53 protein-coding genes (2 of these 53 running past the window's edge) are annotated in these 57,671 nt (G+C 48.0%); 12 read left to right on the top strand and 41 right to left on the bottom strand.

What is annotated here, in order from left to right; translation table 11 throughout:
- A protein-coding gene (locus tag DW826_RS02105) for a shikimate kinase (protein ID WP_117551874.1) crosses the window boundary here: on the top strand, window positions 1-312 show its 3' portion. The gene continues 192 nt to the left of window position 1, outside the view; only the last 312 of its 504 coding nucleotides appear in the window; its start codon lies off the left edge, out of view; it ends in the stop codon at window positions 310-312.
- A gap of 94 nt (window positions 313-406) precedes the next feature.
- Here the strand turns inward: DW826_RS02105 and DW826_RS02110 are convergent, their stop codons facing one another.
- From DW826_RS02110 to DW826_RS02130, 5 genes are all read right to left on the bottom strand, one after another.
- Window positions 407-604, bottom strand: a complete 198-nt coding sequence (locus DW826_RS02110) for a DUF951 domain-containing protein (RefSeq protein ID WP_015552966.1) — start codon at window positions 602-604, stop codon at window positions 407-409.
- A gap of 109 nt (window positions 605-713) precedes the next feature.
- The gene (locus tag DW826_RS02115) at window positions 714-1,703 is read right to left on the bottom strand and encodes an aldo/keto reductase (RefSeq protein ID WP_117551875.1); all 990 of its coding nucleotides are present in this window, start codon (window positions 1,701-1,703) and stop codon (window positions 714-716) included.
- Between the two features lie 91 nt (window positions 1,704-1,794).
- Window positions 1,795-2,517, bottom strand: a complete 723-nt coding sequence (locus DW826_RS02120) for an NAD-dependent protein deacylase (protein ID WP_117551876.1) — start codon at window positions 2,515-2,517, stop codon at window positions 1,795-1,797.
- A 146-nt stretch (window positions 2,518-2,663) separates the two neighbouring features.
- Window positions 2,664-3,689 (bottom strand): GNAT family N-acetyltransferase, encoded by a 1,026-nt coding sequence (locus tag DW826_RS02125; RefSeq protein WP_117551877.1) that lies wholly within the window; start codon window positions 3,687-3,689, stop codon window positions 2,664-2,666.
- Between the two features lie 3 nt (window positions 3,690-3,692).
- Window positions 3,693-4,622 carry a phosphatidylglycerol lysyltransferase domain-containing protein gene (locus DW826_RS02130; RefSeq protein WP_117551878.1) on the bottom strand — a complete coding sequence of 310 codons (930 nt, stop codon included), beginning with the start codon at window positions 4,620-4,622 and terminating at the stop codon, window positions 3,693-3,695.
- Between the two features lie 355 nt (window positions 4,623-4,977).
- Between DW826_RS02130 and DW826_RS02135 the strand changes: the two genes are divergently transcribed.
- Together DW826_RS02135 and DW826_RS02140 are read left to right on the top strand one after the other, a co-directional pair.
- The gene (locus tag DW826_RS02135; RefSeq protein ID WP_015552961.1) at window positions 4,978-5,937 is read left to right on the top strand and encodes a bifunctional 4-hydroxy-2-oxoglutarate aldolase/2-dehydro-3-deoxy-phosphogluconate aldolase; all 960 of its coding nucleotides are present in this window, start codon (window positions 4,978-4,980) and stop codon (window positions 5,935-5,937) included.
- Window positions 5,938-6,224: 287 nt separating this feature from the next.
- Entirely contained in the window at window positions 6,225-7,250 is a 1,026-nt protein-coding gene (locus DW826_RS02140; RefSeq protein ID WP_021905128.1) for a sugar kinase, read from the top strand.
- Window positions 7,251-7,393: 143 nt separating this feature from the next.
- Here DW826_RS02140 and DW826_RS02145 read toward each other — a convergent pair whose 3' ends face one another.
- The 10 genes from DW826_RS02145 to DW826_RS02190 all read right to left on the bottom strand — a co-directional run bounded on the left by DW826_RS02145 (window position 7,394) and on the right by DW826_RS02190 (window position 17,956).
- A complete protein-coding gene (locus tag DW826_RS02145; protein WP_021905127.1) occupies window positions 7,394-8,026 on the bottom strand; it encodes a GNAT family N-acetyltransferase in 633 nt (210 codons plus the stop codon).
- A gap of 2 nt (window positions 8,027-8,028) precedes the next feature.
- On the bottom strand, window positions 8,029-10,173 hold the full coding sequence (locus tag DW826_RS02150) for a M28 family peptidase (protein ID WP_242994025.1): 2,145 nt from the start codon (window positions 10,171-10,173) through the stop codon (window positions 8,029-8,031).
- Window positions 10,174-10,298: 125 nt separating this feature from the next.
- Window positions 10,299-11,174, bottom strand: coding sequence for an SseB family protein (locus tag DW826_RS02155; protein ID WP_117552001.1), 876 nt, complete (start codon window positions 11,172-11,174; stop codon window positions 10,299-10,301).
- 153 nt (window positions 11,175-11,327) lie between these two features.
- Window positions 11,328-12,707: a L,D-transpeptidase family protein gene (locus DW826_RS02160; RefSeq protein WP_117551879.1), complete on the bottom strand. Its 1,380-nt coding sequence runs from the start codon at window positions 12,705-12,707 to the stop codon at window positions 11,328-11,330.
- A gap of 416 nt (window positions 12,708-13,123) precedes the next feature.
- A complete protein-coding gene (locus DW826_RS02165; RefSeq protein ID WP_117551880.1) occupies window positions 13,124-14,374 on the bottom strand; it encodes a M20/M25/M40 family metallo-hydrolase in 1,251 nt (416 codons plus the stop codon).
- 202 nt (window positions 14,375-14,576) lie between these two features.
- Window positions 14,577-15,089: a nitroreductase family protein gene (locus DW826_RS02170; RefSeq protein ID WP_117551881.1), complete on the bottom strand. Its 513-nt coding sequence runs from the start codon at window positions 15,087-15,089 to the stop codon at window positions 14,577-14,579.
- Window positions 15,049-15,312 carry a cation:proton antiporter gene (locus tag DW826_RS02175; protein WP_347472267.1) on the bottom strand — a complete coding sequence of 88 codons (264 nt, stop codon included), beginning with the start codon at window positions 15,310-15,312 and terminating at the stop codon, window positions 15,049-15,051. Before DW826_RS02175 ends, DW826_RS02170 begins: the two co-directional genes overlap by 41 nt.
- A gap of 2 nt (window positions 15,313-15,314) precedes the next feature.
- The gene (locus DW826_RS02180; protein ID WP_117551882.1) at window positions 15,315-16,079 is read right to left on the bottom strand and encodes an amino acid ABC transporter ATP-binding protein; all 765 of its coding nucleotides are present in this window, start codon (window positions 16,077-16,079) and stop codon (window positions 15,315-15,317) included.
- A 19-nt stretch (window positions 16,080-16,098) separates the two neighbouring features.
- The gene (locus DW826_RS02185; RefSeq protein ID WP_347472269.1) at window positions 16,099-16,749 is read right to left on the bottom strand and encodes an amino acid ABC transporter permease; all 651 of its coding nucleotides are present in this window, start codon (window positions 16,747-16,749) and stop codon (window positions 16,099-16,101) included.
- 346 nt (window positions 16,750-17,095) lie between these two features.
- On the bottom strand, window positions 17,096-17,956 hold the full coding sequence (locus tag DW826_RS02190; protein WP_117551884.1) for an amino acid ABC transporter substrate-binding protein: 861 nt from the start codon (window positions 17,954-17,956) through the stop codon (window positions 17,096-17,098).
- 348 nt (window positions 17,957-18,304) lie between these two features.
- On the opposite strand from DW826_RS02190, the gene bsh reads away from it, so the two are divergent.
- Window positions 18,305-19,279, top strand: a complete 975-nt coding sequence (bsh, locus tag DW826_RS02195; RefSeq protein ID WP_117503550.1) for a choloylglycine hydrolase — start codon at window positions 18,305-18,307, stop codon at window positions 19,277-19,279.
- Between the two features lie 62 nt (window positions 19,280-19,341).
- Window positions 19,342-20,286 carry a membrane dipeptidase gene (locus DW826_RS02200; protein WP_117551885.1) on the top strand — a complete coding sequence of 315 codons (945 nt, stop codon included), beginning with the start codon at window positions 19,342-19,344 and terminating at the stop codon, window positions 20,284-20,286.
- A 300-nt stretch (window positions 20,287-20,586) separates the two neighbouring features.
- On the opposite strand, the gene DW826_RS02205 is transcribed toward DW826_RS02200, so the two are convergent.
- The 3 genes from DW826_RS02205 to DW826_RS02215 form a co-directional block, all read right to left on the bottom strand.
- The gene (locus tag DW826_RS02205; protein WP_117515007.1) at window positions 20,587-21,675 is read right to left on the bottom strand and encodes a mandelate racemase/muconate lactonizing enzyme family protein; all 1,089 of its coding nucleotides are present in this window, start codon (window positions 21,673-21,675) and stop codon (window positions 20,587-20,589) included.
- A gap of 101 nt (window positions 21,676-21,776) precedes the next feature.
- Window positions 21,777-23,459 (bottom strand): M28 family peptidase, encoded by a 1,683-nt coding sequence (locus DW826_RS02210; protein WP_117551886.1) that lies wholly within the window; start codon window positions 23,457-23,459, stop codon window positions 21,777-21,779.
- Between the two features lie 18 nt (window positions 23,460-23,477).
- Window positions 23,478-24,878 carry a Na+/H+ antiporter NhaC family protein gene (locus DW826_RS02215; RefSeq protein ID WP_117515014.1) on the bottom strand — a complete coding sequence of 467 codons (1,401 nt, stop codon included), beginning with the start codon at window positions 24,876-24,878 and terminating at the stop codon, window positions 23,478-23,480.
- Window positions 24,879-25,150: 272 nt separating this feature from the next.
- Between DW826_RS02215 and DW826_RS02220 the strand changes: the two genes are divergently transcribed.
- Window positions 25,151-25,816: a Crp/Fnr family transcriptional regulator gene (locus tag DW826_RS02220; protein ID WP_181967959.1), complete on the top strand. Its 666-nt coding sequence runs from the start codon at window positions 25,151-25,153 to the stop codon at window positions 25,814-25,816.
- A gap of 77 nt (window positions 25,817-25,893) precedes the next feature.
- On the opposite strand, the gene DW826_RS02225 is transcribed toward DW826_RS02220, so the two are convergent.
- The 13 genes from DW826_RS02225 to DW826_RS02285 all read right to left on the bottom strand — a co-directional run bounded on the left by DW826_RS02225 (window position 25,894) and on the right by DW826_RS02285 (window position 39,050).
- Window positions 25,894-27,276: a M20/M25/M40 family metallo-hydrolase gene (locus DW826_RS02225; RefSeq protein ID WP_181967960.1), complete on the bottom strand. Its 1,383-nt coding sequence runs from the start codon at window positions 27,274-27,276 to the stop codon at window positions 25,894-25,896.
- 192 nt (window positions 27,277-27,468) lie between these two features.
- On the bottom strand, window positions 27,469-27,963 hold the full coding sequence (locus DW826_RS02230) for a nitroreductase family protein (protein WP_015552946.1): 495 nt from the start codon (window positions 27,961-27,963) through the stop codon (window positions 27,469-27,471).
- A 124-nt stretch (window positions 27,964-28,087) separates the two neighbouring features.
- Window positions 28,088-28,726, bottom strand: coding sequence for a hypothetical protein (locus DW826_RS02235; RefSeq protein WP_117468973.1), 639 nt, complete (start codon window positions 28,724-28,726; stop codon window positions 28,088-28,090).
- A gap of 223 nt (window positions 28,727-28,949) precedes the next feature.
- Window positions 28,950-29,702, bottom strand: coding sequence for an aldolase/citrate lyase family protein (locus tag DW826_RS02240; protein ID WP_117551887.1), 753 nt, complete (start codon window positions 29,700-29,702; stop codon window positions 28,950-28,952).
- A gap of 12 nt (window positions 29,703-29,714) precedes the next feature.
- The gene (locus DW826_RS02245) at window positions 29,715-30,026 is read right to left on the bottom strand and encodes a carboxymuconolactone decarboxylase family protein (protein WP_117551888.1); all 312 of its coding nucleotides are present in this window, start codon (window positions 30,024-30,026) and stop codon (window positions 29,715-29,717) included.
- A 16-nt stretch (window positions 30,027-30,042) separates the two neighbouring features.
- Window positions 30,043-31,920 (bottom strand): TRAP transporter fused permease subunit, encoded by a 1,878-nt coding sequence (locus DW826_RS02250; protein ID WP_117551889.1) that lies wholly within the window; start codon window positions 31,918-31,920, stop codon window positions 30,043-30,045.
- A gap of 73 nt (window positions 31,921-31,993) precedes the next feature.
- Window positions 31,994-33,019: a TAXI family TRAP transporter solute-binding subunit gene (locus DW826_RS02255; protein WP_181967961.1), complete on the bottom strand. Its 1,026-nt coding sequence runs from the start codon at window positions 33,017-33,019 to the stop codon at window positions 31,994-31,996.
- 250 nt (window positions 33,020-33,269) lie between these two features.
- On the bottom strand, window positions 33,270-33,929 hold the full coding sequence (locus DW826_RS02260) for a hypothetical protein (RefSeq protein ID WP_117551891.1): 660 nt from the start codon (window positions 33,927-33,929) through the stop codon (window positions 33,270-33,272).
- Between the two features lie 31 nt (window positions 33,930-33,960).
- A complete protein-coding gene (locus tag DW826_RS02265) occupies window positions 33,961-35,301 on the bottom strand; it encodes an MmgE/PrpD family protein (RefSeq protein ID WP_117551892.1) in 1,341 nt (446 codons plus the stop codon).
- A gap of 11 nt (window positions 35,302-35,312) precedes the next feature.
- On the bottom strand, window positions 35,313-36,431 hold the full coding sequence (locus tag DW826_RS02270) for a 4-hydroxybutyrate dehydrogenase (RefSeq protein ID WP_117551893.1): 1,119 nt from the start codon (window positions 36,429-36,431) through the stop codon (window positions 35,313-35,315).
- 192 nt (window positions 36,432-36,623) lie between these two features.
- Window positions 36,624-37,511: an SMP-30/gluconolactonase/LRE family protein gene (locus DW826_RS02275; RefSeq protein WP_117551895.1), complete on the bottom strand. Its 888-nt coding sequence runs from the start codon at window positions 37,509-37,511 to the stop codon at window positions 36,624-36,626.
- A 29-nt stretch (window positions 37,512-37,540) separates the two neighbouring features.
- On the bottom strand, window positions 37,541-37,861 hold the full coding sequence (locus DW826_RS02280) for a carboxymuconolactone decarboxylase family protein (RefSeq protein ID WP_117551896.1): 321 nt from the start codon (window positions 37,859-37,861) through the stop codon (window positions 37,541-37,543).
- A gap of 298 nt (window positions 37,862-38,159) precedes the next feature.
- On the bottom strand, window positions 38,160-39,050 hold the full coding sequence (locus DW826_RS02285) for a LysR family transcriptional regulator (protein WP_117551897.1): 891 nt from the start codon (window positions 39,048-39,050) through the stop codon (window positions 38,160-38,162).
- A 361-nt stretch (window positions 39,051-39,411) separates the two neighbouring features.
- Between DW826_RS02285 and DW826_RS02290 the strand changes: the two genes are divergently transcribed.
- Entirely contained in the window at window positions 39,412-40,728 is a 1,317-nt protein-coding gene (locus DW826_RS02290) for a hypothetical protein (RefSeq protein ID WP_117551898.1), read from the top strand.
- A 118-nt stretch (window positions 40,729-40,846) separates the two neighbouring features.
- Here the strand turns inward: DW826_RS02290 and DW826_RS02295 are convergent, their stop codons facing one another.
- The 7 genes from DW826_RS02295 to DW826_RS02325 are packed head-to-tail and all read right to left on the bottom strand — an operon-like array spanning window position 40,847 to window position 47,389.
- Window positions 40,847-41,626, bottom strand: coding sequence for an enoyl-CoA hydratase-related protein (locus DW826_RS02295; protein WP_117468972.1), 780 nt, complete (start codon window positions 41,624-41,626; stop codon window positions 40,847-40,849).
- Window positions 41,614-43,047, bottom strand: coding sequence for an AMP-binding protein (locus DW826_RS02300; RefSeq protein ID WP_117551899.1), 1,434 nt, complete (start codon window positions 43,045-43,047; stop codon window positions 41,614-41,616). The genes DW826_RS02295 and DW826_RS02300 overlap by 13 nt, the downstream gene beginning before the upstream one ends.
- Window positions 43,048-43,065: 18 nt before the next feature.
- A complete protein-coding gene (locus tag DW826_RS02305) occupies window positions 43,066-45,342 on the bottom strand; it encodes an acyl-CoA reductase (RefSeq protein ID WP_117551901.1) in 2,277 nt (758 codons plus the stop codon).
- Complete coding sequence (locus DW826_RS02310) at window positions 45,332-46,003, bottom strand: MBL fold metallo-hydrolase (protein WP_117551902.1); 672 nt, start codon at window positions 46,001-46,003, stop codon at window positions 45,332-45,334. The genes DW826_RS02305 and DW826_RS02310 overlap by 11 nt, the downstream gene beginning before the upstream one ends.
- Window positions 45,996-46,280, bottom strand: coding sequence for an acyl carrier protein (locus DW826_RS02315; protein ID WP_347465563.1), 285 nt, complete (start codon window positions 46,278-46,280; stop codon window positions 45,996-45,998). Before DW826_RS02315 ends, DW826_RS02310 begins: the two co-directional genes overlap by 8 nt.
- A 60-nt stretch (window positions 46,281-46,340) precedes the next feature.
- Window positions 46,341-47,096, bottom strand: a complete 756-nt coding sequence (locus DW826_RS02320; protein ID WP_181967962.1) for a MaoC family dehydratase — start codon at window positions 47,094-47,096, stop codon at window positions 46,341-46,343.
- Window positions 47,093-47,389, bottom strand: coding sequence for a NifU family protein (locus DW826_RS02325; RefSeq protein ID WP_117551905.1), 297 nt, complete (start codon window positions 47,387-47,389; stop codon window positions 47,093-47,095). The genes DW826_RS02320 and DW826_RS02325 overlap by 4 nt, the downstream gene beginning before the upstream one ends.
- A 663-nt stretch (window positions 47,390-48,052) precedes the next feature.
- On the opposite strand from DW826_RS02325, the gene DW826_RS02335 reads away from it, so the two are divergent.
- The 5 genes from DW826_RS02335 to DW826_RS02355 all read left to right on the top strand — a co-directional run bounded on the left by DW826_RS02335 (window position 48,053) and on the right by DW826_RS02355 (window position 54,821).
- A complete protein-coding gene (locus DW826_RS02335; RefSeq protein ID WP_117552002.1) occupies window positions 48,053-49,504 on the top strand; it encodes a 4-hydroxyphenylacetate 3-hydroxylase family protein in 1,452 nt (483 codons plus the stop codon).
- A gap of 18 nt (window positions 49,505-49,522) precedes the next feature.
- Window positions 49,523-50,833 carry an acetyl-CoA hydrolase/transferase C-terminal domain-containing protein gene (locus DW826_RS02340; RefSeq protein ID WP_117551907.1) on the top strand — a complete coding sequence of 437 codons (1,311 nt, stop codon included), beginning with the start codon at window positions 49,523-49,525 and terminating at the stop codon, window positions 50,831-50,833.
- 138 nt (window positions 50,834-50,971) lie between these two features.
- Window positions 50,972-52,342 carry a hypothetical protein gene (locus tag DW826_RS02345; RefSeq protein ID WP_117468965.1) on the top strand — a complete coding sequence of 457 codons (1,371 nt, stop codon included), beginning with the start codon at window positions 50,972-50,974 and terminating at the stop codon, window positions 52,340-52,342.
- A gap of 276 nt (window positions 52,343-52,618) precedes the next feature.
- Window positions 52,619-54,022 carry a sigma 54-interacting transcriptional regulator gene (locus DW826_RS02350; protein ID WP_117551909.1) on the top strand — a complete coding sequence of 468 codons (1,404 nt, stop codon included), beginning with the start codon at window positions 52,619-52,621 and terminating at the stop codon, window positions 54,020-54,022.
- A 136-nt stretch (window positions 54,023-54,158) separates the two neighbouring features.
- A complete protein-coding gene (locus DW826_RS02355) occupies window positions 54,159-54,821 on the top strand; it encodes an AroM family protein (RefSeq protein ID WP_117551911.1) in 663 nt (220 codons plus the stop codon).
- Between the two features lie 312 nt (window positions 54,822-55,133).
- Here DW826_RS02355 and DW826_RS02365 read toward each other — a convergent pair whose 3' ends face one another.
- From DW826_RS02365 to DW826_RS02375, 3 genes are all read right to left on the bottom strand, one after another.
- Window positions 55,134-56,312 carry a ribose-phosphate pyrophosphokinase gene (locus DW826_RS02365; RefSeq protein WP_015552943.1) on the bottom strand — a complete coding sequence of 393 codons (1,179 nt, stop codon included), beginning with the start codon at window positions 56,310-56,312 and terminating at the stop codon, window positions 55,134-55,136.
- Window positions 56,313-56,523: 211 nt separating this feature from the next.
- Window positions 56,524-57,522, bottom strand: coding sequence for an ATP-binding protein (locus tag DW826_RS02370; RefSeq protein ID WP_117551912.1), 999 nt, complete (start codon window positions 57,520-57,522; stop codon window positions 56,524-56,526).
- Window positions 57,523-57,634: 112 nt separating this feature from the next.
- Window positions 57,635-57,671: the final stretch of a DnaD domain protein gene (locus DW826_RS02375; protein WP_117483599.1), read on the bottom strand. It continues 1,091 nt past the right edge of the window; 37 of the gene's 1,128 nt are visible here — the last part of the coding sequence; its start codon lies off the right edge, out of view; it ends in the stop codon at window positions 57,635-57,637.

The following is a 57,671-nucleotide window of genomic DNA, read 5'->3' on the forward strand; positions in this document are numbered from 1 at the left end:
GAGATCGCCCGTCAGGTATGCGGCCTCGGCCCGTCCGTGGTCTCCACCGGAGGCGGAATGCTGACCTTTGACCGGAACGGGGAGATCCTCGAAAAGAGCGGCACGATCTTCTATATCGACCGCCCGTTCGAGGACTGCTACCGGAACCTTGCGTTACACCCGGAACGACCGTTATTTAAGAATCACACAAAAGAGGAAATCGAGAATACCTATCTCATGCGACGCGGGTTATATAAGAAATATGCAAAGTACGATATCCCGAATACTGGGGGGCCGCAGGATGCGGCGGCGAAGATCTGTGCGCTTTTATAGTTGCCTCCGAACTCAAAAACCAGCCACACGTTTTCCATTACGCTTTCCGCTCTAATGGATCCCATGTGACTGGTTTTTGTTTTTCAAGTTTCCTTTATTTTACTTCCGTCCCATCCGGTTTCCTGAGTCCTCTGGTATTCTTCTCCACCAGCCGTCTCGTCACCATGACCATATGGCCGCAGCCCATGCATTTTAAGCGGAAGTCCGCGCCCACGCGCAGGATTTCCCATTCCTGACTGCCGCAGGGATGCGGTTTCTTTAATTTTACGATATCGCCTACTTCATATACCATTCTCTATGTCTCCTGTTGCCTGAAACCTGTCTTCTCAAACGATCTTTTATTTCTTACAAATTTTCACGCTTCATACGTTTTCTGCGTGTTGATCCTGTTCTAAGTTCTTTTATGCCAGAATCTCGTCGATCCTTTTCAGCTCATTCTCCGAAAATCCCGTGCACTCAAGCGCCACAAGACTGTTATCCAGCTGCGAAACCCTGCTGGCGCCCACCAGGACCGTTGTCACCTCCGGGCGGCGTAAGATCCAGGCGATAGCCATCTGCGCCAGCGTCTGTCCACGTTCTTCCGCAAATTGGTTTAATTGTTTGATTTTTTCTAATTGTTCATCAGAAAGATACCGCTGTGCCACCGTCGTTCCCTCACGGGATGCGCGGGAACCTGCCGGAATCCCCTTCAGGTATTTATCTGTCAGTGCGCCCTGAGCGAGCGGGGAAAAGCAGATACAGCCCACTCCGTTTTCATCAAGCGCGGAGAGAAGTCCGTCTTCCACCCAACGCTCCAGCATATTATAGCGCGGCTGGTGGATCAGGCACGGCGTTCCGTTTTCCTTTAGGATCTTTACTGCTTTTCTCGTCTCTTCCTCTTTATAATTGGAAAGTCCGACATAAAGCGCTTTTCCGCTGCGGACGATATCGCTCAGTGCTCCCATCGTCTCCTCGATCGGCGTCTCCGGGTCCGGTCTGTGGTGGTAGAAAATATCCACGTAATCCAGTCCCAAGCGCTTCAAACTCTGGTCGAGGCTCGCCATCAAATACTTTCTGGAACCCCAGTTTCCGTAAGGTCCCGGCCACATATCATATCCGGCTTTTGTGGAGATCACAAGCTCATCCCGGTATGTACCAAGGCAGTCCTTTAATGCCTGTCCGAAATTTTTCTCCGCAAGGCCGTTTGCCGGATGTCCGTAGTTGTTCGCAAGATCAAAGTGTGTGATCCCGTGGTCGAATGCATGGCACAGGATCTCCTCCTGATCTGTAATCGTCTTTTCCAGTCCGAAATTCTGCCATAATCCCAGCGCGACCCGCGGAAGCTTTAAACCGCTTCTTCCACAGCGTTTATACTCCATAGTCTCATAACGATTCTCTGCTGCCTGATACATAGTTTCTGCCTCCCATATTTCCGCCTGTTGCAGTATTCCGCATTTATCCCGGCATAGTCCGCTATTTCCAGCCCTGATATTCTTTCCGGAATCACACTCCGACTGCGTCCCCAAGCACTTCACCGATCGGCCCGCTGATCACGAGATCCGCGCGGTTATCCATCGGTGTCACGGATTTATTGATGAGGACCAACTTATGTCCCCGGTAATAATCGATGAGCCCCGCTGCAGGATATACCGTGAGGGACGTCCCTCCGATGATCAGCACATCCGCATTCGCGATATATTTCACGGATTTTTCGATGGTCTCCTGATCCAGACCTTCCTCATAGAGGACTACATCCGGCTTGATCGTTCCGCCGCAGGTACATTTCGGGACTCCCGTAGAATTTAAGATCGCATCCAGCCCATAGAACTTTCCGCAGCGCGTACAGTAATTCCGAAGGACAGAACCGTGGAGCTCCAAAACCTCCCTGCTGCCCGCTTTCTGATGCAGTCCGTCGATATTCTGTGTTACGACCGCCTTTAATTTTCCCATTTTCTCTAACCTTGCAAGTGCCTTATGAGCTCTGTTCGGCTCCGCATTCGGAAACAGCATCTTGTTCCGGTAGAATCGGTAAAATTCCTCCGGCTTTCTCATATAGAAGGAATGGCTTAAGATCGTCTCCGGCGGATAATCATACTGCTGGTTGTACAGTCCGTCCGTACTCCTGAAATCCGGAATATGGCTCTCCGTGGACACGCCGGCACCGCCGAAAAATACGATATTGCTGCTCTCATCCAGCCACTTTTTTAATGTTTCCCGCTCTGTCATGACAGATCTCTCCTTTCTGTATTCAAGAACGTCTCGGCATTCTTGCTGCTCGCCACCTAAAGAGGTGGGAGTCATCTCATATCTGATATCATGCGCTTTTCTGCTTTGCTGTCAGCGGATCATGCACCGTTTGACCCTGATATCATTTACACAACTTCATCTAAGAACACTCCGCGAAACGGCTCAATATACTCCCCATACGGAATCTTCGCCACCTGCGCCGGTGTCCGGTACCCGAACAGCCACTCGGTAAGCTCCGAGATCGTCAGGACCTCCATTTTCCCCTTTGCGATAAACCGGGATTCCTGGATCATCCTCGAGCCTTCCTTTGTCAGTTGCCACAGCCATGCACCCTGATTCTGCGGTACGAAGAGATCGTTGATCCCGATCTCCACCGTCACTTCATCCTGCGGACAGTTCTCCGCCAGCCGGATCGTCTTTACGAACTCCGGCATGCAGACGATACGCGCCATGATCGCCGGCTTCCGTCCCGCCTCGCTCCGGTAATGTTCTCCGGTGTAGAGATAACGCATCTCCCGTTCCTTTAAGCCCCACTCACTCTGCATTCCGATAAACCAGTCATCGTCATAGAGCAGTGTGCAGGTTCCATTTTCGCTGGCAAGCTCCTTCTCCATCCGCTGTAAATATGCCTCATCACGGATCGCGAAAACCTCATATTGTCTCTTTAACCAGGCAGTCTGCCACTCCGCCAGATCTGCGCCCAGCGTCTTCAGGTTACAGGGCTCTCTGTGGATATGGGGATTATATTTGAGAACCCAGCGCGGCTGATCATAAATATACCGGAAATCGTAGGGACGGTACAGGGACTCCCTTGCGGGCATCAGAAACGTAAACGGCATCTGCTCTTCCTGCATATCCCGCAGCATGGCTAATATGAGACTTCTCATGTATCCCTTGTGGCGCTCGGCAACCAGGGTGGAAACGCCGACGATATAATCGCATACGGCCTCACTTCCCCGCATATAGATCTTATAGGGATTCCGGTGGATCATGGACACGATCTCGCCATTCTCCTCCCGGACAAGTACCTTGTTGTCCTTCATTTTTTCCTTGAAATAATAATCGCAAAATTCCGTGGAATCTTCCGGGAACGCCTCTCTCCAGAGATCCAGGCATCTTCCCTTTTCTTCTGTCTCCAAATACCGTATCATACTTTACTCCGCGCTCTGTGCCTCAAAATCTAACTGTTTAATCCGATACTTTCTTGCGAAATCCATCGGCGCATAGGACATCTTTGCCTGACGAAGTCCCGGGAGTCCCATATCATCCTCACGGTTTACGATCTCCGCCTCCGGGAATTCATGGATCAGGAACTGTTGGTTGATCATCTGGTAAAGGCCTCGCATTTCCGGGTTCGCCTTTTCGATGTGGATGATCGCCATCTTTTCCTTATTATTATAGCTTCCGATGGAGAACGCCTCCAACCGGTCATCCACATAGATCCCTCCCATGCGGACTGACAGCATCGAGCAGTTCCTTAAGATCTCGTGGATTCCTTCCACTTCATAATCCAAGTGTCCCTCGACCTCCTGGCCTTTTCCCTCTCTCCATTGATCCAGAAACTTCCAGATCTCGCAGCCGTCCGAACAGCAGAGCGTCCGGTACTCATATCTTCCATCATATGCTTTCTTAAATGCGTTCAGGTTGTTTTTCTTCTTATGAAGTGCTTTTCCGGACAATGTCTTCAACGCCTCCGCACTGTAAAGGTAGTCCTTTGCATCCGGAAGCTCCGTTACGGAGTAGCGGTCCGCCGGAAGCTTTAAATAATCCACCGCCTCCTGGTCCGCCAGGTAGATCTCAAGCGGCAGATGAAGATTCTCGTTGAAATATTGTTCGATCTCTTTAAAGTAGTGGGGCATATCCTCGATGGCGCACACAGGAAGAGATGCGTACATCTTTCCTAAAATCTTCATAATCCAGAGAACTGCCTTGCCATCTCTCTCGCAGAAGTGGACATGATAATAATCCGCCCAGAGAAAATTGTCAAGCATCACACTGTCACATGTATTGTCGTGGCGTCTTCCATAATACTTACTGAGTTCCGCAAAATTCTCGGCGCCCAGCTTCTGAAACTGTATATCCATATAATTGTTTTTTCCTTTCTAACTGCCGCTCATCTCCGGCAGCCGTTCCCGGTCTTTCACAGGAAATATTTTCTGCTCTTATGGTTCCCTTGTTTTTTACTTTTTATAGTTTACCACACTTCCATAATAAAATGAAGCGATTTGTTTTTCGGCAGTTTTACTCAGAAAATCCAGTAAAATTAGGCTTTTTCGCTATTGACAATTCGAATCTCATGAGTATAATCTAATTTAGATGATACCGCAATGCGAAACTTAGTTCCGCATTATGAAACCAGGTATTAAAACTCAATATGACTTGATTATTGACTAAAACTGAATTTCCTAAATTTATAAAGCAAAAAAGGAGACAGGAATCATGAACGAAGTTTTAGAGAAGATCCAGAAAATTGGTATTGTTCCAGTTGTTGTACTTGACGATGCAAAGGATGCAGCACCGCTTGCAAAGGCACTTTGCGAGGGCGGTCTTCCGTGCGCTGAGGTTACATTCCGTACAGCTGCAGCAGAAGAGTCCATCCGTATTATGGCAAAAGAATTCCCGGAGATGTTAGTTGGCGCAGGTACTGTTCTTACAACTGAGCAGGTTGACCGTGCAGTAAACGCAGGCGCAAAATTCATCGTAAGCCCGGGCTTAAACCCGACCGTTGTTAAATACTGTGTAGATAAGGGAATTCCGGTAACTCCGGGTACTTCCAATCCGAGCGATGTTGAGATGGCGATCTCCCTTGGCCTTGATGTTGTTAAATTCTTCCCGGCTGAGCAGGCTGGCGGAATCAACATGATCAAAGCTATGGCAGCTCCGTACACACAGATGAAGTTCATGCCGACGGGCGGAATCAACGCTAAGAACATCAACTCCTACCTTGCATTTGACAAGATCCTTGCTTGCGGCGGAAGCTGGATGGTTAAGAAAGACCTCGTAGCTGCCGGTGAGTTCGATAAGATCCGCGACCTCACAAAGGAAGCTGTTCAGACAATGCTCGGTTTTGAGCTTGCTCATATCGGAATCAACTGCGACAGCGAGACAGAAGCTGAAAAAACTGCTGACGCATTCGACGGTCTGTTCGGATTCACAAAGAAAGTCGGCAACAGCTCCGTATTCGCAGGAACCGCTGTTGAGGCTATGAAGTCCAAGGGACTTGGCTCCAAGGGTCATATCGCCGTTGCTACAAACTCTGTAGTAAGAGCTAAAAACTACCTTGAGATGATGGGCTACAAGTTCAACGAAGAGTCCGCTAAGTTCAAAGGCGACAAGATGACAGCAATCTATCTCGCAGATGAGATCGGCGGCTTCGCAGTACACCTTGTACAGAAATAAGTAAAAATTTCGGGACCGAAATTTTTACGCTGTGCAAACGAAACGAAGTGGAGTTCGCACTTCCCGTCACGCTACGCAAACGTAGCGCAGCGGAGTTCGCGGTTCCCGTTACGCTGTGCAAACGAAACGAAGTGGAGTTCGCACTTCCCGTTTACGCTACGCAAACGTAGCGCAGCGGAGTTCGCGGTTCCCGTCGCGCTGTGCAAACGAAACAAAGTGAAGTTCGCACTTCCCGTCACGCTACATTATCTGATCATAAATTATATTAAAATTTAAGGAGAATCCTCATGTCCAAGAGAGTTATTACATTTGGTGAAATCATGCTCCGTCTCGCTCCGGAGGGATACTATCGTTTCGTTCAGGCTAACAACTTCGGCGCTACTTACGGCGGCGGCGAGGCTAACGTAGCTGTTTCCCTTGCAAACTACGGTTTTGACGCTGCATTCGTTACAAAGCTTCCGAAGCACGAGATCGGTCAGGCTGCTGTCAACGAGTTAAGAAGATACGGCGTTGATACTTCCACTATCACACGCGGCGGCGACCGTGTAGGTATCTACTTCCTCGAGAAGGGTGCTTCCCAGAGACCGTCCAAGGTTATCTATGACCGTGCACATTCCGCAATCTCCGAGGCTACACCGGAAGATTTCGACTGGGCTAAGATCTTCGAGGGCGCTGACTGGTTCCACTTCACAGGTATCACACCGGCATTAAACGATACTGTTGCTGCTATCTGCCTTGAAGCTTGTAAGAAAGCAAAAGAACTCGGCATCACTGTTTCCTGCGACTTAAACTACAGAAACAAACTCTGGACAAAGGCAAAAGCAGGCGAGGTTATGGGTGAGCTCTGCAAATATGTTGATGTCTGCATCGCAAACGAAGAGGATGCTTCCGATGTATTCGGTATCAAGGCTTCCAACACAGACGTTACAAAGGGTGCTGTAAACCACGAGGGTTACAAGGACGTTGCAAAACAGCTTGCTGACCGTTTCGGTTTCCAGAAGGTTGCTATCACACTTCGTGAGTCCATCTCCGCAAACGATAACAACTGGTCCGCTATGTTATACGATGGCAAGGACTACTACTTCAGCAAGAAGTACGCAATGCACATCGTTGACCGTGTAGGCGGCGGCGACAGCTTCGGCGGCGGACTGATCTACGCTTGCTTAAGCGACATGGATGCTCAGAGCATCATCGAGTTCGCAGTAGCTGCTTCCTGCTTAAAGCACTCCATCGAAGGCGACATGAACATGGTTTCCGTAGACGAAGTTAAGAAATTAGCTGGCGGCGATGGATCCGGACGTGTTCAGAGATAATTGATCTCAATTTATATCGTTGCCCCATTTGCCAATAAGGGCAAATTTATTCCTCAATATATACCATAAAACAAGGACCTCAGCGGCTGCCAATCGCTGAGGTCCTTGTTTTATGTACAAAATGTTGAGTTAAGTCTCTATTGTCAAATTTCTCTTACTAAACAATACTGCTTTAGTCCCATCCCCTTCTCGACAATCCCAAACACCTTAAATCCAAAATGCGCATAAAACGCCACATTCTTCTCATTATGTGTCTCCAGCGAGATCATCATCCGATGTTCCTCTGCATAGCGGATCGCGTCATCCATAAGCTTCTCCGCAACTCCGTGGTGCTGCACATTCGGGCTCACCGCGAGATAGATGATATGTAAACGGTTCTCCTGGTGGAGCTGGGCGGTCCAGTGGGAGTTTAAGTAATCACGTCCCCTGATAAAATTCCACAGCGTCTTTAAGCTCTTATCCTCCTTGATCAGATACTCATCTGTCTTCAAGGATGCCCACGCCTCCGTCAGGTAAAAGCGGACCGGATCATACTCCTCCGCCTCATCGGAGACGACCAACAGTCCGTTTAACTCCGGGCTGTCCGCAAAAATCTCACATGTCTCATAAAATTCATTCAGATCACACTCAAAAAGCTCCGGCATCAGCCGTTTTCTCGTCTCGGCATCCGGGATCAGAGTCTCATAGAGCGGGTCCCTGGCAAAACATTCTACCAGCATCTTCTGGAGCCTGGGCAGATCTTCTCTCTGTACCCGGTACAATATCTGGCTGTCCATAACTAAAAATCCAACACCTCTTTCGCTTTTTTTAACCCCGCCGTCAACGTATCCACGGCCTGGGTCATATATCGTATATCATCGTCAAAGCAGACAAGCTGCTCTTCTTCCATTTTTCTGAGAGCGGCAAGTTCCTCCGACACGTCATTTCTGCCTTCCGCGATCTTCTTTTGGAGGCTCTTGACCTCCTTCGAGAGATCCACATGGTGGACGATCCGTCCGGCACCCCACTGTAATCGGTCACAGTCCTGGTTCAGGACATATTCCGTAAAGTAGTGGTACACTTCATCATCGAACTGGAACGCGTACTGGTTGTTGTCCACCAGGTACAGGGCGTCCAGGGCCCCCTGCACATCCCTGTTCTCCAGGCTTCGGACCGCGTCGCAGATATGGCGCAGATTGCTCTGGGCGGCCTCGTGGGGGAACAGGACCTCATCGTGCCAGTTCAGGCGGACAAAATAGTCCTGGCATTTGCGGAATAAGTAAAGAAGCTGTTTCTGGAGCGCAGCGTTTCTATCATTCGCTTCTGTATCCGCTGCATTTTCGCCACGTTGAACAGTCGCACTTTCCGCTTCATCCGCCCCATCGGCCTCGGATTTTTCTTCTATATGAGATTCTTGACCACCTTTATGTATACAGCATGCAGCATCAGCATTCTTCACATCATTAATTTCTTTTACCTTCCGGTACACCTCATCCGCGATCTTCTTCGCCTCAGCCGTCCGCTCCAGCAGAACCCGGATACTCTTCTCGTCCTCCCGTCCCGTAACCGGTCTGACGCTCTCCTGGAGCGCCTGGAGCGTTCTTCCAACATTCACCGGCGCAACTTTCACCCGGTCGAATGCCATGACAAGAAGTCCATACAGCTCATGGTGGAACCGGAACACATCCGCGTTGTAATACTCGTCGTTGTCAAACTGGGAGTGATAATGGGTCTCCATAAACTCCGCGCTGCTAAATTCATTCACCATGGACGGAATTCCTGAGATCGCAACGGAGAAATCATCTGACCACGTCTCGATCGGGCACTGGACCCCGAGACCTTCCGGGTAGACCTTTCTCGCGTCCACAGGAAACTCTTTCACAAATTCTGTCAGGAAGTCTTCATATTCGTAGGTGGACCGGATCGCGTCCCAGGGATTGTGGGCGTAGGCCGGGAGCTCGAAATTCAGGTCCGCGATGACCTTTCCCTGCCATTCCGGCCGAAGCTTAAATACCTGCTGCCATGCACCGGTAGACCAGTCATACTTGGAGTTCTCGATCCCCCATTCCTCCGCCGCCATACAGCAGAAAACGATGGTCTTCTCAGGTTTATATCCAATCTCTAAAAACGTCCTGGCGATCCCAAACATCAGCGCGATAGCGCAGTTATCATCCTGAAATCCATCAAAATAAGAGTCATAATGGCCGCTGAGCAGGATCATGTCCTCCGACCTTCCGGGAATGGTTCCCCAGACATTATAGGATGGCATATTTTCCTTCACTACGGATTTCGCGTCAAACTGTACCGTGATCCGCGGTGTCTCCTTTAATGCCGCTTTCAGGATCTCCGCATCCTTTCTCGACATGGAAAACGCCGGGGCGTCCTTCGGTCCTGCGATATCCTGGGCATTTAACGCCTCACTGTCGATCTCCCCATAGCCGTTGTCCTGAACCGCGATCACCGCCGCCGCGCCCTTTAAGCGGGCCTGATATACCGGATAGTTGATCCACCACTCATCTCGCTGATTGATATCCACCATCACAAGGCATCCTGTCACATCCACGCCGTCATAGTCCGCTTCCTTTCCGCGTCCGGCGTAGACAAGTGGATACTCTTTCCAGCCATCCGTCACAAACTCTGTCTGGTAAGCGCCGAGCTGGATTTCATGTTTTTCTCCGTCTCGGTCCGTAAACCGCATGACCGCCTTCTCAAACTCCCAGGAATCCAGACAGATCTCATCTTTATGGATATCAGAGAGCCCGATCCGCTCCATCTCCGCCTTCAGGAATTCCCCGGTATCAAATTCCGCCTTCGATCCCGCTGTGCGGTAGCCAAGGACCGGATTGCTCTTAAATTCCTCCATCTTCTTTGCGAGGCGGTAGGAATATCCGATATCCACTGCCTTTAAATATGTTTCTTCGATCTTCCTTCTGTCACTCTCCAAAGCTGTCAACCTCCTTATCCCACGTCTGCAGGCCTGCTCCCTGAGACCGGGAAGTATTACAAACTCCGCCGTATCCTGCTCACTGTTTTCCGTGATGCGGACACGCCGGAGTTTCATGATTTTTTTTAATTCTCGGTCTTATTCTCGGTTTCGTTCTCTCCCTCAGCGCCTGCTCTCTCATGAGTCGCGTTGACCTCGACCTGAGTTGCCTGAACTGCCGCCTGGGCATCCGCATGTGCTGCAGCTTCCGGGTTCGGAACAGTACGCTTTGTGATCGGCATCTGGAGATTAACGCCAAATGGGTTTACAACCACTCCCTTTGCCTCTTTTACGAGGATGCTCGGGATCTTATCTGCGGTTACCGCGATCGCCTTGAACTGGTTCTTCGAGTTAAATTTTCCGAACTCAATGATGTCCGTAAAGATCGGCTGGTACGCATCACCGTTTTTCTGTTTTAATAACGGAACGCCCGCACCTTCCTGAAATGCGGTGATGTATGTTCCGCGGGTAAAGTCTGCAAGGATCTCCTCCTGCATCTCCTTTAACTCATCCGGCATCTTCTCGAATTTCTGTCTGCGGAGCTCCTGCATGAAGTACAGGGCTGTCAGGTGAAGACTCGGGTTCTCGATCCATGTCTTCTTCTCATCTTCCGGCGCGTCCGGCTTATTCTGGCCCGGACGGCTTACAAGCTCCGGAAGCTGGATCCGGCACTCGCTCTCCATATACTGGTCGACCATCAGGCAGTTTACACCCATGGTGTAGAGATTTCCATAGAAGTGAAGCATCTGGTTCGCGTCCACCTTCGCGATCTGTACCGGGATCTTCTCCTCGATAAGGCGCTTACCTTCGCGTCTGATATCTTCCTCGTTAAAGTAGATCATAACCTCGTCATCGAATGTCTCTTTGTCACATACCACATACGGCATTTTTGTGCACAGAGACATGATAACATAGATCTCCTTTGCGTTTCTTAACTGATTTAAAACCTGCTGTTTATCCATTTTTCTTTCCCTTTCGGTATTCATGCTGCGGCTTTTATCACCTTTTCCGGTGCATATGTCCCTCTGATGAATATTCTTTCCATAATTATTTTTCGTAAATGCGCAGCCATACTGAACAGTTACTTTTCATCCTTTTTGAGATCCGTCCCCGCTTTAATTGCAGCAGATGATCGGAATTCCCTTATATGCGTTCTCATACACCTGTGCTGCTACCTTCGGCGGCAGGTTGATGCATCCGTGGGAACCGTTTGTCTGGTAGATCGTTCCGCCGAACTTGCTTCTCCAGTCCGCGTCATGAAGTCCGATCCCACCGTTGAACGGCATCCAGTATTTTACAGGAGTCGCATAATCTTCTCCCTTTAATACACGGTCTTTTTGTTTATAATACAGCTCAAAGAGTCCCGGAGGTGTCGTGTAGTTCTTTGACACGTTTCCGGATACGAACGGGCTGTCGATGATCACTTTTCCATCTTTATAGAAATAGAGATGCTGTGTGGCAAGATCCACCTCGATATAAGTCTGTCCGAAATCATAACCATCGTGGGTCGCGCCGCGGCTCTCGTAGATCGGCTCGCGCTCCGTTGTCTGGCACGCTTTTACTGCCTCCACGAGGGCGTCTGTCTCGGCTGTCTGGTTGATCTTCCAGCCATATTTTCCGTATACAACAACATCCCGGCCGGATGTCGTCTTATACTTATGGTTTCCGTAAGTGTCATACTTATCCGCTAAAGACTTCACATATGCTACTGCCTTGTCACGGTCTACCTGGATCTCGGTGCCGTTCGTCCCGGTCACCCATTTTGCCAGTTCCAGACCATCCAGGGTTTCTCTGCTGGATCCAAACACATATGTAATCTGGATATCCTTGTATGCGTTTAATGTTGTGCAGAGCTGTACCAGGTTCGCGTCATCAGATTTTACGGTGATCTTTTTATAGCAATCCTCGTCTGCAAGCCGGATCTGTTTTTTCTGGCTTAAAAGTGCTGATTTAACGGCAGCCTTCATTTTATCCATATCCAGCTCATTTCCCTGCACCTCCGGGATGATCGTAAAAGGCTTTCCCTCTTCGAAAGCAGAGATACAGGCATCGGAGGTCGGTGTGGCCGCCGTCACACAGTGCAGGTTCGCAAGCGCCGCGGCAAGCTTCTCATCATCGAGCGTTGCCGCCACTGTCACAGTATAGGACTGGTCAGAGCCGGGCCCCGTCTTTCTTCCTGTGTCATTCTGCTCCTTTAAAATATCATCGACACTGCCGGTAACGTTTAAGTGGTAACCGACATCGGTTCCCTTTAAGACTTCCAGGTTGCCGTCCGCGTCCTGTATTTTAATCTCGTAGTGTTCGTTGAAATAACCTTCCAGATATCCTTTCGCCTGCTGTGCCGTCTGCTTGGAGACATCCACCGCATTGATCGTAGTGCCGCGTACAAATTTTGCCGTATCGCTATCTGCCGCTGCCATCGCAGGAAACGCTGTTCCCACCACCAGCATGCCGATCACAGCGCCTGTCGGAAGAAGCATTCTTAATTTTTTCATGATTCCATCCTGCCTTTTTTATTTTCAGTTACCGGATTGCTCTCTTCTTGTTCGCCTCCGGCGCCCAAGAAGCTCCGGGCGTTGCCCTTATACCGCTTTTCATTCAAAAGCGTTTATGCAGGCAAGCTTGCAGCACGCTTTCGACTGCAGATCGGAACAATCCAACTGTCATTCTCTATTTTATCCAACGCACTACATAGTGTCAAGGTGATTATTTCTTGCTTTTTCCTTGATTTTCTGCGGCAAATGTGCGGCTTTTCATAAAAAGTGTCACCATGCAGATCGGTCGATCAAAAACGGCAGAACCTGCCGCCAGCTGCTGCATTCGGACACATGACAAGCAAAAAACGACACACACCCGCCATTTACCTGACAGGCCTGTGCCGTTTTCATGCTAAGCTTTCATTTTTATCCTGCTATTTCTCGATAATGCTCTCTACATCATCCATGCCCGCGCAGAGCAGCGCAAGCAGCAATGTCTGCTGGCAGCCCTTATATGCGCCCTCGACCTTAAACTGCTCGGAAAGCATATGCGCGTGGATATCATAATCCGCGCCCATGCCGAGGCACACTGCCGGGAGTCCTGCTTCGAGAGCACGGTTGCAGTTTGTGGAACCACCATTTCCAAGCTTCGGCTCCTCGCATCCAAGATACTCTGCCGCCGCCATGGCGCCCTCTACGATCGGCGCATGGGCATCCTGATGGCCGGCATTGACATCACAGATATGTTTTACATCGTATGTGATCGTATCCATGCCCCAGCGCTCTGTCTCCTCCCTGCATGCCTCATCGATGGCATCGAAGATCTTCTTACGGAGCTTCTCAAGCTCTTCCTGAGAGTTCGAACGGAAGTTGAAGCGGATCTGTGCCACCGGAACGATCGCATGGACAGCCTCGAAGCTTCCCGCCTGCATGGTGGTCACCGCAAATGTAGTCATCGGCTCCTTCGGAACCTGGATCTCGGAGATCTTCGCGATTGCACGTCCTGCCGCATGGATCGGGTTTGCTACCTTCGCGAAAGCTCCGCAGGCATGTCCGCCGATGCCGTGGAAGTTGATCTCGTATGTCTGGATTCCGGTCGCCTCATAGGTGATCTCCTGAAATCCCGGGCCGTCAACGGAAATGCTGGCATCCAGCTCCGGATGGTGGTTTACATAATACTGCATTCCTTTTAACGCACCGGTTCCTTCCTCCTGAACCGTTCCGACAAACTGAATATCGCCCTTTGTCTCAATTCCTGCCGCATTTAAAGCGCGGATCGTAGACAGGACGGTCGCACATCCTCTCGTATCGTCCACGATTCCCGGGCATTTGATAAAGCCGTCCTCACGGACGATCTCAAGCTTTGTATCAAGCGGAAATACTGTGTCCATATGACCCTCTACAAGAACCGTCTTTCCGCCGCCGGTACCTTTTCGGATGCCGACGCAGTTGCCGTACTCGTCGATATGGCAGTCTGTAAGTCCCTCCTCCTTAAACATCTCAAGAAGTCTCGCTGCTTTTTTCTGCTCATGGTTCGTCGGTGCCGGGATCAGGGTAAGCTCGATCTGTCTGTCGATGATCTCGTTCTGGTCATCTTCCATAAACTGAAGAGCTTTCTGAACCTTTGCATCCTTTGTCAGTGTGTCGAATTTCTTCTGAATCTTCTCGGAAACCTTATATTCCATCTGTCATTCCTCCGTTTTTCAATACTGAGTAACAGAAGCGGTCATCTCAGGCTGCCTCCTGTCCGATATTTTACCACAAAAAAGTTTTTTTGTGTATTTTTTATACGAACAAAAGTTTTTATGTCGCGAACACTCTCAAAAAAGAAGAGACCTGCCCGTGGCTTTCTTCCACTTTGGCAGGTCTGAATCTATGTATATGCTTTTACAGACGGATCACCATCTCATCTAACGGCATTCTGTCGGTGTGAAGTCTTGACGGATGCGCCGTCTCTGCCGGATATCCGAGCGGAAGCATCGCAGTCGCAACAAGTCCCTTCATCTCCGGGAACAGCTCATGAAGCTTCTCCTGGCTGAACATGCCGACATAGCAGGTTCCGAGACCGAGATCTGCCGCCTGAAGCATCATCTGTATCGCCGCGATCGTCGCATCGATCTCCCCGTGGTTCTTCATATCTCCCTCGCGGTTCCAGGCCTTCGCCGGATCATACGCGACAACAAGGATCACCGGTGCATGGAACTTGCATGCGGTGCACTCCTCTGCTTTCTCCAATGCCTCTCTGCTCTGCATCACAAGAATGCGCTGCGGCTGGAGATTGTGAGCCGTCGGTGCATTGTGACCTGCCTCCAGCACCTTTTCCAGCTTTTCTGCCTCCACCGGGCGATCTGCATATTTTCTAAGAGAATATCTTTCTGCGCATAATTTTTCGAAATCCATAATTGCCTCCTGTTTTGCGGTATTTCAATAAAATAATAATAAGAGCCATCTGCCGGAGTTCCGATGAGATCGACAGGATCTTGTCATCCAGAAGACCTAAAACATGCGGTCCCAGAATAATTCCCGTGAACAGCATACCAATAATACGCGGCAGCCGCAGCCTCCCGCAGATTGCTGCGGCGGAAAGTCCCACTAAAAATATTAACCCAAGAGAGGTCAACATAATTACAGGATCTCCCCATATCGTCCCAGAAAGCTCTTCATTCTCTCATTATCGGATGCGAACACCTTCTCCGGCGTTCCCTCCTCGACGATCACGCCGCCCTCCATGAAGATCACGCGGTGGGAAATATCCCTTGCAAACGCCATCTCATGGGTAACGATCACCATGGCGATATTCAGATCTGCCAGAGAACGGATCACCTTTAACACCTCGGCTGTCAGCTCTGGGTCCAGAGCTGATGTGGGTTCATCGAAGAACAGGATCTTCGGGTTCAGCGCCAGAGCTCTCGCGATCGCCACACGCTGGCACTGTCCTCCGGATAACTGGCAGGGATAATAATCTTCCTTGTCCGCCAGTCCCATCTTCTTTAACAGCTCTCTCGCTTCCTGATATACCGTCTCCTTGTCTCGCTTCTGCACATGGATCGGCGCGTCAACGATATTCTTCAGCACAGAATAATGCGGAAAAAGATTGAAATTCTGGAACACGAGGCCGTACTGGCTCTGGATCTCCTTCATGTCCTTCTTATCCGCGTAGGCCACATGTCCGTCCTTGTCCGTCCATGCCGCTTTTTTCCCAAGATATACGATCTCGCCGCCATCCATCTTCTCAAGCATTGTCGCGCACCTGAGCAGCGTTGATTTCCCGGATCCGGACGGTCCGATGATGGATACGATTTCGCCCTCGCCGATGCTGATGGAGATATCCTTCAGCACAGACAGGTTCTCAAATGATTTTTCTACATGATTTAACTCTAACAGATTCATGATCCACAGACCTCCAGTCCTACCGGTAATAATCCAGCTTTTTCTCGATCCACTCCATAACGACAGCCACGATGAGGTTGAACACATAGTAGAAAATTCCGGCTGCGACAAACGGGATCATATTTGTCTGGGATGCTGCCAGGGCTTTCGCGATCGTGAACATCTCAGCGACACTCAGGGTGAACGACAGGGACGTATCCTTTACAAGTGTGATCACCTCGTTTGTGATCGACGGCAAAATTCGCTTGATGACCTGAGGCAGAATGATCTTGAAAAAGGTCTGAGCTTTCGTGTAGCCAAGGATCTGTGCCGCCTCATACTGACCGATCGGCATCGACTGAATGCCGCTGCGGTAGATCTCTGCAAAATATGCCGCGTAGTTGATCACAAAGCCGATAAAGGTCGCTGTCAGGCGGTAACCGCTGCCGACTTTAATATGAAACAAATAGTATGGTCCGAAATAAACGACCATCAGTTGCAGCATTAACGGAGTTCCGCGCATGATAGAGATGTAAAATTTTACGATCATGCTGACCACGCGATTTTTCGATAAGCGTCCGAACGCCACAATAAGTCCAAGTGGAAGAGAAAACAGCAGCGTGATCACGAAGATCTGCGTACTGATCAGCATACCACTGGCGAGCTGTGCGACCATCTGCCCGATTGTCATTTTACCCATACGATCTTTACCTGCTTTCCTTCATATTCAAGTCGAACGTCCGTGAGACTTGGCGCGTGATTCTGGTCAGCAAAGCTGACATATTCCATACAGAATCACTGCGCATCCTCGCGGAGCGTTTATCTCAGTCAGAGACCTGACTCCCACTGAGACAAATTTGCTATTATTCACCATCTAAAGAGGTGGGAGTCTTCTCGACTGAGATAAATAACTCAAATTACGGGAACTGTTTTCCGGTTCCCGTAATCAAAATTCTTTTACTATTTTAGCCGATATGGGAATGTCTGTCAAACAGCATTTCCATATCCCGCAAGATTTCTACAACTCCGACACGCGCTTACTTTCCGATCGTCGTAACGTCCTCGCCGAACCATTCATCAGAGATCTTTGCTAATGTGCCGTCGGCAGCCATCTCCTCTAACGCTCCCTGTACTTTATCTCTTAACTCTGTGTTGCCCTTCTTAAATCCAACGCCATATTCTTCCTCGGAGAGGGAATCGTCAAGGATCTTAAAATCTGCATTTCTCTGCTTGATCTGGTAGCCTGCAACAATAACGTCCATTGCGACTGCGTCAACCGCGCCCTGTTCGAGATCCATGAATGCGGTATTATAATCCGGTGTCGTTAAAAGCTGGCCGAATGTATTTGCGAGATCCTGATTCTCCTTTAACGCAGCCTCCGCGGAGGAATCGGCCTGTACTTCTACGACTTTTCCCGCAAGGTCAGCCTGACTCTTGATATCGGAATCGTTCGCTACAACGAATACCTGCTTGTTTGCCATATACGGTGTAGTCCAGGTATAATCATCCTCGCGGCCTGTGATCGTAAATCCGTTCCAGATACAGTCGATGTTGCCGGATTCAAGCTCCATATCCTTGGAGTCCCAGGCGACCGGCTGTGCCTTGTATTCGAGACCGAGACGGCTTGCGACTTCTTTCGCGAGATCAAGGTCAAAGCCTGTGTATTCGCCGTTGTCGCCAACAAATCCCATTGGCGGGAAATCCTGATCGAAGCCGACGATCAGTGTGCCTCCTGCTGCTTCTGCCGTCTCCGCAGCTGTCGTATCTGCTGTTGTTGTCTCCTCTTTTTTCTCGGCAGTTGTCTCTGCTGCTGTTGTCTCTGTCTTTGCTCCGCCGCATGCTGCGAGGGAAAGTACCATTGCGGATGCCATAACTGCGCTTAATAATCTCTTTTTCATCATTATTTCCTCCTCTTATCTGTCCTTGATCCGGCTGCCCGGACCAGCTTTTTGTCATATCCGAAAACCGGCCGCATTTTTCTGTCCGGTTTCACCCCTCTGTTTTCATCGTGTTATCATGTTACCATACTAAAGTGTTTTTGTAAAGCTCTTTTTTAATGAATTTTTCAAAAAAATGCGGTATAATCTTTTTTATGCAGAAGAAACTATATCCGTATTTATCTCAGGCGAAAAGACTCCCGCCTCTTTCAGGTGGTGAGTAACAGCAAATTTGTCTCCGTGGGAGTCAGGTCTCCGAATGAGATAAACGCGCTGCGAATTTACTATTTTTAAGGAGGTTCCTGTCTTATGTGTACAGCAGCAACTTACAAGACAAAGGGCTTTTATTTTGGAAGGACCTTAGACTACGAATTTTCCTACGGAGAGGAGATCACGATCACTCCCCGCAATTACCCGATCCCGTTCCGCCATATGGGTACGCTTACATCCCACTATGCCATCATCGGCATGGCGCACATTGCAGACAATTATCCTCTGTATTATGATGCCATGAACGAAAAGGGACTCGGCATGGCAGGACTCAACTTTGTCGGAAACGCCGCCTATGCAGAGCCGGTGGATGGAATGCAGAATGTTGCCCAGTTTGAATTTATCCCCTGGATCTTAAGCCGGTGCGCAACCATTCCGGAGGTCCGCGAAGCACTTGCCCGTATGAATCTTGTCGGAACACCTTTTAGTCCGCAGATGCCTGCCGCAAGTCTCCACTGGATCATTGCCGATAAAAACGAGGCGATCGTTGTGGAATCCATGGCCGACGGACTCCATGTCCATGATGATCCTGCCGGTGTTCTCACAAACAATCCGCCCTTCGATCTGCAGATGTTCCATTTAAATAACTATCTCGGGCTTTCCCCGCGCCAGCCGGAAAATCATTTTTCTCCGGAGCTTCCGCTTGCCACCTACAGCCGCGGCATGGGCGCTCTCGGTCTTCCGGGGGATCTCTCTTCCCAGTCCCGCTTTGCCCGCGTGGCATTCACCCGCGCGAACTCGATCTCCGGTGACAGCGAAGAAGAAAGCGTCAGCCAGTTCTTCCATATCTTAGGCTCTGTGGACCAGCAGCGCGGCTGCTGTGAGGTTGCAGAAGGAAAATATGAGATCACGATCTACACCTCCTGCTGCAGTGCCGAGACCGGAACCTACTACTATACGACCTACGAAAACCACCAGATCACCGCGGTGGATATGAAAAAAGAGGCGCTTGATTCCGATTCCCTGATCCGCTACCCGATGATCCTAAAAGGCGAGATCCGGAGACAGAATTGACGGAAACGTCTGAACGGTTCCATTACAATAAATTCAAAATATATTTTCAGGAGGAATTTCCCATGAATCCCTATGCTTTGATCGATCTGCACTGCGACACGCTCACAGACTGTACCCATAAGGGGCTGACCCCGGACACGCTTGATGATCCGGACCGTGTGCTCTCCCTGAACGCGATCCCGTCTGACGTTCACTGGGCACAGTTTTATGCCATCTTCATCCCGGATCAGTACCGCGGGCAGGCTGCCATCGATTACTACGAAACAAACCGTGACAATTTTAACCGCCAGATGGAAAAATTTCATGACCGCATCTCCCCCTGCCGCTCCGCTTCCGATATGCAAGCTGCATGGGATGCAGGAAAGACGGCTGCTTTTCTGACCATCGAGGGCGGAGCCGCTCTCGCCGGTGATATCACCCGCGTAAAAAAGCTGGCAGATGACGGAGTCCGCTGCATGACGCTCACCTGGAACGGTGAAAATGAGCTCGGTTCCGGCCACACCACCACTCACGGAATGACAGACTTCGGACGGCAGGCAGTCCGTGAAATGGAAGACCGCGGGATCCTCGTTGATGTCTCCCATTTAAACGACACCGGCTACGCCGACCTCTTTGAGACCGCCCGCCGCCCGTTCGTTGCGACCCACTCCAACGCACGCTCCATCTGTTCCCACAAGCGGAACCTGACGGATGACATGATCCGCGAGATGGTCCGCCGGAACTGCCTCATTGGCCTCAACTACTGTAAGAGTTTCATTACCGACGGAGGCATCGGCGATTCTCCCGACGACCTCTACCGCCACATCGAGCACTTTTTCAGCCTCGGTGCCTATGAAAACATCGCTCTCGGCTCTGACTTTGACGGTACGACACTTCCTACATACCTGAACACTCCGGCAAAGGCTGCTGATCTCTACGAATATTTCCTGGAAAAGGGAATGTCAAAGGAGCTGGCAAAGGGCATCATGTTCCGGAACGCAGAAGAATTTTTCAGAAAAAATCTGTAATTTGCATCCGTCTGCCCGCAAATGCGCATCATCGGCACGTTAATGCCTTTTGTGTAGCAGGGAATTCCTCGAAACTTTCTGTTACACAAAAAGGGCGTGTGAAAAATGAAGCTTTATTCTTCACACGCCCTTCGCGTCCGATCCGGTTTTGTTTCAGGATCATTTTTTTAATTTTTTCAAGGCTCCCTCAATTCCGCCTTCTACCAGAATGCAGGCATCCGAAAATATCTGCGACGACCGGACAGGACTGTCTTTCTGGCACTCAATTGACAACTTGGGGGATTTGTCAAAAAATCAACCTCAGACGATCTTCATCTCTTTCAGGCTTCGCACCCCGATTCCGGCTTCATCTCCAACCGTCAAATAGCCATCCTTCAGCACATGACATGTATCTGCCATATCCGGCTGGGTCGCATAGCAGGTGATATCATTGGACATCGTAGATACCGGAAGGGACGATGCAAGATGAAGGCAGACAGCTCCATTGATCTGTGTATCGTATGTACTGGTCACTACACAGCGAATTCCTGCGGATGCCGCAATTTCTGAAATCGTAACAGCATTTTGGATTCCTCCGGTTTTGACAAGCTTCAGAACAAACACATCAGCCGCCCGCTCATATGCATACCGGACTGCCTCCTGGACCGTATTGATCGCTTCGTCGACTCCGATCACAACACCGGTATCCCGTTTCAGCTGCTTTATCCCATTAAAATCATGTTTATCAAGCAACTGTTCATACATTTCCAAATCCAGATCACAGGTCTTTCGAATAAACTTATATGCATCCGAATAGCTATATCCCGCATTGGCATCCACGCGAAGTTTCATTTCATATCCAACAGCATCCCTGACTGCGCAGACCCGGCGGATATCTTCTTCAACATCCGTACCAATCTTCATTTTTATGCTATGGTACCCTTGTTCCCGATACTGGACCGCCTTTTCCACCGCCTCATCAATTCCCATGATTCCAAGATGGCGGTTGATCATAACCTTCTCCCGCAGCTTCCCACCGAACATCTGGTAAAGAGGAATCTTCCGCTCTTTCGCTGCAAGATCATAAAAAGCAGCCTCCAACGCCATCTTGGCCGCTGCATGCTCCGGGAGCTTATGATTCCATCGATTTCTGGCTTCCCACAGATCTGCCGCATCTACTCCTATGATTTCCGATATAAGTTCCTTCTCAAGTACATACTGTACAAATTCCGGCGTTTCGCCGGTAAATTTCGGGAGTGGAGTCGCCTCGCCCCAGCCACAGAGCCCATTCTCGTCTGTAAGCTTTACGATCACGTGACCTCTTATCTGTGCCGGACGTCCATAAGCCGTTGCCAATACGATTGTTTTTCTGTGCAGCAAAAACACCTCTGCTGATACAACTTTTCCCATAGGTCAAATCTCCTTCCTCTAATTCTGTCTCCTTATACGGGAAAAAGCAGGTTTCCCTGCTATTTCCGTTGTTATTCCGTGTCTTTTTATCATACCTGCTGTCAGATCCGCTCTGCCTGTTCCTGAATCTCCCTAAGTCCCATGCAAAGCCGGTTCTTCATTCGCAGATACTCGCTTCCCGCCATTACATAAACATCTAACGGCGTATTATCCTTTGTGATTCCCTTGCAGCGTCCAATCGCTCCAAAGATCCCAAATCCATCACCATAATCATGCAGATACGGTGCTTTTCTGCAGTAAACGATATGGAGCAGCTTTCCCACTGTCTCCTTCAGAAAGAGATCACTGTCCTCCATACTTTCCGCGCGCTCGGCCGCCTTTTCCAACGCCTCTTTCGTTCTGTTCCATTCAGCGCAGATCTCCGTCGTGTCAAACTCCGGTGCCAATCCGGACAATGTCTTCTTTAATCTGCCATCCAAATCTTCTAAAAAGACTGGAATATTTACAGGAATCATCTTTGCGCTCTGAATATCATCCAGCATTTCCATGTTGATCTTCGCATCACGCATCATGATCTTCTCGTCGAGTTTATCGATCGTATCTTTCGGGGTATGCCACCATGGTCCGCCGCTTGGGCAGTCTGACAGGCGTTTTTCCGGAAGCGGTTCATATTTTAACATGATCGTGATCGGCACATAGGCCCCCCAGAAAGACTGATCTGCTCCACGGATCATCGGAATATACACATCGGGTCTCTTTCCCGTGTACTTTTCGATTAGGTCTGCTGTATAGGAAATGCCCTCAGAACCTGCTGTCCGTGCTACGATCTGCTCTGAGTTTTTGCACCCGGTCAGATCCAGATTCACATGCGCCACACAGTTCTTTCTGAGATCTGCGTAATGGCTGTCACAATACCATGTGGATCCGGAGAATCTTCCATCTGAATGACCGGACCACCATGCGATCCGTACTCCACGCTTTAATTCCGACCGATGTGCATAAAGCACTCTCGCATACTCTAAAAGGATCGCATCGCTGACCGCGTTATCTGTAATTCCCTCGTACCAGGAGTCGTAGTGACCGGAAACAAGCACAAAACTGTCACTCTTTCCCTTGATATCAACAGCCACCATGGAACTTCTGCGGATCTTTGTCTCCATTTCAATCGTGACTTCAGCATCCATTTCTCCTGCTGCCATCTTTTCGATCAGCGCTTCTCCGTCCGCACGTCTGATTCCCGCTGACGGAAGGAATTTCATATACGCAGCCTCATCAAAATCCGGTGTTCCCCATATCATCCCAATATTGCTGTGATGAATATAGTCACCTTTTGTTGCACAGATATGCAGTACTGCTTTGGCTCCTGCCTCCATTGCCCTTCTCACAAAAACGCCCTTGGATTCCCACGTCAGAACGATTTTGTCGCGAAATGACTCAAAACGATCTTTTTCCTGATTCTTTGTGAGTCCTTTTTCCTCGCTGAGAGAGTCATAATACAACGTTCCCTGAAGGCTGTCTGCTTCTGCACTGTAAACATCTCCGACTAACGGATATTCCACTCCGTCAACTTTCGCGAATGCCCGCACTGGGAGGCTGAAAAAGCCATCATACTCACAATGCTCAAACGGAATTCCATACTCCGAAAGCTTTTCTTCCAGATAAGAAACCGCTGCCTCTCCCTCTGCTGTTCCGCTATAACGGAATAGATGATTGAATGTTCCAATCGTCTCCAGCATATTTTTACTGTTTAATTCTTCAAGAAGACTTTCCCTTAATTGTCTCATCTTAACCTCCGATGCCTATTAGAACGGTCCATAATGGATCATCTGTGCTACGATCATTGCAATGCATGCAAGAACGACCCAGCTTGCAAATACTTTCTTCATGAATTTCATCCATGTGCCATAGGATACACCTGCTGCCATAAGGTTTGCCATCAGCGCTGAGGACATTGGAATGATATAGTTTCCAAGTCCGTCACCAAAGTTGAACGCAAGAACAACGGTCTGTCTTGTCATTCCGATCAGGTCTGCAACCGGAACCATAAGCGGCATAACGGCAGCAGCCTGTCCGGAACCGGACGGAATAAATACGTTGATCAGAACATTCGCGATAAACATCATCGGTCCCTGGATAAATGCCGGGCATGCCATCAGAACATTTGCGATCGCGCGTACAATTGTATCGATGATCTTTCCATCAGAAAGTACTTTGGAAATCGCTGTCGCAATACCAATCATGATGGCTGCTGTCATCATCTTTGCTGCGCCCTTGCTAAAGTGTCTTGCAATCTCACTTGGCATCATACCGCCGACAATTCCACCGGCAACTGCAAGCCATACAAACGCAACTGCTGTCTCCGTATTGCCCCAGCCAAGTTTGATGCCGCCGTAGACCTGAACAAGGACACTTGCAAAAAATACGATCAGTACAAGGATCTGACGTACTGTGATCGTTGCTTTTTTATCTACGCTTGTATCCAGTCCTTGTTTTCTTGCATTTTCTTCTAAGTCATATACAAGACTGTTTTTCGGATCTTTCTTTACCTTCATCGCATACGTAACGATAAAGTATGCATTCAGCGCAAGGAACACTGCGCAGAGCACTAAACGATAGCCGATTCCGGAGAAAATCGGGAGATCTGCGAATCCCTGCGCGATCGCTGTTGTTGCCGGAGCTACCGGTCCAATACTCTGGCTGCCACCTGCCGCAAGAACAACAATAGCCACCGCAACCAGCGCATCATATCCACACATACGACAGAACAGGACAAGTACCGGAATAAATCCAATCATACTGACCGGGTTTTGGCGCATACCGTAAATACCAAATACGATGATTGTTCCGATCAGCAGCAGCTTCTCACTGCTTTTATACTTGTGGATCATAATATTGATTGCTGCGTCGAACGCGCCTGTCGCAAGAATTACTTCGATGGAAGCCGCGCTGAAGATCGTCATCCAGATCAGACTTGAGCCCGCCAATGCTTTCACTATGTAGTTCGGAATTTTAAAGAAACTTACCGGACATTGTTCAACCCATGTGAAAGAGGTCGCGTCAACGATCATTTTTCCTGTTGCCTCATTCTTCACTCTGGCAAATTCTCCTGCCGGGATGATATATGTCATAGCTGTTGCAAAAATGACAATCATTACCAGAATAACAAATACGTGAGGAATTTGAAATTTTTTCTTCTGACTCATACATACAACTCCTTTTCTTCTTGACTTCTCGAGGGGCCTGATCAGGTTTTCTTTTGTGGCTTAACTATAGCAAAATTTCTTACTATTTCGCTATAAACAATGTCACATTGTAATAAATGTTACATTTTTTCTTGTTTTACTCTATAAAGCTATACTTCTTGACAATTTTTAGGCATAATGATAAACTTTTTCATAACTGTATGATGTATTTCACTTTCATATTTTTAAGCTGGAGTCCCGGCATTCCCCGCATTTTAAGGAGGTGTTTGGCTTTGGAACGAGAATACTGCGTAAATTTCGAACCATATATCAACGACGAGCTTTCCGAGCTCGTAAAAACATATGGGTACCGCATTGAGGTGCCTGCTAATACCTACTATATTAAACCCGGTCAAAAGCTTACAGAAATCACTTATATTGCAAGTGGCTCAACCTCCCACTCCATGTTTGGGCTGACCGGGCAGGAAAAGATTTCCTACATTCTCAGTGCCGGATGGTTTCTTACGGAAAGTCTGTTTGCAAATAAAAAAATGTTTTCGATCGCAGAGCGTTATACCTCTGCGCTGACTGATCTTGTTTTATATAAAATTGATGCCAATGCATATGATATTCTGATTGAAAAAAAGGTGTTTCGCGATGCCATCATCCGCAGTCTGAGCAATAAGCGGGCATTCTTACAGCGGGAACTTGAAAGTGTAACTCTCGAATGCGTGAAAGAACGTTTGAAAAATTTCTTTGTTCTCCTGTCCGATCCGGCATCCAGCAAAGACCGCACCTGGTATCCGTTGAGCCATTATTACACACATCAGGAGATTGCCTCTATTATAGGAACAAACCGTGTGACGGTGAGCCGCCTGATCAGTGAACTGGCCCGCGAAGACTTTCTCCGTGTCATTAATAAACGGGTGGAACTCAACAGCATCCATATTACGGATTGATCGTGATCTCACCTTTGATATCTAAAGTAAAACAGATCTGGTATTATGTGTAAATACCAGATCTGTTCTTTTATTTCTTATTCTCTATCTTGTTTCTCCATCTCGTACATCAGCGCGATCATATGTTTTATGGATGCCTTGTAGTCATCCAGCTTCATATTTTCATTCGGTGCATGATGGTTTGCATTTGTATTTCCTGGTCCTACGCCAACGATCGGCATATCCGGCCATGCACGGTGGAAATAGATTGCCGGGCCACTGCCAAGCGCTGTCGGCTCGATCACCATCGGTTTGTCATAAACTTCCGCCGCGGAATGTTCCAGCCATTTCTTTAACGGAATATCCACGCTGGTACGGACCGGAGTATTTCCACCTCTGCGTACGACTTTTACATCTCCAAAACCATGCTTTTTCAGGTGTTCCCTCAGCTGTTCTTCCACCTTATCCGGAGACTGGTTCGCAACCAGATAAAATCCGATCCGCGCGTATGCTTTGTGCGGCACGATTCCTCTGGCTCCATTGTAAAGCTCACCGGCTTCCAGACCGCAGACTGACATGGATGGCTCCATATAGATCTGCTTTTTCAGTTCCAGCCCACTGCTTCCCCGCAGGAATGAGGTCAGTCCCAGTTTTTCCAACTGGATCTTTTCATTATATGGGAATGCATTTAAGATCTCTTCGTCCTTTTTCGTCACCGGAAGGACATCATCATAGAACCCCTCGATCGTGATTCTCTCATCCGCACTTTTCAGACTTGCAAGCGCCCATACAAGCCGCCAGGATGCACTTGGAACATATGTCCCCATTCTGGCATGAACATCTTTTTTCGCAGTTTCTACCGACAGTTCAAAGCTCACACTTCCCCTGACGCCGAATCTCGCCCATGGTCTTCCTTCTTCATCGCGGCGCCCATTTTCCCACAGGCAGACGTCTGCTTTCGATAATTCTTTAAACTTTTCTGATTGTTCTCTGGAAAACTTTGATAAAGACGGGCTGCTCGTCTCCTCATCGCCCTCAAACAGGAATTTTACATTGATCGGCAGCTTACCCTCCACTGCAAGAATCGCTTCCACCGCCTGAATTCTTGAGAGAAGAGGGCCTTTATTATCCGACACACCTCTCCCATAAAGGACACCGTCACGGATCACCGGTCCAAACGGCTCGTTGGACCACAGCTCATGTTTCCCCTCTTCCACGACATCGTAGTGATTATAGAATAACAGAGACGGATGTTTATCTCCATCCTCCCCGGAAACAGAAGCTGAAATTAAGGCATTTCCATTCTCCACTTTCTGAAATTCGTGCGGAATTCCCACTGCACTTAACTTCTTGTCGATCCAGTTTCTTGTCTCTTCCAATCCAGTCTTGTCCCCTGCTACACTGCGGTGGGAACAAAATTCCTTCATTTCCTCCATCATGCGATCAAAATTCTGATCGACATAATCAAAAATTTTCTTCATGATCATTCCTCCCGGTCTCTTTCTTTTCCTTCATGATATCGGAATCCAGTTTAATTTTCTATATGAATTGCTACAGTGTAGCATGGGTTACATTTCCACTTATCATCTGAGCATCTCGCCGGCATTTTCTTTCTGACATGAGCAAAAGAGACAGTACGGATCTCTCCACACTGTCTCTTTCCTTCTTCTATCTTATTTCACATAATGGATCCTGCTCTGATCGAACCGATCCTGCTGGGTCCGCTCCTCATCCGGATAGCCAAGAGCAAAGATGCCGAAGGCACGCTGTCCCGCCGGGATTCCGACGATCTTCTCTACATCCTTCATCCGTTCCTCTCTCGGAGCTACGCCGAGCCATACGCCGCCAAGTCCGATCTCATCCGCTGCAAGCCACAGGTTTTCCATCATGATGCTCATATCGATCTGTGCAAATTCCGGTAGATCGCACTCCTCACGGTATGCGGTCACGATCGCTACCGGTGCTTTTCCTGCCGGCGCGGAGAACGGGCTGGACTCTCCGAGCTGTTTTAAAACTTCACGGTTTTCTACTACATAAAACTCCCACGGCTGCTGATTCTTCGCGGACGGTGCTGCCATCGCTGCCTCCAGAATATAGCCGATATCTTCATTTGATACAGCCTCATCTTTAAATTTACGAATACTTACACGGTGAAATAAATCTGCCATTTTTAAACCCCATTTTCTTTCTTGATATATTATAATTCTCAAAAACTTTGCTATTCCCGGACAGCTAAACTGAAGACCGTTATAGCCAGCTATTTTCCGGGAAAAATTCCCATATTTATATTTTTTACTGCAATTTCTTGATCTCCAGCGGGAAACTTACATCCTCGGAATCCATATATACAACGCCAATCTTCGCTCCGCTGTCTCCGCCCAGAGCATCCTCATCCATCGGACAGCCATCCTTCATGAACCCCATCTCAGTTCCATCTGCTGTCACCATCATAAACGTGCTCATCGCATTGGCCGTCGTCGTTCCCTCTGCGTATGCGATCGTCCAGTCATCATCTCCCGGTGCCGCGATCACCATATTGACTTTCTCCAGATCCATATTGTCATGGATCTCGACACCGATATATCCGATCACAACAAGACTGTCATCCGCGATCTCAGTCTCCACGTCACCGATATTTCCGGTCGTGATCACATATTCTCCACCATCATCTGCTTTGAGCGTAAACGTTCCTTTTTCGTCATTCGTCCCCGTCACGATTCCCTGAAGCAGGTGATAATCCGCAAGCCTCTCATCGTCCTGCGCCGCTGTTCCACTGGTTTCAGAAGACTCACTCTCCGCCATCCCTGTTCCGGTTGACTCAGCCACTGTCTCTGCTGCCGCAGTTGTCTCCGCCGGTTCTGCCTTCTGGCATCCGGCCGCCAAAGCTGCGCTCATTGCTACTGCTGTCATGTACAAATACGTCTTTCTCATAGCTGTCTCCTCTCTGTAAGCCGCATTTCATTATAGCATATTTCTTATATCTTATCAATCAGACTGCTGACACACACATGGACCACGCACATCAGCTTTTCTGTGCCAATATCATACCACATCCGGACAGCGGAAAATCCTAAATTTCTATTAAAAAAATGGCTCTTTCCTCAAAAACACAGCCACATAATTCTTAGATAGAATACTGTGGCTGTGCCGTTTCTTATAAAATATAGATTTTTCTTCGTTCTTTAAATGCATTCATCAATAACGAACAGTCAAAACCGACAATAAAAAGATTTACTCCCATATTATGCAGTTCCTCAATTCGTTCCTTTGATTCTACATATAGTGTTGGAGCTTTTCCATAGCTAATTGCTGTTCGGACAATATATTCCTCCGCTTCTTTTACCCGCGGATTCTTTGTGTCTCCCGGAATTCCCAATGCCTGAGAGAGATCTGCTTTTCCAGAAGAAACCATATCCACTCCAGGAATCTCCAGAATCCTTTCAAGGTTGTCAAGTCCTTGTCGACTCTCGATCTGGACGATCGTATGCATCCAGTTATTAGCGTTTGCAATATAGTTTTCTCTGGAATAACCGTCAAAACGTATTCCATCTGTAAATGCATACATTCCACGGCTTCCCACCGGATAAAACTTTGTCTGCTCTACGATTCTTTCCGCATCACTTTTTGTCTGTACATCTGGAAACATAACTGCCGACGGTTCCAACGCCAGAATCGGATCAATATTTTCTCTCGATCCCACACGGATCTGAAGCGGAAAATCCAGAAGTCTTGCCATACGAAACATTTCCGCCAACGTCTGAGGCGAAAAGTTCACATGCTCCGCGTCAAGTCTGCCAAAGTCATATCCTGCACATTTCGCCATCTCTATGAGCTGTGGGTCCTGCATTGTAATATAAATACCATAACTCGGAATATTTTTTTTACTGAGTTCTAAAAGATTTTTCATAGTCCTTCCTTTTTATAAAGTCTTCAAATATTCTTCCAATGCAATACATGCCTCTCGATATGCTGGAACTCCGCCAAGACTCATTGCCGTTGCAAGTACCATAAATATCTCCTCTTTTGTGGCACCATACTTTTCTACTGCCGTCTGCGCGTGAGTTTTCACTGCCGGTGCCGAGCGGAGTACACATGCCATTCCAAGAACCATTAATTCCCGGTATTTTTTCGGAATGATTTCCCCCTCATTTGCCATAGATGTAAATTTTAAGTATGCACTCCGCATTTCTGGACTCATTTCATCCATTAATTCCCAATGATATGCCAACATATATAATTCCTCCCTGTTAATTTTTCTGCTTTTTAGCAGTCATCCGGCCAATTACCATCACTCCAACCAGACCAGCAATACCGATTACATCTGTAATCGTCTCCGGAATCAACATTGCTACTGCACAAACAATTGCTATAATTCTTACCGGCATTTTTAATGGTGCAAAAATATATCCCTGTGTTCCGATCGCACAAAGGAATGTTCCTAATAATGTCGTTGCGCATACCTGAAGGATCTGTCCCATATTTCCAACCATTAGCAGCGCTGGATTATACACAAATACAAACGGGATAAAGAATACCGGAAGTGCAAGAATACATGATGTAATTCCAACCTTCATTGGGCTGCACTTTGCAATTCCTGCCCCTACGAATGCCGCGATTGCAACCGGCGGCGTAATTGCTGAAATAATACCAAAATAAAATACAAACATATGTGCTGCAATCGGAAGTACTCCGAATTCGATCATCGCCGGTGCAACTAATGCAGCGAGAAGAAGATAACATGCAACCGTCGGCATTCCCATTCCAAGAATCAAGGATGCAACAGCCGCCAGAACACATAGCAGCATCAGACTGTTTCCTGCCATATTCACAATATAAGAAGAAAGAGTAATTCCCAAACCTGTTGCATTGAAAATTCCTACGATCAGTCCCGCAGATGCACATACAACTGAGATCGGAACAATTGCTTTTCCACTGAATACAAGAGCCTCCCACATTTTTTTTGGAGTGATTCTTGTATCCTTGTTCAGCCAGGAAAGAACAATGATCGCAAATGTGCTGACTAAAGCTGACCACTGGGCAGACTTATTGAATACAGCTACTAAAACAAATAAAAGTACGATAGGAAACAGCAGATAGCCACTCTTAAACAGAAGATCCCTTAACGGAGGCAGATTCGGGTCCTTATCTACACCTTTAATTCCTTTTCTCCGGCTATATAAATCTACCGAAATAAATATGGATAGATAAAATACTGCTGCAGGAATGATCGCTGCTTTCATGATCTCTACATACGGCTTGCTCAGCATCTCCGCAATAATAAACGCTGCAGCACCCATGATCGGCGGCATGATCTGTCCCCCTGATGACGCAGTTGCCTCCACTGCCCCAGCGTAATGCGGCTCAAATCCTGTCTTTCTCATCAGTGGGATCGTTATAATTCCCGTTCCTGCCACGTTCGCAGCCGCACTTCCGGAAATCGTACCAAAAAGCGAACTCGAGACTACCGCAATTTTTGCAGCTCCACCAGTAAATCGACCGAATAATAAAATTGTCAGATTCATAAACACTTTTGAAGCACCAGAAATCTCCAAAAAGCCAGCAAACACAAGTACCGCTCCTACCGTCGATACAATTGCTCCAAGCGCAGTTCCCATGATTCCTTCGGTATACAAACTCAACGTACCAATCATTCTCTTATAAGACAATACTGGATGAGAAATTCCCGATGGCAGATATTGCCCCAAAAGCATATAAAGGATAAACACGCCAACAACACATGTAAGTGAAAGTCCATACTCTAACCAGGTTGCCACCAAAGTCGCCACAATCAGGATAAATCCCGCTATGTAATCGGAGGTGATGTACATGCCTAATCGTGTTCTGGATAGCGGCGTAGAGTTCATATCAATATAGATCATTGCATACGCAGTGATCAGGCTTAAAATTACATACAATATTGTTCTAAATTTCTGTCCTTTTTTCTTTTGGACGATTCCTTTCGACAGAAAACACATCGGCAATGCCATTAAAAGATGTCTGCTGCGTCCTGTCAAAAGATCATATCCCATAAATGCATATGATATCGAATATACTGAAAGCAGTGCGGATAGAACATTTATGATGATTTCTGCCGGATTTTTTTCTTTGCTCTGTTTTTCTCCCATTTTCTCCCTCACTTTCTTTCTAAAAGTGCTGTGATCCTTAGGAAAAAGATTACAGCACTTTTAATTTCCATGTTTACTTGATCATATCATGTTCTTTTAACCAACTCTCAGCACCCGTATGGAACGGAAAAACATCATTGTTTTCATATGCTGCATCGTAGTTATCATTATTGTATCCCCAACTATCACCATAAGAATACAAGGTTGTCAGATCCATTCCGAATACAACATCCAGAAATTCTTTTACATCCTCGTCCGGAATATCTTTTCGGCAGATAATACAGCTATAGTTACCAAAAGAAAGAACATCTTCATCCACACCCTCATATGTTCCTGCCGGAATTGTTGCTCTGATCCATTCCGGATGTGCATCAAGGATCGTCTTTAAGGTTTCTTCGGTCTGTCCCAAAATTCGGATTGGTTTTGCGCTGATCATTTCCATAATGTAAGACGATGGATTCGGTCCATGCGCGTTCACAACATCGATCGTTCCGTCTTTGATTGCTTGAGCCATTTCTCCATATCCCATCGTTGCAACATTTTCCGGAATCTCCACACCCCAAGCCCCATAAGCAGCTGAGTCAAGTGCGTGGGCTGAAGTACCGGAAGCCGTTGCAAGACGTGCACCTTTCAGATCTGCAATCGTCTGATATGGGGAATCTGCCCAAACAACAATTGTCTTTACTCCTGTGTGCCCAAGCATCACAACACGAATATTATCGTATTTTGCTCCACCTTCATATTCACGCTGATTGGTTGCCGCCATATAACCAGTATCATATGTAACAAATCCAAAGTCCGCTTCATTCGTCTGTACCATATTAATGACTTCAGATACTCCGTTAGCAGTTAATGCTGTGATATTGATCTTCTCTGATTTATTGTTGATCTCATTAGCCATGGCAGTTCCAAACGTAAAATACTGCGCTCCAGATGACCCTGTTAGTAATGTATAATTATTCTTTTTTCCTGATGTCTGTTCTATTGTCTGTGATTTTTCGACCTGAGTGTCCGTTCCTGAAGCTGTAGATGTGTTTCCTCCGCATGCTGTAAGCATTGTCACAGTTGCAAGTACTATAGATGCTAATCTTTTTTTCATTTTTCCCTCCTGCATTCCATATTGCATTTGAATTATCTCCAAGTTTCCGTATCCATATTTCGTCATGACGTTATGCATAAATTGCGTTCTTTTTTTGTCTATTTTTTATGCACTTTTTATAATTATATTGTACCGATAACCTGTCCCAAAGTAAAATATTGGAAATGCATGTCGACATAGGTGTTGCCTATAAAATGCCTATAAAAAAAGCGGAAGCTCCATATCGAAAGCCACCGCTCTATTTCATATCTTATTTAACTTTCCTCGCATCAACGATCGACATTCCCTGACGGATCAGTTCTTCCATTTTTGCTTCTCTCGCATTGATTCTTTCTGCTTCTTTAAGCACTTCATCAATCCGATCAACAGGAATTGCTACTGCTCCCGTGCGATCCATAAGGATCAGATCTCCCGGAATGATCTGAACTCCTCCGAGCATAACCGGCACATTTACACCAATCGTTTCGATATCACGCGCGCTTTTTACTGGAAATGTTCCCGCACAATACACCGGAAAACCAAGCTCTGCAATTTCATCAGCATCCCGAAGACAGCCATTGGTCAATTCACCGGAAACGCCGCGCAACTTCGCTCGGAGTGCGAGAAGCGCTCCCCCCGTGCAGACATCCTGAATCCCTGCCATATCAATTATAAGCATATCATACGGATTCGTCTCCGTATCAATGATCCCGCCCTGACGTGCCAGATTTTTCCCATCATACGCCGTGCTGCGACGTGCCTGACGGATCGTAAGCGCAAAACCTGCCGCCTTTTTCTGCTTTGGATCAAGCGCATGAACTCCAGCTATTGCTCCTCTCCTGATCCCAAGATTGTCCATTGCATCCGAAATATTTCCGGTCGGATACTGCAAGACTTCCTCTACAATTTTCTTTTTTTCTTCTATTTCCATAATTTTCCTTCTTTCCTCATATCGTCACAAGTTAAAGTCTTGCCGTCATCTTTCTGATATCACAATTTGTATCTAATTCCATCAGGCTTTCATAGATGGCCACAGCATGTTCCCCACCAATTCTTGGGATCATGATCTCATTAAATTTTCCGGTAACATCCTCAAATACCTCATCAAGATCAATCTCATGACCAAGAAGATATGTAGAATTGGAATAATGGGTTCCATCCTTAAAGTAGATGGTTGCCTTTCCGCCCCGGGACGGAGTAAATTCATCATTTGCAACAAGTTCCATACGTTTTAACAGATACTGTACCTGCGGGTTTTTCACATTTTCATCTGTAAATGTTTCAATCGTTACCTGACCAAACACGATCTGAGCTGCTGCGGTAAAAGAAATGCTGAATTTTCCTTCAAGCCCTGTCTGCGGGTCCATATTTCCCACCAGACGTATCGCCCGCGGATACGGCTCAAACACGATCTTTTCGATCTCTTCAATCGCATGCGGATGTTCTGCCAGAATCTTTTTGCAGTTAATGATACCACTGTGAGTCGGTGCGCCGCATGGGTAACGTTTAAAGCGAAGTTCATGGATGCCATAAGGACCATAAAGCCGCTCTAATAACTTTTCTATGTCTGCTTTGCGCGTACAAATATTATCAAGAAAATCTGTATCGAAAATATCAGCCCTGCCTGTAAATCCTCTGCCTGCAAGAATAGCTGCCATAAGTCCATTCTTTGCCGCCATTCCGGCAGCCATCGGTTTTGCCATCGTTCCAAAATTCAGCTGAATACCGCTGCATAAGCCTGCACACACTCCAAAAGCATTGCACATTTCTTCCGGGGTCAGTCCAAGAATCGCACCTGCTGCTGCTGCCGCTCCAAATACACCAATCGTACCGGTCGCATGCCAACGACCCTGATTATAATGTTCCGGCATGATTGCGGCAGAAATTGCGACCATGATCTGCATGCCCACAATTGCCCCATTGATCAGCGCTTTTCCATCCGCATTGTTATACTCCGCCGCCGCCAGCGCAGCCGGAAGAACCGGTGAGCAGAGGTGCAGGGAGAGAAAATCATGGATATCATCAAAATCAATTGCGTGAGATTCTATTCCATTGATCAATGCCGCCTGAACTGCGGAGGTCGTCCGTCCCTGACCAATGATCACGCAATCTCCACTGATGTTTTCCTCTTCAGCCATATTCATAAGCAGCTTTGCGCTTTTTTCTGTCACACCGGTCTGCGCCGCTACAAACCAGTCAATGAACGCGATCTTTGCCATTCGAATATCTTTTTCTGTAAAGCTATCCCAATGATTCTGAACGGAATATTCTGCAATCTGCATGGTAACTGTTTTTTCTGCCATGGTAACCTCCTCTAATACAATTCACGATAAATCTTTAAAACACGTTCTGCATCAAGAAATACGAAATTATTCTTCATAAGCCGCTGCTGTCCAGTGATCACTTCCTCTGTCCAGCATTTCAGCATCTCATCGTCTGCCCCATAGGATTTCAGCGATTTTCTCTCCAGAATCTGATCGAGAAGCTTGAACATTTCTGTAAATGCCTGCTCCTTTCCACAGGAGAAAATATCTGCCAGATAGCCTGCCAGTTCGTCAATCGCGCCGTCTTTTTTGATCTCAAGATAATTATCGATCACTCCTTTAAAGATCGCATAGTTCGCTTCGCCATGCGGAACATGGAAGGTTCCTCCAAGCGGATAACTCATTGCATGAACAGCTGCACATCCTGCTGTTCCAAATGCCAGCCCGGCATAATTCGATGCGATCAGGAAATCACTCAGCAACGGAATTCTTGCTTCTTTTCCCTCTTCGGACATTTTCTGATATCCATTTAAGATCATTTCAATAGCCTTATATCCAAACAATTTCGTATATGGCGTTGCTTTCGGTGAGAGACTGGACTCTACTGCGTGCACCAGAGCGTCGAGAGAACTGGTTGCAAAGACAGGATACGGCAGGTTTTCAAGAAATTCCGGAATCAAAACCGCTTTATCTGCATACATCGCATTATCTGCAAGACCAAATTTTGTATTTCTCTTCAGGAATGCAAGGATTGCAATATTTGTCACCTCAGATCCTGTTCCGCATGTTGTCGGAACAAGGATCAGTTCTCTATTTTTTTCAACCGGAAGTTCCCGGTCATATAATTTCTCGATGGGATGAAGATATTTTAATGCAAAAATTTTTGAGATGTCAAGGACTGTTCCACCTCCAATCCCAATGACTCTTTTATGCTCGCCCATTTTCTGCATATCCGCGATCATTGCTTCCACCATCTCGTCATTAGGCTCGCCCTTTCCATACCTTTCCTGATAAAGCACATCACACTTTAAATTCAACGCGCCAAAATATGGCTGATAAATATACTCGTTTGTGATAACGAGATCTCCCTCTCCGATTGAAAATTCGTTTGCAAACTCTTTCACCTTATCGAAATGATATAATTCCGGTCGTACAACAATCTCCAGCATATTTTCTCCTTTCACGCGCCTTGATGCGAACGCTTTTGAACTCTATGTATAAAACTGGCTGCCGGACAGGAATTCCTGATTCCGCCGGCAGCCTACAACAGACCTTTTGTCTTCTCATTCCGTCTCCGCCTGTTTTTCAGAACGAAGTGCCCTGCGGATCTGAGAATATACAAATGATAGGATCTCTATTTCTTATTTAAAAAACTCTGCCCCCTGCGTCTTGATCTTTAAACGATAGATTGTCTCGCACGCAAAATACAGATAATCTCTGTCCGGACCACCGAAGCAGAAGTTACGACACTGTCCCGGCACATTGATCTCTCCAAGTTTTTTTCCGTTTTTATCGAAAATGTAAACATCTCCTGTCGCTGTTGTAAAGATGTTGCCATCCTTATCGATCTTTGTTCCATCCGGGCGTCCGCCGACCTCGCAAATAACCTCGCCACCGCTCAATGTGCAGTCATCCTCTACTTTAAACCGGCGGATTTCCTGTCTCGGAGTATCGTTCACAAGCATAGTCTTCTCACCGATCTCCATACATAAACCGTTCGGCTGCTCAAAATCTTTTCTCGCAAGTACAAGCGTTCCATCCTCTTTGATGCAATATACACCCTGAAATCCCATTTCTCCGTCACGCTTAATGCCCGCAACCGGACTTGTTCTTCCATACATTGGATCAGTAAACCAGATTCTTCCTTGAGAATCAACGATCACATCGTTTGGACTGTTTAACTGCTTTCCATCATAATGAGATGCCAGTGTCTTCATATAACGGCCATCTGGCTCCATTCTTGTAATAGAGCTTGTTGCATGTTCACATGTAACAACTCTGCCTTCCGTATCGATAAAGTTACCATTGGAAATATTACTCGGGAATTTAATAACTGTCGTCTCGAATGTTTCCGGATCCCATTTAAATACTTTTCCGGCTGCCATATCAGAAAAGATCAAGCAGTTATTCTGCGGCCACCAGATGATTCCCTCGGTTACTCTATGACCGACGGAAACCGGCTCAAGAACGGCTTCTGTATCAATTAATTCATGGAATTTTGGATCTGTTTCAACAAATAATGGTTTCATGCTTTTGTCCTCCTCTGATTTAATATGATTTACTTCTGTTCCTCTTCATGGAAAAATTCATCCAAAGTCAGCATTGCCATACGGAATGATGGGAAACCGCCCATCGTAAGGACCTGTTCTACTGTTCCAAGGATCTCGTCCTTTGTTGCGCCATTCTGATATGCAAGCTTCGCATGTGCAAGGATAACCGGCTCCTGCTTTAAAATACATGCCATTGCGACATTGATCAGCTCACGGTATTTTCTCTCCAGCTTTGTATTGTCATTTACCAGCTGAGTTCTCCATGCAGTAATTTTGTCATTTAATTCCGGGTCAAGTTCCCCAAGAATCGTCCAATGATTTCTTGCCATGATTCATTCTCCTTTTCCGTCATTTTGTATTTTTTCTTCGACTGATTTATGTCTTTTTTGTATCTAATGTCATTCTAATGGATTCTTAGATACTTGTAAAATATGGGATATTAATGAAAGCATAGGCAGCTCCTATATCGCAGATAGAAAGGAATGCGTCTGCCACTTTCAGGCGTCTCGCGTAGTCGCTTGCAACAATCTACATCTTCACGCAAATGCGCATCTTGGGTACGTTAATGTTTTTTTATGCAACAGGGAATTCCCCGGAATTTCCTGTTGCATAAAAAAACAGCAGGGCTCATCTGCTCTGCTGAATTTCTTTAATAAATGCATCCACTGCCACATCCGGTTTTCTTTTTCTGTTTGTCAATAATCCAAAACTGATCTCCTCCGCATCTGTGATCTCTAACGGATAGATCGCACCAGATTTTACATAGATATCGTCTTTTAGGGATATATCCGGCCCAAACCCCACTGCCTCTGTCTGCATAACAAAGCGCTTGATTGACTCCGGATTATAGGTTGTTGACATGACATTGGGCTGTCCATATCTGCTGATCTGTTCCAAACAATATCGATGAAGGGAAAACTCATCTCCAAATAAAAAAAGCTGGAACGGAAGAAGCTCCCGGAACGTGATCTTTTTTCGATTTGCCAACGATGACTGTTTTCCAACATATGCCATTAATCTTCCATCCATCAAATGCTGGTAAGTCAGTTCTTCATCGAATGATCGCTTTCCATGTCTGGATACAAGCCCCAGATTTGCATCGCCCGACAGACAATCTTTAATGATGCGTTCCGTTCCCTCTTCACGGATCCGCAGACTGACATTGGGAAATACATCTCTGAAATGTCGAATCACCTTAGGAAGTATCACTGCGCTGAGAGTTGGGATCGCACCGATCGTCACTCTGGAATTTATCTTCGAATAATCACCGACGGACAATTTCTCGATCTCTCCAACACTTTTTATCACCTCTCTGGCATGTGCAATGACTTTCAATCCTAACGGGGTTGGCACTGCGCCGGTCCGGTATCTTGTAAACAGAGTCATATTTAATTCTTTTTCAAGCGCAGTCACCGCCTGACTGACACTGGGCTGGGCAATAAACAGCCGTTCGCTTGCCATTGTAAAAGATCCTGTATCTGCAATTTCTATAATATAACGAAGCTGTTCAAGACGCATTGCTGCTTCCTCCTATTTTATCCAATGTACAACTATGCCACATATTTATGATCGCGTCCTCATATGAAAGTCATACGCAAATCTTTCATTCTTTCGGCTGGAATCTATGTTTAATATACAAAATTTAACTTAAAAATTCAAGGTCTTTATTTACCATTTATGATAGGCATCGCCTATGCTTGTATTCAAAGAATATATTTTACACAAATATCTTTTTGTTTTATACTGTTTTCAGGTAAATTGATACAGATTTTGAAGATCCGGAGCTTCAGACAATTTGCTATCGTGATTTGCATCTTGTAATTTCACCTAAACAAAAGCAGTATTGACTGCACTAAAAATTTAAAAAGGAGAATGTACTATGCCAGTATTAGTTACTGCACCATCCCTTCTGGCACTCATCCCTATGGTTCTCTTTCTCATCCTTACACTGCGCGGAAAAAATTACACCTTAAGTGTTGGTGTTGCCGCGATCCTTGGATGTATTCTCATGGGACAGGGGCCAAAGGAATTTGCTGGAATTCTGGTTGATAACCTTGGGGGAACGCTTGGCCAGGTAGGATTGATCATCATGTTCGGAAGCGGACTTGGCGTCGTTATGGATGCTGCCGGAATCAATCAGGTCATTGTAAATTTTGTTGTGAAAAAAATCGGTGTCGATAGTGAGAAAAAGGGTATTTTTGCATGTTATCTTGTTTCTCTGATTATGGTATGTCTGATTGGAACCTTAAACGGAGGCAATGCAGTTGTTGCTCCGATCATTCTTCCAATTGTTGCTGCTGCCGGACTCACTCCGACAACTGTTTGTTTCTTAATGTTTAATGCCGGCCTTGTCGGTGTTACGATCGGACCCTTCTGTTCCGCAGTTGCTGCTGCGCTCGGTGTCAGTGGATTAAGCTATCAGGATTACATGCTCTACTCTGCTTTACCGTACTCCATTGCATGGACAATCGTTTGTCTGATCCTCTCCTTCTATATTCAGAAGAAGACAAAAGCTGCCGGGGAAAAATACGATGAGATCGAAATCCCAGCTGAATTTCATGCTACAGCGCGTCAGAAGAATGCCTGCATCGCATTCCTCGTAACCTTCATTGGCTGCCTTATTTTTGGGCTTATGACCGGAAGCAACATGAAATATGTAATGTTTGTTATTTTACTTCTCAGTATCGTTGTTGGTCTGTTCATTGACCAGAAGTTTGAGAAAACCATCAAAATGTTTGGTCAGGGCATGGGCAAAATGGGCGGAATGTTCCTTTCCTTCCTGCTCACTGGTGTCATGATCGATACGATTACTCTTGGCGGCGGCTGGGAAGCTCTGTCAGAGCTGATTCTTCATCTTGTTGGCTCCAATGGAAAATACATGTTAATGGTAATTGCATCCTTCGTTGGCGGATTTGGTGTTGAAGGTGCCGTTGTGACACAGATGCAGATCATTCAGAGTGCCTTCTGGGACATCGCATCTTCCATGGGAATTCCGATGACCGCCTGGTCGATCGTACTGATTGCAGCAGTCCGCATCACATCCATCGTTTATCCGTCCGCAAACTATGCAGCACACCTTGGATTTGCACGCTCCAATAACATGAAGACCCTCTTAATTGCAGGCTGGATCACCTCCGTTATCATGATGATCTTTGTGCCGGTATGGGGCTTCGTTATCATGAATGTTTTTGCTTAAATTTATCTTACCTCCTGACATACGCCACCTGATAAGCGGCAAGTCATAAGAAACCCTCCGGTCACCGCATTTTGCGATTCCCGGAGGGTTCCTCATTCTCAATTTGGCAGGGTTTTCTCTATTTTCTCATAAACTCCCCATGTGCCCTCTTCTCGAGAAACGCCGTCGTCGCTTCCAGATGATCCTGCGTTCCAAAGCAGGAAGCGAAGATATCTGTCTCTGTTCCAAGGCTTTCCTCCAGTCCGGCGCTCATAGCGGTGTTGATGGACTTTTTCATATTTTCCACTGCAAGCGGTGCCATATCCGCGATCGTATCCGCTAATTCAAAGGCTCTCTTTAACAGTTCATCCGGCTCAACGACATCCTCCACAACACCAAGCTTCAGCGCTTCCTCCGCAGAGAGGCTGCGCCCCGTATATAAAAGCTCCTTGGCTCTGGAAGCGCCAACCGTTCTCGGAAGAAGGACTGTACTGCCCCATCCCGGAATCCCACCGAGCTTGATCGTCGGGATTCCGATCTTCGCGTCCGTGGCTGCCACAGTGATATCTGCCGCCAGGATCATCTCCATTCCACCACCGAGAGCATAGCCGCGGACCGCGCAGATCACCGGAACTCTGTGATTTAAAATTGACCGGATCATCTTTTTCCCGCGTCTTGAAAATTCTGCCGCTGTTGTTTCATTCAGCTGAACTTCCTCCTTGATATCTCCACCTGCCGTAAATGCCCGCTCCCCTGCTGCCGTGAGAATCACGCAGCGGACTCCTGTATCCTTCTCCGCCATCTCCAGCGCCTCTGTGAGCTCGTCCAACATCTGGGAATTGAACGCGTTTAACGCCTTCGGACGGTTGATCGTGATCAGTGCTGTTGTGTCTTTTTTCTCGTAAATCATGAATTCCATGGCAATTTCTCCAATTCTTTGTAGATCGTTTTTCCGGACTCATTTTTCGGTACCTTGCCGATGGGAAGAACCCGGACACCTCCCGGGTAAAGTCCTGTTTTCTCTGTCAGGAACTCCGCTGCCTCCTCACAGGATGCCGGATCCATTCCTTCCATATAGATCCGCATCCGGTCATCCTCGCCGGTACAGGCGAGCTCCACGCCCTCATAGCGGCCGCGAAGAAGCTGCTCGATCTCGTCCATATTGACGCGCTTTCCATACATCTTCAAAAACCGTTTTTTCCGTCCGGTGATATAGTAATATCCCTCTGCATCGCGCTTTGCCATGTCTCCGGTAAACAGAATGCCTCCGCGCTCATCTCCCTTTTCAAGATCTGCCGCACATTCCGCATATCCCATCGTGACATTCGGACCGCTATACACAAGCTCCCCCACCGTATCCGGCTCTTTGATCTCTGTCGGGCCATCCTCCATGATCCGGAATTTTCCGCCCGGGATCGCGATTCCCATGCTGCCGCATTTTCTGATGGCATCCTCTGCGGGAAGATAACTCATTCTCGCCGTCGCCTCTGTCTGCCCGTACATGACAATGAATTTTCGTCCTGAGGACATCGCATATTCCGCAAATTCCCGATGCAGGTTCACCGGAAGCTTGCCTCCTGCCTGCGTCATCGTCCGTAAGGACGGCAGCTCCATTTTAAAGAAATCAAGTCGCTTCAGGATCTGATAGGTGTAAGGGACGCCGCCAAAGGAAGTTGCTCCCTGCTCCCGGAAAAAATCCCAGAACTCCCGCTCAAACAGCGTATGCTCTGTCAGCAGCACAGCTGCTCCCACCTGAAAATGGCTGTTCATGATCGAAAGCCCATACGTGTAGTTCATCGGCAGCGTTGTGATCGGACGTTCTGTCGGATCAAGTTCCAGATATTCCGCGATCGACTCCGCATTTGACGTAACATTTTTCCGGCTCTGTCTTACAAGCTTCGGGCTTCCCGTACTGCCGGAGGTCGTAAGGAGAAGCGCAAGCTCCGGATTCAGCCCCGTTTTCCGTTTGGCATCCCGCTTTGCAAGCTGATAACCAAAGCACTCCGAGCCCTCCAGTACCGTTCCATCCGTTCCTGTAAGGTCCTCCGGCATTCCAATCAGATAATCCGGCTCATAGGTCCCGATCAGTGTCCTTAAAAGCTCTCGGTCCATTCGATGCTCTAAAAGCAGAGGAACCACATGATTCCTAAGACAGCTCCTGTAATAAAGAACTGCTCCGACGGTATTCCTGCAATACAGGAACGCAAGCCTTCCCTCCTCCAGAAATTTCGATCGTTCCTCATATATCTTCTCAAATTCTCCGTAGGTGATCCGGTTTCCCTGATCATCCGCAAGCATCAGATTCTCTGAAAATTGATCATTTCTTTCAATAAAATTCATCCGGCCCTCCTTTCTGCCCTACCGGATCGTCCGGGACAGAAGTTGGATCATGTCCTTTCCGTCCCAAACCAGATCCATCCATAGTGTCTGCCCCACAGGGACGATCTGATGGGTACCGCGAAGCCTGTGATGCAGAACACATTCACGGAGTTCCTGCTTCTCCACGCCGAAATACACCAGGGCCTGTGTTTTTTCGGACACGGCAGAGATCCATTCTTCTCCGTTTTTCATATGATATTCCAGAAAGCTTCCAAACCGCATCCTTTGTTCCGAGGCTGTTCCGGGGATATCCTTCATTTCCGTGACATAAAGTCTGTTCTCGAATTTTCTGACCTTCACGATCCGCGCCCCGCCTGCTGCCAGCTCCCACAGATCACCATATTTCACGCTGACCTTGTGCTCTGTGAGCCCATACCGCTTCGCAGTCTGGGCAAGTGCCTGCCAGAATCGCCCGGCCGCCGCTTCTCCCGTTTTTGGACAGCTCTCCCTCCAGAATACTGCCCGAGGACACGCGCAGGCGTTCTGATCCATGCTGAAGGTATCGTTGTAAAAACGCATTGCCGTCTCTGCCAGCCCCTCTTCCGACAGGGCAAGAACAGCATCCGCGTCAAACACAGCTATGGACGCGCGGTCCGGAAAAACGACCTCCGACGCTGACGGGCCGATCGGAATCTTCCGGATCTCTTCCACAGTCATATCACCGCCCCAGATCACCCGGCCGTCACACTCTCTGCTGAATTTCTCCGTTGCCTCCCGGTTTTCCCTCCCGTATGTGACAATGGAGATCCGTCGTTTCAGAACTTGAAATTCCGGCAGTCCCAAAAGCTCATCGATCAGCTCACAGACCTTTTCGCTTTCCGTGTTTCTTCGCGCCGACACCCGCACCCGGCAGGAATTTCCTGCCAGCAATCCGATCGCCATCGTGTATACAAACAGAAGCGGAACATTCGACGGTGCAATATGAAATGTTTGTCCCAGCCCAAGCCGGAAACCACAGTTTTCATACCGTTTTTTATAGCTTTCGAGGTTGGAACGCCTGAGCCAGAATCCGAGAGAACGCATTTCCTCTCCGGACAACATTCTCGGAAGTTCCCGGATCCGCTCTGAGAGTGCCGATAGAAACTCCATGGTGGTCTCCTCAAACGGGATTTCCGGTACCGATGTGATCTCCATCTCACCTGCTAAAAGAGTGACCGCCTCATTCTCCCCACGAAGCTCTTTTCCTGTCTCAAACGTATCGCTGCAGCCCCGGATTTCCGCCTTTGGGATCCTGCCCGTGATCTTAATATATTTTCCTTTTCTTCCGCATGGGCAGTCATCCTCTCCAACGATCATGCCCTTATCTTCCGTCAGCACCGAATGGCCCGGATAGGACCAGGCCATCGGTGTCAGGACCTGGATCACGCCCTCTGTTCCATTTTTGCAACAGGAAAAGTCTTCCATATTTCGGATCAGAACATCCGAATAGCTGCTCACATGCAGATGACCGCACTCACATTCCATGTAGATGCAGCCGGTCTGCTCCGCCATTCCGTAATAATTCCGCACATCGAGAATCCCGCAGACTTCCCGGAGTCCGTCCCGGAATTTCTCTGCGGACACCGCCTCCTTCGTCAGCTTCTTCCAGCCGCCGCCATGGATCAGGAAACCATGTTCCAGATGAAGCCTGTGACCCGATCTTTTCAACGGCTCATAAAAATATTTCCAGACCATATAGGTAAACCCAAACACAAGGACCGGTCCGTCACCGGCCTTCTCAAGAAATGCCTCCACAGTCTCAAGATCCAGAGACATATCTTCCTTCAGCGCGTAACAGCGTTTTGACCCGAAGATCGAAAATCCCAGAATCCCGGCTCCCCTCGCTGAAAACAGCGCCCGGTCCCGCAGGACATTCGGCGCGTCGATGATCAGCATCGGAATCCGCTTTTCCCCGATAAAATCGGCCATGATCCGCTGCAGTGTCTGCTGCTGCCAGGCTGCGGTCCGCTCATCCAGAACGATCTTTGAGGTCTTCTGTCCCGTAGTCCCAGAAGAGGCCACCGTCTTAAACACAGCTCCTGTGGGAACGCTTCGAAGCTCCATCTCCTTAAACATGGATACCGGAACCATGGGAATTTCTTCTTCTCTCCGTTGGCTTCCCGACACATCCCCCAGCGCACTGCAGCACCGGTCATAGATCAGGCACCGGTTTCTGTGGCTGTCTGTCAGCTCACTGAGCATATCCGCGTAGATTTTTTTCTTCTCCTCCGCTCCCAGCTCATAGGGGCCGCGTTTTAAAAGCTCTTCATAATTCATGAAATTCCCTCACCTCCCTGTTCATCCGGAACGGCTCTCCGTGTCCCGGAAAGATCCATGTCCCATCCGGAATCGTTTTCAGCCAGGGTTTCGCGTATTTTTCATATGCATCCCCATCTCCTCCCGGCAGTCTCGTAACGACCCTGTCCCCAGGAAGAAGATAGTCCCCGCAAAAGATACATCCGTCATATCGGATCACCATACTCCCGGGGGTATGCCCCGGAAGCGGGATCAGCTCCAGCTGCCTTGTTGCAAATTTGCAACAGATCCGGTCCGTAAATGTCAGATCCGCCTTCCGGCACTGAAACGGCGGATAATGTACAAGTTTCTTTTCCCCGCTTTTAAAGTACAAAAATGTCTCCATCATGCGGGACATATTTCTCGTCTGGTTCCCGATTCCCGCGCTGCAGGCCTCCGTTGCCGCCACTGTCACCGGATATGTCCTCCGGAGTTCATTTAATCCGCCGATGTGGTCACAATGTTCATGGGTCAGAAGGACCAGCCCCGGCATCAGGCCCCATTTCTGCAGCAGCTCCCGAATCGCTGTAAAATCGTTCGGATCGATGATCATACATTTGTCCTCTTCCCGGATCACATAGCAGTTGCTCTCCGTCACCGGTTCCACGATCCGGAAGATCCGGTCCGGATATGGATTATTCAATCGTTACCCCGTATCGTCCAAGAACTTCTTTTCCCTTTTCATAGGACGTGAAATCCAGAACATCCGGCGTATCCATATGAATATCGAACGCCTCTTCCAGCTCCCCTACAAGATCCATATGTCCGATCGAATCCCAGAGCGGAATTCCGCGGTACTTTAAGCCCGGAAGCTCCTCCTCTGTCTTGTGAAACATTCCGATAAAGATTTTGTTGTATTTTTCAAGATTTGTCATTGTATTTGCCCTCGCTTGATTCTTTATATTTTTGATCTCTGCCATGAAATATCTCTTGTCTCATTGCATCAAAAAGATTGTGCCTTTTGTGTAACAGGGAATTTCCTAATTACATAAAAACAGCTCCTTCGACATGAACTGTCTGCATTCTGCCCATACCACCGTCTCATGATCCTGGTTTTCACACACTCCGGAAAACGTCCCGATGTAACCGTCCTCCCGTTCCTTACAGGCTGTAAATGTCACCTTTGCGGTGATCATATCCCCGTAAAAAACAGGCTTCAAAAACCGCACCTGCTCTTCGATAAAGACAGTCCCCTCACCCGGAAGCTTCGTGCCCATCACCGTTGAGATCAGGCTTGCCGCCAGAACACCGTGAACCACCGGCTTTCCGTAAGGCGTTTTTTTCGCGAATTCCGCATCCGTGTGAAGTCTGCTGTAATCTCCGGTGAGCGCCGCAAACCTGTCCACGTCATCCTTAAAGAACGTCTTTGTAACCTCTGCCGTGTCACCGATGCGAACATGGATTCTACTGTCTGTCATTTCTCCCGGCATCGCGTCTTTTCTGCCGCAAACTTCCACGTTTTTTTTCGCTTCCCTGTCCTGCTCCAGATACGTCTTTACCTCAGAAAAGCTCCGCTCCGTCGGGAGAAGAAACAGCTTTTTCTTTGGTGTAAGCCCATCCACTGACGCACAGGCCCGGACGCAGCCGCAGACAACAAGTCCGATCTCGCATTCTTTCATGTCCCCGGCTGCAAAGTCAAACTCATGTTCCGGATATTGTTCCTGCAGGCGTTTTACCTGCCGTCCCCTGTTGTATACAGGATTGCAGCCGCCACAGTATTTGATGCCGATCCTCATATGCATTCCTGCGCTTCATGGTTATGATTCAGAAGCTTTCTCGCGAAATCCAGAAGCTCCGGACTGATCTCATTGACGAGAACAACCTCCTTCACCTCCGGAATCTCTTTCTGGACCTCTGCCGCAATCAGTTCCTCCGTTGTCAATCTCGCTGACGGACATCCGGAACAGTGTCCGGTCAGGCGGATCTTTAAAACTCCATCCGCGTACTCTACGATCTGTACGTCGCCCTCATGGGATAACAGCGCCGGACGGACCTTCTTTTCCAATACTTCATCGATTCTTTCTATCATTGTGATACCTCCTGATCTGCCCTCGAAAGACCGGGGTCTTTTTCGTTGTTCCGAATCCGGAACACACACAGCGCTCCGAATTCTTTGTCCTTAGTTATGAGCAATTTTTATGCCAATCACCCCGGTTTTCAGGGAACCGGATCGTCCGTCCACGAACTGCCCGGTTTTCAGGCCTTTCATCCGCGTGCCATATTCCATTTTTCTTTATCTCAGTGATTCTCATTCCATATCCCGGTGCCTTTCTGTTGCGTTTTTGCAACAAGCGACAATTTATTTCATTTATGCAACAGATTTTTCCGGAAATCGTGGAGAAAATCCCTGTTCTGGTCCCGGATCTCCGGTTACTTCCGTCAGGATTCTGTTCGATCATATTTCATTTCTTTTTTTATTTTTATTTCCTGTCATTCTTTTCTTCCTTAATATATTCTTTCTGGCCATCTCCCGAAAAAAATAAATTTCCCAAAAATCTCCCTCCCGCTTTTGTAACTTTGGCACATGGATTGCTTTATAGTAGGTCAGTTCCGAAAACGGAACACAAGAGCTTATGAATTCCAAAAAGGACCTGCAAACCAGAAGTCCTTCGGATGTATAGCAGCTACTCACAAAAACTTATCAGGAAAGGATGCAGCCGCAACGAAAATGGCTGCGAAGGGAAGATGTGTTATGGCATTAATGACAGGCGAACAGTATGTAGAGAGCATGAGAAAATTGAATCTTCAGGTTTATATGTTTGGTAAGAAGATCGAAAATCCAGTTGACGATCCGATCCTCCGTCCGTCCTTAAACTCTGTAAAAGCAACCTACGATCTGGCTCAGGATCCGGAGTACGCAGACTTAATGACTGCAAAATCCATTCTTACAGGTGAGACCATCAACCGTTTCACACATATCCATCAGAGCACCGATGACCTGATCAAGAAGGTTAAAATGCAGAGACTCTGTGGACAGAAGACCGCAGCCTGTTTCCAGCGCTGTGTCGGCATGGACGCGTTCAACGCCGTTTACAGCACAACCTATGAGACAGATGAAAAGTACGGAACACATTACCATGAGAACTTCAAGAAATTCCTCCAGTACGTTCAGGAGCATGACTACACCGTTGACGGCGCTATGACAGACCCGAAGGGTGACCGTTCCCTTCCGCCGCACTTACAGGCAGATCCGGATCTTTACTTAAGAGTCGTTGAGAGAAGACCGGACGGAATCGTTGTCCGCGGCGCGAAAGCTCACCAGACAGGTTTCGTAAACTCTCACGAGGTTATCGTAATGCCGACACAGGCGATGGGCGAGGACGACAAGGACTACGCAGTTGCATTCGCAGTTCCGACAGACGCAAAGGGCATCTTCATGATCGTCGGCCGTCAGTCCTGTGATACAAGAAAGCTTGAAGGCAGCGAGATCGATGTAGGAAACTCCCAGTTCGGTGGAACAGAGGCTCTCGTAATCTTTGATGATGTATTCGTACCGAATGACCGTATCTTCTTAAACGGCGAGAACGAGTTCGCAGGTGTTCTGGTTGAGCGTTTCGCAGGTTACCACAGACAGTCCTACGGCGGATGTAAGGTTGGTGTCGGCGATGTCCTGATCGGTGCTGCTGCCGTTGCCGCAGACTTCAACGGTGCTCAGAAGGCATCCCATATCAAGGACAAGCTCATCGAGATGACTCACTTAAATGAGACACTTTACTGCTGTGGTATTGCATGCTCCGCAGAGGGCCGTCCGACAAAATCCGGCAACTACCTGATCGACCTTCTTCTCGCAAACGTCTGCAAACAGAATGTTACAAGATTCCCGTACGAGATCGCTCGTCTTGCAGAGGATATCGCCGGTGGTCTTATGGTTACCGCACCGTCCGAGAAAGACTTAAAGGATCCGTTCCTGGGCAAGTATGTTGACAAATATTTCCGCGGTGTAAACGCTGTTTCCACAGAAAACCGTCTCCGCATCATGAGACTCATCGAGAACCTGACTCTTGGCGCAGCCGCTGTCGGATACCGCACAGAGTCCATGCACGGCGCAGGTTCCCCACAGGCACAGAGAATCATGATCTCCCGTCAGGGCAACCTCGCAATGAAGAAGAAACTTGCGAAAGATATCGCAAAAATCACAGAATAATAACGGGAGGTATCTTCCATGAGTTGGGAAAACGAATATAAATCTAAGCTCACCACTGCCGAAAAGGCAGTGGAGCTTATTAAATCCGGCAACCGCGTTGTGATCGGCCATGCCTGCGCAGAGCCGTCCTATCTGGTAGACGCAATGGTTGCAAATGCGGAAAGCTACCACGATGTAGAGATCGTCCACATGGTCGCTATGGGAAAAGCCGGTTATGCACAGCCGGGAATGGAATCCCATTTCCGCCACAACGCTCTTTTCGTTGGCGGCACTACAAGAAAAGCAGTCGCAGAGGGCCGCGGTGACTATACTCCGTGCTTCTTCTACCGCATTCCATCATTATTTACAAACGGAAGTCTCCCGGTCGATGTAGCGCTCGTTCAGGCTACTCCGCCGGATGAAAATGGAAACATGAGTCTCGGAATTTCCATCGACTACACACTTCCTGCAGCAAGAGCCGCAAAAAGCGTAATCGTTCAGGTAAACCATGAGCTCCCGAGAACCGGCGGTGACAGCTGCATCAATGCATCAGACGCAAATATTGCCGCGATCGTGGAGCATGATGCCCCGATCATTGAACTCGCTCCGCCGAAGATCGGCGATGTGGAGCGCGCCATCGGCGCAAACTGCGCATCCCTGATCCATGACGGTGATACCCTTCAGCTTGGGATCGGCGCAATTCCGGACGCTGTTCTTCTCTTCTTAACAGAAAAGAAAGACCTCGGCATCCACTCTGAGATGTTCTCCGACGGCGTTGTGGAACTGGTTGAAAAAGGTGTTATCACGAACACAAAGAAAAAGACCCATGTCGGCAAGTTTGTCGCAAACTTCTTAATGGGTACAAAGAGACTTTACGATTTCGTCAACAACAATCCGGATGTTGAGATGTATCCGGTTGATTATGTAAACAATCCGGTCGTTGTCATGAAGGAAGACAACATTGTCTCCATCAACTCCTGCGTCCAGATCGACCTGATGGGACAGGCCGCTTCCGAGACTATCGGATATACCCAGATCTCCGGTGTCGGAGGTCAGGTGGATTTCGTCCGCGGTGCTGCCATGGCAAAGAATGGCCGTTCCATTCTCGCCTTCCCGTCCACAGCCGCGAAGGGAACCGTTTCCAAGATTGTTCCGCTGCTTGACGAAGGCGCAGCCGTTACAACCTCCAGAAATGACGTGGATTACGTCATCACGGAATATGGTATAGCAAAATTGTCCGGAAAGACCTTAAAACAGCGTGCGCATGCTCTGATCGAGATCGCCCACCCGAATTTCCGCGACGAATTAAAGAAAGTTTACGAGGAGCGGTTCCACTGTTCCTATGAGTAAACGGCGAACTCCCTGCCGTTAGTCCGGTGCCCTCGGGATACGGCAGGATGAACCATCAGTCCTGTACCGGCCTTTCAGTTTCTGATCGTCTTCCGGTACGGGACTGCACTTCCATAATGTATGATAGGAGTTACACATATGGCCTTACATCGTGAAAATGGCAAAGAACAGCCCTTTATTCCGGCCGGTCCATTTAAGATCCGGATCCCGTTTATCCATTATCGCTGGGAAATTTCCGAATGTCTCCAGGCGATCTTAATGTGTGCGACCTGTCTCGGTGCGATCCCGGTTCTCCAGGAGCTCTTAGGGGTTCCTTACGAAGTCGCATGGAGCATGGTCATCATCAACGGTTTCTTCTACAATCTCCACTCTTTATTAGGAGATCCAGTTGTACCGGGATGGATCACACCGGCAATTCCCCTTGTAACTGCATTTTTAACGCTCACAGAGCAGGGACCTGAGCGTGTACAGACCATGATCGCCTTGCAGCTTGTTGTCGGACTGATCTTTCTCTTTATGGGAATCACAGGTCTTGCAAGTAAGATCATCGGTGCGATCCCGAATGCGATCAAATCCGGAATTCTCCTCGGCGCAGGCTTCTCTGCGATCATGGGTGAATTCAAAGCAGGCGGACGTGCCGGTCTTTATCCGGTAACCGTTCTCGTCGGTTCCATCTTTGCATACTTCCTTCTCTTCTCTCTTTTATTTAAGAAGATGAAGGCAAAAAATAAACTCTGGTACATGGTCGGCAACTTCGGCATGCTGCCGGCGGTCATCGTAGCCGTGATCGTAGGACCTCTATCCGGTGAGCTTCCGGCACCGAATCTGGTTCTTGGTTCAATTATCAAGATTCCGGATTTCGCAATCATCTGGAATACCTTAAGCCCGTTCGCGATCGGTTTCCCGAGCATCGGAAAGATCATTTCCACGATTCCGACAGCCATCGCTGTTTATATCATCGCATTCGGCGATTTCGTTTCCAGTGAGCAGCTGATCCGCAGCGCTGAGGAAGTCCGTACCGATGAGCACATCGACTTCAACGCGAACCGTTCCAACATCATCAGCGCGATCAGAAACATCATTCAGGCGTTTATCTGCCCGTATCCGAGCCTTTGCGGTCCGCTCTGGGCAGCCGTTACAGCCGCAGTTTCCGAGCGATACAAAGACGGCAGAAAAGCAATGGATTCCATTTTCAGCGGAGTCGGTACCTTCCGTTGGTCCACCTTTATCTGTGTTGCCCTTGTTCCGGTTGCATCTTTTGTACAGCCGATCCTTCCTGCAGCTTTGTCTCTGACTCTTATCGTGCAGGGCTTTGTCTGCTGCCAGATCGGACTCAGCATGATCCACACAGATTCCGAGCGCGGACTCGCCGGTGTTATGGCAGCTGTTCTCGCGATCAAAGGCGCAAGCTGGGGACTCGCAGTCGGCGTTATCCTCTACGTTCTGATCTACGGACATTTCAAGAGCGTTGAGGTTCCGGAAAAAGCATTAAACACACAGACAGAATAAAATCTCCTTTTATAGTTGAAATATTGAAATAACCTCCAATACCCCCTTTTCCCCGGCAGACCACCCACAGGTCTGCCGGTTTTGTGTTGTCATACCCTCAAACACGCATCAGTCAACACCTGGTTTTCGGAGTGTAAAGACCATGCTAAGAACATGCTCAGTTACTTTTTTAAGAACTGCCATGAGTTTCTGTATAGATATTTATTTAACAATATGGTACAATGAAGGTTGGAATTTTCCAATCGATACTGATCAAATTAGGTAGGGGAATTACATATGGGATACACAAAAACAAATGAAGCAGTGTTCAGCAATGAATTGCTGGACACGGTAATTGAGCATTCCTTTGACGGGATCTACATCACGGACGGTCAGGCAACTACCCTGAAAGTAAACCGCTCCTATCTTACGATCTCCGGACTGAAGGTGTCCGAGGTATTAGGCGTCAACATGAGGGAGCTTGTAAAAAATGGAACGATCTCCGCTTCCGGAACGCTGATGGCGATGGAGCAGAAGCGGCCGATCACGATCCAGCAGGAATTTAAGACCGGAAAACGGGCGCTTATCACAAGCAGTCCAATCTTTAACAATAAGAATGAGATCGTTCTGGTGATCACGAACGTGCGCGACATCACTGAGCTCTACCACCTGAAGGAAGAGGCCACACATCTGAAAACCGAGGGAAATCTTCTGAGGGAAGAGCTTTTAAGAATCCGAACGAGCCACCGGAATCAATGCAGTATGGTGGTGGAGGACTCCAGAACCGAAAAGGTCCTGTCCATGATCGACCGGGTAGCGCCCCTTGATACAACCGTGATCCTGTTCGGTGAAACCGGAGTCGGAAAAGAAGTCTTTGCGAAATATATTTATCAGCACAGCGCCAGAAAAAATAAACCGTTTATCAAAGTAAACTGTGGCGCGATCCCTGCCAATCTGGTAGAAAGTGAGTTATTTGGATATGAAAAAGGTGCATTCACGGGAGCTGACAAAAATGGAAAAATGGGTCTGTTCGAACTGGCGAACACCGGAACGATTTTCCTCGACGAGGTAGGAGAACTGCCCCTCGATATGCAGGTAAAACTTCTGCGCGTCTTACAGGAGCAGGAATTTGAGCGGATCGGCGGAAGAAAGCCGGTAAAAGTGGATGTCCGGGTCCTTGCCGCTACAAACCGTGATCTCGAGGAGATGGTAAAACAGAAGACGTTCCGCCAGGATCTCTATTACCGTCTGATGATCTTCCCGGTCCATATCCCGCCGCTCAGGGAACGTCCGGATGACATTCTTCCATTGGCGCAGCTCTTTTTACAGACTTTGAACCGAAAATATGATTTTAAAAAATACCTCTCCCCTCTTTCCGCCAAGATGATGCAGGACTACAGCTGGCCCGGAAATATCCGTGAGCTCAGAAACATTATTGAGCGGGCTGTCATCATCAGCAACGAGGATGAGATCGGTCCCGATGCTCTCCACTTATTCACAGTAGAAGATCGCCCGGAGACAAAGTCCAGAGTCCTCGACCCTGTAAAGGACTTAAAAACCGCTATGGAAGAGCTGGAACTGGAATATATCAACCATGCCTACGAAAAGTACGGAAACGTCCGTGAGGCCGCAGAGAGCCTCGGAATGACACCGTCAACGTTCGTCCGGAAGAGACAGAAATATACGAAAGATGCGGATTGATAGATGGAAAGCCCAATGTTTATCTGGCTTTGAGGCTGCAGATGTGATATATTGATGATATCTGAACAAAGGTAACATGTACATGTGGACTGTCACTGACAGCCCTCAAACCAATGATTCTGAAAGGGGTATCACTATGAAAAAAATCGGCGCGATTACTGTCGGCCAGTCTCCCAGAGTTGACCTGACTCCTGAGATCCAGCCCATCCTCGGAGACTCGGTTGAGATCATTCAGGCAGGAGCTCTGGACGGACTTTCAAAGGAAGAGATCGCAAAGTTTGTTCCGCGTCCCGGTGAAAATGTCCTTGTGTCGAGACTTACAGACGGAACCTCAGCGACATTCGGAGAATCCTACATTCTTCCCCGCCTGCAGCTTTGCATTGACGATCTCGAACAGCAGGGTGTTTCCCTGATTCTTTTCCTCTGCACCGGAGAATTTCCGGCTGAATTTCGCTCCAATGTCCCCCTGATCTTCCCTGACCATATCTTAAAGGGACTGATCCCGGCCATCGGCGTGAAAAATCTGTCTGTCATCATTCCTACAAAGGAACAGGAGGCACAGATGCCCGGAAAATGGAAAGACTGCTGTGACTCTCTCCACGTGACCTCTGTATCCCCATACGGTGATCCTCTCGCTGTTTTTGCAGCCGCAAAGGAGATCCCCGCCGATACAGATCTGATCCTTTTAGACTGCATCGGATACACCATCGAAATGAAGGAGCGCATCCAGGCTCTGACCCAAAAACCAGTCCTTCTTTCCCGTACACTCGTAGCACGGGTGATTCGTGAATTAGTCTAATGTTTTTTCCCCTGGCAGTTTTTCCCACTTCATTTTCCAGGGGATTTTCAGCATCTCCTGTTTCCAATACTGTTCCGGTTATCGGGCCAAAACAGCCGAATATCCTGGCATCTCAAGGCGCTGCCTGCAATATAGGATCAAAGAGTACCATATCTCATCGCAATGTCACTATGATGAAAGCTGAATCTTTCACAAGAGTCCCAGAAATAAAGAAGTGCCTGTCCTTCTCCGGAAAATTTCCGGTAAAGGACAGGCATTCTTATATGGTCACATAATTTCTAATTCACTGCGGTTCGTTCACTGCCAATATTCTTATCTCTCCCCGGCGCGGTACTTCGCCAACAGGCGGTTGATCCTTCCTGTCGGGTTTAAGAGATCGCTCAAGGATGCGTCGTGGTTCAAGTTGTCGATGATAAGAGCAATGTACTTACTCATGTCAACATTGATATAGTACGGTTTTGAGAGCAGCTCCGGTGTCTGGTAAACAAGGTTCGTCGTCAGGACGCGGTCGATGATGCCATTCTCGTAGTACTCATCAAATTTCTTTAATCCGCCTGTAAAGAGACCGAATGTCGTGCAGATGAAGACCTTTCTTGCCTTCATTCTCTTTAACTCTTTTGCGGTGTCGAGCATGCTCTCGCCGGAGGAGATCATATCATCAACGATGATCACGTCCTTGCCCTCCACGCTTGCGCCGAGGAACTCATGGGCAACGATCGGGTTGCGGCCGTTGATGATCTTTGTGTAATCACGTCTCTTGTAGAACATACCGAGATCCAGTCCGAGAACATTTGCGAAGAAGACTGCGCGTCCCATACCGCCTTCATCCGGGCTGATGACCATCATGTGGTCACTGTCGATCTCAAGCTCCTTCTCGTTCTTTAACAGGTATTTGATAAACTGGTAGATCGGCTGTACCGTCTCAAAGCCCTTTAACGGGATCGCATTCTGGACGCGCGGATCATGCGCATCGAACGTAATGATGTTCTCAACGCCCATGTCGACGAGCTCGCGGAGCGCCATCGCGCAGTCTAAGGACTCACGACCCGTTCTCTTGTGCTGGCGGCTCTCATAGAGGAACGGCATGATCACATTGATCCTTCTGCCCTTTCCGCCTACGGCTGCGATCACGCGCTTTAAGTCCTGATAGTGGTCATCCGGAGACATGTGGTTCTTTAAGCCGTTCATCGTGTATGTCATATTATAATTGCAGACATCTACCATAATATAGAGGTCATCACCGCGGACAGACTCTGTCAGCTCTCCCTTTGCCTCACCAGAGCCGAAACGCGGAGTCTTTGCGCCGATAATATAGGAATCTCTCTGGTATCCAGCAAAAGCGATCGTGGTCTTGTGCTCACTCTCTCTTTCTTTTCTCCACTCGACCAGCCAGGCATCTACCTTCTTACCCAGATCCTCACAGCTTTTCAGCGGAATCAGACCTAATGGTCCAACCGGTATTGTCTCAATCTGCTTTTCTTCGTACAGCATTCCTGTTCCTCCCTGTTTTTTCTACTCATTATTTGATATTTTTATCCGCTGCTCTCCGGTCAGCCTGTTCTTCACGGCATTTACCCGGTTCCCCATTTTTGCAGCGTACATACATTTCATTTATAACACCATCCACCCGCTCCGTCAACCGGATTTCCAGCCGTCTCCGACAGGATTTTCCTTTTTTCTACGGCCATCCGGCACATTTTTATTATCCTCTGCGCATAAATCCTCTGCGCACGAGACGGATGTCATCCCCGATCAGTGGTATGATCTTATACCGGCTCATGATCCTTGAGGTCACGCGCTCCGTGAACACGTCCTGAAGCTCGCCAAGTGTCAGGTTTGTGGAGATGATCGTTCCCTTATTTCGGTTCAGCCGCTCATTAACACAGTAAAACATCTGGGATGCCGTGAATGTATTGATCAATTCAGTTCCAAGGTCGTCGATGATCAGAAGGTCACAATCCAGAATATAGGACGCCCGGTCCTTCGCCTCATCGTCATCGCCTCCACTGAAACGGCTTCCTGCCAGAATGTCGAACATATCCGTTGCCGTGAGATAGACCACAGAAAAATATCTTCGGATCAGCTCCCGCGCGATGCAGTTGCTCAGAAATGTCTTTCCACAGCCAGTATTTCCGGTGAACAGGATACTTCCTTTCTCATTTTTGAAGTTTTCCACATATTCCCTACATTCCCTGATCACCCTGGACATATAGTCGTAAACGGTCATCCCTGTCTTTTCGTCCACATGATTTCTGTCATAGTATGCCATGGAAAGTGTGTCGAAATTCTCCCGTTCCAGAACTTCGCGGATATTCGACTGGTCGTACAGGATCTCGATCTCCATGTGCTTGAAGCAGTGGCATTTTTTTCCGTCCGTGTATCCCGTATCCTTACAGTCCGGGCAGACGTACTGGAGCTCCAGGTAGTTTGATGGGTATCCGTTCTGTTTTAAGTAGACCGCTTTCTGCTCTTTTAAAAATTCCGCGTCTTTTTTCAACTGATCCGCCGCCGCACGGTCACCGGCAAGAATCTTTCTCGCCGCCTGAGCCATAGTCGCCGCGATCTCGTCGGACAGCGCCTCTACCTGCGGGACTTTCTCGTACACTTCCGCGATCCGCTTATCCTGCTCGCGCTTGTCCTGAAACTGTCTCTGATTGTAGACACGCATGATCGCGTCGTACTGGGAATTACTGAGTGCCATCCGCACTGCCTCCTTTTTTCCTGCATTTTTTACGAGGTTCCATTCAGAGAACTTATTCCCCGTACACAGTAACTCTTGCGGTCCATGCATCAAGGTGCGGACCGACTGACCGTTATTTTCTGTTCTTTATGTCATCCCAGACATAATCA

The sequence above is a fragment of the Clostridium sp. AM34-11AC genome (assembly GCF_003435375.1).
GTDB lineage: Bacteria > Bacillota > Clostridia > Lachnospirales > Lachnospiraceae > Pilosibacter > Pilosibacter fragilis.

Bases quoted from the DNA above. Each gene is read 5' to 3' on its own strand.
- DW826_RS02110 (WP_015552966.1), bottom strand. From the start codon at position 604: ATGGTATATGAAGTAGGCGATATCGTAAAATTAAAGAAACCGCATCCC.
- DW826_RS02115 (WP_117551875.1), bottom strand. From the start codon at position 1,703: ATGTATCAGGCAGCAGAGAATCGTTATGAGACTATGGAGTATAAACGC.
- DW826_RS02120 (WP_117551876.1), bottom strand. From the start codon at position 2,517: ATGACAGAGCGGGAAACATTAAAAAAGTGGCTGGATGAGAGCAGCAAT.
- DW826_RS02125 (WP_117551877.1), bottom strand. From the start codon at position 3,689: ATGATACGGTATTTGGAGACAGAAGAAAAGGGAAGATGCCTGGATCTC.
- DW826_RS02130 (WP_117551878.1), bottom strand. From the start codon at position 4,622: ATGGATATACAGTTTCAGAAGCTGGGCGCCGAGAATTTTGCGGAACTC.
- DW826_RS02135 (WP_015552961.1), top strand. From the start codon at position 4,978: ATGAACGAAGTTTTAGAGAAGATCCAGAAAATTGGTATTGTTCCAGTT.
- DW826_RS02140 (WP_021905128.1), top strand. From the start codon at position 6,225: ATGTCCAAGAGAGTTATTACATTTGGTGAAATCATGCTCCGTCTCGCT.
- DW826_RS02145 (WP_021905127.1), bottom strand. From the start codon at position 8,026: ATGGACAGCCAGATATTGTACCGGGTACAGAGAGAAGATCTGCCCAGG.
- DW826_RS02155 (WP_117552001.1), bottom strand. From the start codon at position 11,174: ATGGATAAACAGCAGGTTTTAAATCAGTTAAGAAACGCAAAGGAGATC.
- DW826_RS02160 (WP_117551879.1), bottom strand. From the start codon at position 12,707: ATGAAAAAATTAAGAATGCTTCTTCCGACAGGCGCTGTGATCGGCATG.
- DW826_RS02165 (WP_117551880.1), bottom strand. From the start codon at position 14,374: ATGGAATATAAGGTTTCCGAGAAGATTCAGAAGAAATTCGACACACTG.
- DW826_RS02170 (WP_117551881.1), bottom strand. From the start codon at position 15,089: ATGGATTTCGAAAAATTATGCGCAGAAAGATATTCTCTTAGAAAATAT.
- DW826_RS02175 (WP_347472267.1), bottom strand. From the start codon at position 15,312: ATGTTGACCTCTCTTGGGTTAATATTTTTAGTGGGACTTTCCGCCGCA.
- DW826_RS02180 (WP_117551882.1), bottom strand. From the start codon at position 16,079: ATGAATCTGTTAGAGTTAAATCATGTAGAAAAATCATTTGAGAACCTG.
- DW826_RS02185 (WP_347472269.1), bottom strand. From the start codon at position 16,749: ATGACAATCGGGCAGATGGTCGCACAGCTCGCCAGTGGTATGCTGATC.
- DW826_RS02190 (WP_117551884.1), bottom strand. From the start codon at position 17,956: ATGAAAAAGAGATTATTAAGCGCAGTTATGGCATCCGCAATGGTACTT.
- bsh (WP_117503550.1), top strand. From the start codon at position 18,305: ATGTGTACAGCAGCAACTTACAAGACAAAGGGCTTTTATTTTGGAAGG.
- DW826_RS02200 (WP_117551885.1), top strand. From the start codon at position 19,342: ATGAATCCCTATGCTTTGATCGATCTGCACTGCGACACGCTCACAGAC.
- DW826_RS02205 (WP_117515007.1), bottom strand. From the start codon at position 21,675: ATGGGAAAAGTTGTATCAGCAGAGGTGTTTTTGCTGCACAGAAAAACA.
- DW826_RS02210 (WP_117551886.1), bottom strand. From the start codon at position 23,459: ATGAGACAATTAAGGGAAAGTCTTCTTGAAGAATTAAACAGTAAAAAT.
- DW826_RS02215 (WP_117515014.1), bottom strand. From the start codon at position 24,878: ATGAGTCAGAAGAAAAAATTTCAAATTCCTCACGTATTTGTTATTCTG.
- DW826_RS02225 (WP_181967960.1), bottom strand. From the start codon at position 27,276: ATGAAGAAAATTTTTGATTATGTCGATCAGAATTTTGATCGCATGATG.
- DW826_RS02230 (WP_015552946.1), bottom strand. From the start codon at position 27,963: ATGGCAGATTTATTTCACCGTGTAAGTATTCGTAAATTTAAAGATGAG.
- DW826_RS02235 (WP_117468973.1), bottom strand. From the start codon at position 28,726: ATGAGAAAGACGTATTTGTACATGACAGCAGTAGCAATGAGCGCAGCT.
- DW826_RS02240 (WP_117551887.1), bottom strand. From the start codon at position 29,702: ATGAAAAATCTTTTAGAACTCAGTAAAAAAAATATTCCGAGTTATGGT.
- DW826_RS02245 (WP_117551888.1), bottom strand. From the start codon at position 30,026: ATGTTGGCATATCATTGGGAATTAATGGATGAAATGAGTCCAGAAATG.
- DW826_RS02250 (WP_117551889.1), bottom strand. From the start codon at position 31,920: ATGGGAGAAAAACAGAGCAAAGAAAAAAATCCGGCAGAAATCATCATA.
- DW826_RS02255 (WP_181967961.1), bottom strand. From the start codon at position 33,019: ATGAAAAAAAGATTAGCATCTATAGTACTTGCAACTGTGACAATGCTT.
- DW826_RS02260 (WP_117551891.1), bottom strand. From the start codon at position 33,929: ATGGAAATAGAAGAAAAAAAGAAAATTGTAGAGGAAGTCTTGCAGTAT.
- DW826_RS02265 (WP_117551892.1), bottom strand. From the start codon at position 35,301: ATGGCAGAAAAAACAGTTACCATGCAGATTGCAGAATATTCCGTTCAG.
- DW826_RS02270 (WP_117551893.1), bottom strand. From the start codon at position 36,431: ATGCTGGAGATTGTTGTACGACCGGAATTATATCATTTCGATAAGGTG.
- DW826_RS02275 (WP_117551895.1), bottom strand. From the start codon at position 37,511: ATGAAACCATTATTTGTTGAAACAGATCCAAAATTCCATGAATTAATT.
- DW826_RS02280 (WP_117551896.1), bottom strand. From the start codon at position 37,861: ATGGCAAGAAATCATTGGACGATTCTTGGGGAACTTGACCCGGAATTA.
- DW826_RS02285 (WP_117551897.1), bottom strand. From the start codon at position 39,050: ATGCGTCTTGAACAGCTTCGTTATATTATAGAAATTGCAGATACAGGA.
- DW826_RS02290 (WP_117551898.1), top strand. From the start codon at position 39,412: ATGCCAGTATTAGTTACTGCACCATCCCTTCTGGCACTCATCCCTATG.
- DW826_RS02295 (WP_117468972.1), bottom strand. From the start codon at position 41,626: ATGGAATTCATGATTTACGAGAAAAAAGACACAACAGCACTGATCACG.
- DW826_RS02300 (WP_117551899.1), bottom strand. From the start codon at position 43,047: ATGAATTTTATTGAAAGAAATGATCAATTTTCAGAGAATCTGATGCTT.
- DW826_RS02305 (WP_117551901.1), bottom strand. From the start codon at position 45,342: ATGAATTATGAAGAGCTTTTAAAACGCGGCCCCTATGAGCTGGGAGCG.
- DW826_RS02315 (WP_347465563.1), bottom strand. From the start codon at position 46,280: ATGGCAGAGATCAAAAATATAAAGAATCAAGCGAGGGCAAATACAATG.
- DW826_RS02320 (WP_181967962.1), bottom strand. From the start codon at position 47,096: ATGAGGATCGGCATCAAATACTGTGGCGGCTGCAATCCTGTATACAAC.
- DW826_RS02325 (WP_117551905.1), bottom strand. From the start codon at position 47,389: ATGATAGAAAGAATCGATGAAGTATTGGAAAAGAAGGTCCGTCCGGCG.
- DW826_RS02335 (WP_117552002.1), top strand. From the start codon at position 48,053: ATGGCATTAATGACAGGCGAACAGTATGTAGAGAGCATGAGAAAATTG.
- DW826_RS02340 (WP_117551907.1), top strand. From the start codon at position 49,523: ATGAGTTGGGAAAACGAATATAAATCTAAGCTCACCACTGCCGAAAAG.
- DW826_RS02345 (WP_117468965.1), top strand. From the start codon at position 50,972: ATGGCCTTACATCGTGAAAATGGCAAAGAACAGCCCTTTATTCCGGCC.
- DW826_RS02350 (WP_117551909.1), top strand. From the start codon at position 52,619: ATGGGATACACAAAAACAAATGAAGCAGTGTTCAGCAATGAATTGCTG.
- DW826_RS02355 (WP_117551911.1), top strand. From the start codon at position 54,159: ATGAAAAAAATCGGCGCGATTACTGTCGGCCAGTCTCCCAGAGTTGAC.
- DW826_RS02365 (WP_015552943.1), bottom strand. From the start codon at position 56,312: ATGCTGTACGAAGAAAAGCAGATTGAGACAATACCGGTTGGACCATTA.
- DW826_RS02370 (WP_117551912.1), bottom strand. From the start codon at position 57,522: ATGGCACTCAGTAATTCCCAGTACGACGCGATCATGCGTGTCTACAAT.